This is a genomic window from Bradyrhizobium sp. 153, assembly GCF_023073835.1.
Classification (GTDB): domain Bacteria; phylum Pseudomonadota; class Alphaproteobacteria; order Rhizobiales; family Xanthobacteraceae; genus Bradyrhizobium.
The window spans coordinates 111466-168305 of sequence record NZ_JADPKH010000146.1 but is presented as its reverse complement, the minus strand read 5'-3'; the positions used below and the strand labels follow the sequence as shown (position 1 = coordinate 168305).

At 63.9% G+C, this 56840-nt stretch carries 53 protein-coding genes and 1 tRNA gene (2 of these 54 only partly in view); 19 read left to right on the top strand and 35 right to left on the bottom strand.

The window, feature by feature from the left end; all coding sequences use genetic code 11:
- From IVA91_RS33145 to IVA91_RS33135, 3 genes are all read left to right on the top strand, one after another.
- Positions 1 to 600: the 3' portion of an acetyl-CoA C-acyltransferase gene (locus IVA91_RS33145; RefSeq protein WP_247276937.1), read on the top strand. 597 nt of this gene lie to the left of the window's left edge; the window shows 600 of its 1197 coding nt (coding positions 598-1197); the start codon falls outside the window, past its left edge; the stop codon is at positions 598 to 600.
- A gap of 110 nt (positions 601 to 710) precedes the next feature.
- Complete coding sequence (locus tag IVA91_RS33140) at positions 711 to 2006, top strand: MFS transporter (protein ID WP_247276936.1); 1296 nt, start codon at positions 711 to 713, stop codon at positions 2004 to 2006.
- A gap of 211 nt (positions 2007 to 2217) precedes the next feature.
- Entirely contained in the window at positions 2218 to 3693 is a 1476-nt protein-coding gene (locus IVA91_RS33135; RefSeq protein WP_247276935.1) for an FAD-binding oxidoreductase, read from the top strand.
- Positions 3694 to 3794: 101 nt separating this feature from the next.
- On the opposite strand, the gene IVA91_RS33130 is transcribed toward IVA91_RS33135, so the two are convergent.
- The 4 genes from IVA91_RS33130 to IVA91_RS33115 form a co-directional block, all read right to left on the bottom strand.
- Positions 3795 to 4388, bottom strand: a complete 594-nt coding sequence (locus IVA91_RS33130; protein ID WP_247276934.1) for a hypothetical protein — start codon at positions 4386 to 4388, stop codon at positions 3795 to 3797.
- A 271-nt stretch (positions 4389 to 4659) separates the two neighbouring features.
- Positions 4660 to 6357: a GMC oxidoreductase gene (locus IVA91_RS33125; RefSeq protein WP_247276933.1), complete on the bottom strand. Its 1698-nt coding sequence runs from the start codon at positions 6355 to 6357 to the stop codon at positions 4660 to 4662.
- A gap of 111 nt (positions 6358 to 6468) precedes the next feature.
- Positions 6469 to 8028 carry a carboxyl transferase domain-containing protein gene (locus tag IVA91_RS33120; RefSeq protein WP_247449223.1) on the bottom strand — a complete coding sequence of 520 codons (1560 nt, stop codon included), beginning with the start codon at positions 8026 to 8028 and terminating at the stop codon, positions 6469 to 6471.
- Positions 7958 to 8932, bottom strand: a complete 975-nt coding sequence (locus IVA91_RS33115) for a helix-turn-helix domain-containing protein (RefSeq protein ID WP_247276931.1) — start codon at positions 8930 to 8932, stop codon at positions 7958 to 7960. Before IVA91_RS33115 ends, IVA91_RS33120 begins: the two co-directional genes overlap by 71 nt.
- Before the next feature lie 94 nt (positions 8933 to 9026).
- On the opposite strand from IVA91_RS33115, the gene IVA91_RS33110 reads away from it, so the two are divergent.
- The 4 genes from IVA91_RS33110 (at position 9027) to glsA (ending at position 14514) form a co-directional block, all read left to right on the top strand.
- Positions 9027 to 9248 (top strand): biotin/lipoyl-containing protein, encoded by a 222-nt coding sequence (locus tag IVA91_RS33110; RefSeq protein WP_247276930.1) that lies wholly within the window; start codon positions 9027 to 9029, stop codon positions 9246 to 9248.
- Positions 9249 to 9393: 145 nt separating this feature from the next.
- A complete protein-coding gene (locus IVA91_RS33105; RefSeq protein ID WP_247449219.1) occupies positions 9394 to 10560 on the top strand; it encodes a TAXI family TRAP transporter solute-binding subunit in 1167 nt (388 codons plus the stop codon).
- Positions 10561 to 10569: 9 nt separating this feature from the next.
- The gene (locus IVA91_RS33100; RefSeq protein WP_247276928.1) at positions 10570 to 12645 is read left to right on the top strand and encodes a TRAP transporter permease; all 2076 of its coding nucleotides are present in this window, start codon (positions 10570 to 10572) and stop codon (positions 12643 to 12645) included.
- 21 nt (positions 12646 to 12666) lie between these two features.
- The gene (glsA, locus tag IVA91_RS33095; protein WP_247276927.1) at positions 12667 to 14514 is read left to right on the top strand and encodes a glutaminase A; all 1848 of its coding nucleotides are present in this window, start codon (positions 12667 to 12669) and stop codon (positions 14512 to 14514) included.
- A 54-nt stretch (positions 14515 to 14568) separates the two neighbouring features.
- Here the strand turns inward: glsA and IVA91_RS33090 are convergent, their stop codons facing one another.
- The 14 genes from IVA91_RS33090 to ugpC all read right to left on the bottom strand — a co-directional run bounded on the left by IVA91_RS33090 (position 14569) and on the right by ugpC (position 27646).
- Positions 14569 to 14871, bottom strand: a complete 303-nt coding sequence (locus tag IVA91_RS33090; protein ID WP_247276979.1) for a nucleoside triphosphate pyrophosphohydrolase family protein — start codon at positions 14869 to 14871, stop codon at positions 14569 to 14571.
- Positions 14872 to 14896: 25 nt separating this feature from the next.
- Entirely contained in the window at positions 14897 to 15424 is a 528-nt protein-coding gene (locus IVA91_RS33085; protein ID WP_247276926.1) for a carboxymuconolactone decarboxylase family protein, read from the bottom strand.
- Between the two features lie 617 nt (positions 15425 to 16041).
- On the bottom strand, positions 16042 to 16401 hold the full coding sequence (locus tag IVA91_RS33080) for an OB-fold domain-containing protein (protein WP_247276925.1): 360 nt from the start codon (positions 16399 to 16401) through the stop codon (positions 16042 to 16044).
- Positions 16398 to 17534, bottom strand: a complete 1137-nt coding sequence (locus IVA91_RS33075) for a thiolase family protein (RefSeq protein WP_247276924.1) — start codon at positions 17532 to 17534, stop codon at positions 16398 to 16400. The genes IVA91_RS33080 and IVA91_RS33075 overlap by 4 nt, the downstream gene beginning before the upstream one ends.
- 129 nt (positions 17535 to 17663) lie before the next feature.
- Positions 17664 to 18863: a CoA transferase gene (locus tag IVA91_RS33070; protein ID WP_247276923.1), complete on the bottom strand. Its 1200-nt coding sequence runs from the start codon at positions 18861 to 18863 to the stop codon at positions 17664 to 17666.
- Positions 18864 to 18985: 122 nt separating this feature from the next.
- Positions 18986 to 19192 (bottom strand): hypothetical protein, encoded by a 207-nt coding sequence (locus IVA91_RS33065; protein ID WP_247276922.1) that lies wholly within the window; start codon positions 19190 to 19192, stop codon positions 18986 to 18988.
- Between the two features lie 121 nt (positions 19193 to 19313).
- Entirely contained in the window at positions 19314 to 20483 is a 1170-nt protein-coding gene (locus tag IVA91_RS33060) for an acetyl-CoA acetyltransferase (RefSeq protein WP_247276921.1), read from the bottom strand.
- 59 nt (positions 20484 to 20542) lie between these two features.
- On the bottom strand, positions 20543 to 21193 hold the full coding sequence (gene eda, locus IVA91_RS33055) for a bifunctional 4-hydroxy-2-oxoglutarate aldolase/2-dehydro-3-deoxy-phosphogluconate aldolase (protein ID WP_247276920.1): 651 nt from the start codon (positions 21191 to 21193) through the stop codon (positions 20543 to 20545).
- Positions 21194 to 21209: 16 nt separating this feature from the next.
- A complete protein-coding gene (locus IVA91_RS33050) occupies positions 21210 to 22196 on the bottom strand; it encodes a sugar kinase (RefSeq protein ID WP_247276978.1) in 987 nt (328 codons plus the stop codon).
- A gap of 23 nt (positions 22197 to 22219) precedes the next feature.
- Entirely contained in the window at positions 22220 to 23206 is a 987-nt protein-coding gene (gene denD / locus IVA91_RS33045) for a D-erythronate dehydrogenase (RefSeq protein ID WP_247276919.1), read from the bottom strand.
- A 64-nt stretch (positions 23207 to 23270) separates the two neighbouring features.
- Positions 23271 to 24206 (bottom strand): carbohydrate ABC transporter permease, encoded by a 936-nt coding sequence (locus tag IVA91_RS33040; RefSeq protein ID WP_247276918.1) that lies wholly within the window; start codon positions 24204 to 24206, stop codon positions 23271 to 23273.
- Positions 24199 to 25152 (bottom strand): sugar ABC transporter permease, encoded by a 954-nt coding sequence (locus IVA91_RS33035; RefSeq protein WP_247276917.1) that lies wholly within the window; start codon positions 25150 to 25152, stop codon positions 24199 to 24201. Before IVA91_RS33035 ends, IVA91_RS33040 begins: the two co-directional genes overlap by 8 nt.
- A gap of 64 nt (positions 25153 to 25216) precedes the next feature.
- Complete coding sequence (locus tag IVA91_RS33030; protein WP_247276916.1) at positions 25217 to 26536, bottom strand: ABC transporter substrate-binding protein; 1320 nt, start codon at positions 26534 to 26536, stop codon at positions 25217 to 25219.
- A 42-nt stretch (positions 26537 to 26578) separates the two neighbouring features.
- Positions 26579 to 27646, bottom strand: a complete 1068-nt coding sequence (ugpC, locus tag IVA91_RS33025; RefSeq protein WP_247276915.1) for a sn-glycerol-3-phosphate ABC transporter ATP-binding protein UgpC — start codon at positions 27644 to 27646, stop codon at positions 26579 to 26581.
- A gap of 201 nt (positions 27647 to 27847) precedes the next feature.
- Here ugpC and IVA91_RS33020 point away from each other — a divergent pair, with 201 nt between their 5' ends.
- The 5 genes from IVA91_RS33020 to IVA91_RS33000 all read left to right on the top strand — a co-directional run bounded on the left by IVA91_RS33020 (position 27848) and on the right by IVA91_RS33000 (position 32930).
- Complete coding sequence (locus tag IVA91_RS33020) at positions 27848 to 28948, top strand: LacI family DNA-binding transcriptional regulator (protein ID WP_247276914.1); 1101 nt, start codon at positions 27848 to 27850, stop codon at positions 28946 to 28948.
- Between the two features lie 122 nt (positions 28949 to 29070).
- Complete coding sequence (locus IVA91_RS33015) at positions 29071 to 30897, top strand: IlvD/Edd family dehydratase (RefSeq protein WP_247276913.1); 1827 nt, start codon at positions 29071 to 29073, stop codon at positions 30895 to 30897.
- Positions 30898 to 31032: 135 nt separating this feature from the next.
- Positions 31033 to 31764, top strand: a complete 732-nt coding sequence (locus IVA91_RS33010) for an SDR family oxidoreductase (protein WP_247276912.1) — start codon at positions 31033 to 31035, stop codon at positions 31762 to 31764.
- A gap of 19 nt (positions 31765 to 31783) precedes the next feature.
- Positions 31784 to 32530, top strand: a complete 747-nt coding sequence (locus tag IVA91_RS33005; protein WP_247276911.1) for an SDR family NAD(P)-dependent oxidoreductase — start codon at positions 31784 to 31786, stop codon at positions 32528 to 32530.
- A gap of 7 nt (positions 32531 to 32537) precedes the next feature.
- Complete coding sequence (locus IVA91_RS33000) at positions 32538 to 32930, top strand: GFA family protein (RefSeq protein ID WP_247276910.1); 393 nt, start codon at positions 32538 to 32540, stop codon at positions 32928 to 32930.
- 2 nt (positions 32931 to 32932) lie between these two features.
- Here IVA91_RS33000 and IVA91_RS32995 read toward each other — a convergent pair whose 3' ends face one another.
- Complete coding sequence (locus tag IVA91_RS32995) at positions 32933 to 33841, bottom strand: DMT family transporter (protein WP_247276909.1); 909 nt, start codon at positions 33839 to 33841, stop codon at positions 32933 to 32935.
- Between the two features lie 89 nt (positions 33842 to 33930).
- Between IVA91_RS32995 and IVA91_RS32990 the strand changes: the two genes are divergently transcribed.
- From IVA91_RS32990 to IVA91_RS32980, 3 genes are all read left to right on the top strand, one after another.
- Positions 33931 to 34794, top strand: a complete 864-nt coding sequence (locus tag IVA91_RS32990; RefSeq protein ID WP_247420192.1) for a LysR family transcriptional regulator — start codon at positions 33931 to 33933, stop codon at positions 34792 to 34794.
- Between the two features lie 78 nt (positions 34795 to 34872).
- Positions 34873 to 35553, top strand: a complete 681-nt coding sequence (locus tag IVA91_RS32985; protein WP_247276907.1) for a site-2 protease family protein — start codon at positions 34873 to 34875, stop codon at positions 35551 to 35553.
- Positions 35554 to 35616: 63 nt separating this feature from the next.
- The gene (locus IVA91_RS32980) at positions 35617 to 36039 is read left to right on the top strand and encodes a hypothetical protein (RefSeq protein WP_247276977.1); all 423 of its coding nucleotides are present in this window, start codon (positions 35617 to 35619) and stop codon (positions 36037 to 36039) included.
- Here IVA91_RS32980 and IVA91_RS32975 read toward each other — a convergent pair.
- From IVA91_RS32975 to IVA91_RS32950, 6 genes are all read right to left on the bottom strand, one after another.
- Positions 36027 to 36842: a TonB family protein gene (locus tag IVA91_RS32975; RefSeq protein WP_247276906.1), complete on the bottom strand. Its 816-nt coding sequence runs from the start codon at positions 36840 to 36842 to the stop codon at positions 36027 to 36029. The two genes, IVA91_RS32980 and IVA91_RS32975, sit on opposite strands and share 13 nt — an antisense overlap.
- A gap of 9 nt (positions 36843 to 36851) precedes the next feature.
- Positions 36852 to 37310 carry a TonB system transport protein ExbD gene (gene exbD / locus IVA91_RS32970; RefSeq protein WP_247276905.1) on the bottom strand — a complete coding sequence of 153 codons (459 nt, stop codon included), beginning with the start codon at positions 37308 to 37310 and terminating at the stop codon, positions 36852 to 36854.
- Positions 37311 to 37313: 3 nt separating this feature from the next.
- Entirely contained in the window at positions 37314 to 38279 is a 966-nt protein-coding gene (exbB, locus tag IVA91_RS32965) for a tonB-system energizer ExbB (RefSeq protein WP_247276904.1), read from the bottom strand.
- A complete protein-coding gene (locus IVA91_RS32960; protein WP_247276903.1) occupies positions 38276 to 38965 on the bottom strand; it encodes a Fe2+-dependent dioxygenase in 690 nt (229 codons plus the stop codon). Before IVA91_RS32960 ends, exbB begins: the two co-directional genes overlap by 4 nt.
- 2 nt (positions 38966 to 38967) lie before the next feature.
- Positions 38968 to 41370: a TonB-dependent receptor gene (locus tag IVA91_RS32955; RefSeq protein WP_247276976.1), complete on the bottom strand. Its 2403-nt coding sequence runs from the start codon at positions 41368 to 41370 to the stop codon at positions 38968 to 38970.
- A 223-nt stretch (positions 41371 to 41593) separates the two neighbouring features.
- Positions 41594 to 41833: a hypothetical protein gene (locus tag IVA91_RS32950; protein ID WP_247276902.1), complete on the bottom strand. Its 240-nt coding sequence runs from the start codon at positions 41831 to 41833 to the stop codon at positions 41594 to 41596.
- 376 nt (positions 41834 to 42209) lie between these two features.
- On the opposite strand from IVA91_RS32950, the gene IVA91_RS32945 reads away from it, so the two are divergent.
- The 3 genes from IVA91_RS32945 (at position 42210) to IVA91_RS32935 (ending at position 47156) form a co-directional block, all read left to right on the top strand.
- On the top strand, positions 42210 to 43382 hold the full coding sequence (locus IVA91_RS32945; protein ID WP_247276901.1) for an efflux RND transporter periplasmic adaptor subunit: 1173 nt from the start codon (positions 42210 to 42212) through the stop codon (positions 43380 to 43382).
- The gene (locus tag IVA91_RS32940; protein WP_247276900.1) at positions 43379 to 46525 is read left to right on the top strand and encodes a multidrug efflux RND transporter permease subunit; all 3147 of its coding nucleotides are present in this window, start codon (positions 43379 to 43381) and stop codon (positions 46523 to 46525) included. The genes IVA91_RS32945 and IVA91_RS32940 overlap by 4 nt, the downstream gene beginning before the upstream one ends.
- A gap of 64 nt (positions 46526 to 46589) precedes the next feature.
- Positions 46590 to 47156 carry an invasion associated locus B family protein gene (locus IVA91_RS32935; protein ID WP_247276899.1) on the top strand — a complete coding sequence of 189 codons (567 nt, stop codon included), beginning with the start codon at positions 46590 to 46592 and terminating at the stop codon, positions 47154 to 47156.
- Positions 47157 to 47165: 9 nt separating this feature from the next.
- Here IVA91_RS32935 and IVA91_RS32930 read toward each other — a convergent pair whose 3' ends face one another.
- The 8 genes from IVA91_RS32930 to IVA91_RS32895 all read right to left on the bottom strand — a co-directional run bounded on the left by IVA91_RS32930 (position 47166) and on the right by IVA91_RS32895 (position 54827).
- Positions 47166 to 47528 (bottom strand): DUF1428 family protein, encoded by a 363-nt coding sequence (locus IVA91_RS32930; RefSeq protein WP_247276898.1) that lies wholly within the window; start codon positions 47526 to 47528, stop codon positions 47166 to 47168.
- A gap of 173 nt (positions 47529 to 47701) precedes the next feature.
- Positions 47702 to 47775: transfer RNA gene (locus tag IVA91_RS32925), tRNA-Gln, on the bottom strand.
- A 265-nt stretch (positions 47776 to 48040) separates the two neighbouring features.
- The gene (locus IVA91_RS32920) at positions 48041 to 49012 is read right to left on the bottom strand and encodes a tripartite tricarboxylate transporter substrate binding protein (protein WP_247276897.1); all 972 of its coding nucleotides are present in this window, start codon (positions 49010 to 49012) and stop codon (positions 48041 to 48043) included.
- Between the two features lie 143 nt (positions 49013 to 49155).
- Positions 49156 to 50286 carry an iron-containing alcohol dehydrogenase gene (locus tag IVA91_RS32915; protein WP_247276896.1) on the bottom strand — a complete coding sequence of 377 codons (1131 nt, stop codon included), beginning with the start codon at positions 50284 to 50286 and terminating at the stop codon, positions 49156 to 49158.
- An 11-nt stretch (positions 50287 to 50297) separates the two neighbouring features.
- Entirely contained in the window at positions 50298 to 51335 is a 1038-nt protein-coding gene (gene pdxA / locus IVA91_RS32910) for a 4-hydroxythreonine-4-phosphate dehydrogenase PdxA (protein WP_247276895.1), read from the bottom strand.
- Positions 51332 to 52438 carry a four-carbon acid sugar kinase family protein gene (locus tag IVA91_RS32905; protein WP_247460320.1) on the bottom strand — a complete coding sequence of 369 codons (1107 nt, stop codon included), beginning with the start codon at positions 52436 to 52438 and terminating at the stop codon, positions 51332 to 51334. The genes pdxA and IVA91_RS32905 overlap by 4 nt, the downstream gene beginning before the upstream one ends.
- The gene (locus IVA91_RS32900) at positions 52435 to 53880 is read right to left on the bottom strand and encodes an FAD-binding oxidoreductase (protein ID WP_247276893.1); all 1446 of its coding nucleotides are present in this window, start codon (positions 53878 to 53880) and stop codon (positions 52435 to 52437) included. The genes IVA91_RS32905 and IVA91_RS32900 overlap by 4 nt, the downstream gene beginning before the upstream one ends.
- A 26-nt stretch (positions 53881 to 53906) precedes the next feature.
- On the bottom strand, positions 53907 to 54827 hold the full coding sequence (locus tag IVA91_RS32895) for a dihydrodipicolinate synthase family protein (RefSeq protein ID WP_247276892.1): 921 nt from the start codon (positions 54825 to 54827) through the stop codon (positions 53907 to 53909).
- A gap of 102 nt (positions 54828 to 54929) precedes the next feature.
- Between IVA91_RS32895 and IVA91_RS32890 the strand changes: the two genes are divergently transcribed.
- Entirely contained in the window at positions 54930 to 55781 is an 852-nt protein-coding gene (locus tag IVA91_RS32890) for an IclR family transcriptional regulator (RefSeq protein WP_247276891.1), read from the top strand.
- Positions 55782 to 55796: 15 nt separating this feature from the next.
- Here IVA91_RS32890 and IVA91_RS32885 read toward each other — a convergent pair whose 3' ends face one another.
- Both IVA91_RS32885 and IVA91_RS32880 read right to left on the bottom strand, forming a co-directional pair.
- Complete coding sequence (locus IVA91_RS32885; protein WP_247276890.1) at positions 55797 to 56699, bottom strand: ribonuclease Z; 903 nt, start codon at positions 56697 to 56699, stop codon at positions 55797 to 55799.
- Positions 56700 to 56727: 28 nt separating this feature from the next.
- A protein-coding gene (locus IVA91_RS32880; RefSeq protein ID WP_247276889.1) for an antibiotic biosynthesis monooxygenase crosses the window boundary here: on the bottom strand, positions 56728 to 56840 show its final stretch. 865 nt of this gene lie beyond the right edge of the window; 113 of the gene's 978 nt are visible here — the last part of the coding sequence; the start codon falls outside the window, past its right edge — the gene reads right to left on this strand; the stop codon is at positions 56728 to 56730.

Below are 56840 nucleotides of genomic sequence, written 5' to 3'. Positions count from 1 at the left end.
TTCAAGGCCGAGATCGCGCCGGTCACGCTCACCGAGAAAGCGGGTCCCCGCGTCATCGCCAACGACGAGCATCCGCTGAAGGTCGATCCCGCCAAAATCCCCGGCTTGAAGCCGGCGTTCCGCGCCAACGGTACCATCACGCCGGCGGCCTCCTCCGCGAACGCCGACGGCGCTGCCGCGCTCGTGCTGACCAAGCGCTCGCTCGCCGATCGGAGCGGCCTGCCGGTTCTGGCCGAGATCAAGGGCCATGCCACCCACAGCCAGGAGCCGCAATGGTTCACCACGGCGCCGATCCCGGCGATCCGCAAGCTGCTCGACAAGGTCGGTTGGAGCGCAAGCGATGTCGATCTGTTCGAGATCAATGAGGCCTTCGCCGTCGTTGCGATGGCGGCGCAGCGCGATCTCGGCATTCCCCGCGACAAGCTCAACACCAATGGCGGCGCCTGCGCGCTTGGCCATCCCATCGGCGCGACCGGCGCGCGGCTGATCGTGACGCTGCTTCATGCGCTGGAGGCGCAGAACCTCAAGCGCGGCGTCGCGGCGCTCTGCATCGGCGGCGGCGAGGCCACGGCGATTGCGGTAGAGCGGCTGGGGCACTGACGCAAGAAAGTCTGAAAACGAGGGAACTCTGTCATTTGCGACAGAAGCCGTCCGTGCCATCCTCGAACTGACGCCGGTCTCTTGCGACCGCCCGTCAACATTGAGGCCCAATGATCTCGAACTGGCTCGCGGCAGCACTTTCCCGCCGCAACATTCACTACGGCTGGGTGATGGTCGGCGTAACCTTCCTCGCCGCGCTGATCAGCGCCGGCACGGTCGGTGCGCCCGGCGTTTTCATCGTTCCCCTGCAAAACGAGTTCGGTTGGAGCACGGCCGAGATCTCCTCCGCGCTGTCGATCCGCTTCATCCTGTTCGGGCTGATGGCACCATTCGCCGCTGCCCTGCTCAACCGCTACGGCCTGCGCAACGTCACGCTCGCCGCCCAGCTGATCGTCGTCTCGGCGCTCGTGCTCTCGCTCGGCATGACCGAGGTCTGGCAGCTCGTCGCCCTCTGGGGCGTGGTGATCGGCATCGGCACCGGCATGACCGCCTTGGTTTTGGGCGCCACCATCGCCACGCGCTGGTTCGCAGCAAGACGCGGCCTCGTCGTCGGCATCATGACGGCGAGCGTCGCCACGGGTCAGCTCGTATTCCTGCCGCTGCTCGCAAGCCTCACCGAACGGTTCGGCTGGCGCCTCGCACTCGGCTTCGTCTGCATCATGCTCGGCGTCTCGGCGCTGGCAGTCCTGCTCGCGATGCGTGACCGGCCGAGCGATGTCGGCCTGCGCCCATTCGGCGACGCAGGGACCGCGCCGCTGCCCGCTCCGCCGGCCAGTCACGGCTCGATCACCGGCGTTGCGCTCGGCACGCTGCGCGACGCCTCGAAGTCGACTGCGTTCTGGATCCTGTTTGCGACCTTCTTCGTCTGCGGCGCCTCAACCAATGGTCTCGTCCAGGTGCACCTGATCCCGATGTGCCTCGATTTCGGCATCCCGCAGGTGCAGGCGGCAAGCCTGCTTGCGGCAATGGGCATCTTCGATTTCTTCGGCACCATCATGTCGGGCTGGCTGTCAGACCGCTACGACAATCGCTGGCTCTTGTTCTGGTATTACGGCCTGCGCGGGCTGTCGCTGATCTTCCTGCCCTTCAGCGATTTCTCGTTCTACGGCTTATCGATGTTCGCGATGTTCTACGGGCTCGACTGGATCGCCACGGTTCCGCCGACCGTACGGCTCACCGCGCAGAAGTTCGGGCCCGAGCGCGCCAACCTCGTGTTCGGCTGGATCTTTGCCGGCCATCAACTCGGCGCCGGCACCGCCGCCTTCGGCGCTGGCCTGTCGCGCACCGTCTATGAGAGCTACTTGCCCGCCTTCTTCGTCGCTGGCGCGCTGTGTGTGTTCGCTTCGGTCATCGTGCTGGCACTGTCGCGGCAACCCAGGTCGAACCCGCAAGCGGCGACGGCCTAGTACCTCATCGTGATGAAGCCGAACACCGCGGCATTGCCGAGGCGAGACGCCGCGCCGTAAAAGGCGACTCGCGGCTTCGCGGCGCTGGCAGTGACGCCGAGCCCCCGCGGAATTTGAGCTATATTCCCATTAGACTCCCGGGCACAAACGTGGACAATACCCCAGCACGTCACGTGCACAGTGCACACCAAAGATGCACCAGAGGAAACACATGCCGGCTGCCTTCCCGTCGTCCCCACCCGACATTCCAGCCACTCCTTTGACCACCGAAATGCGCGATGCGTTGCGCGCGATCGTGGGCCAAAAAGGTCTCATCGAGGACGAGCACGGCAAGCAACCGTTCGTGACCGATTGGCGCGGATTGCTGGTCGGCGGAGCCGGTGCCATCGTTCGTCCCGGCAGCACCGAGGAGGTCTCCAGGGTGGTCCGGCTTTGCCACGAGCACGGCGTCGCGATCGTGCCGCAAGGCGGCAACACCGGTCTGATGGGCGGGGCGACGCCCTGGCCTGCGCACACCGGCATCGTGTTGTCGCTCGGCCGCATGAACCGCATTCTGGAGGTCGATCCGGTCGGCTATTCGATGACGGTCGAGGCCGGCTGCGTGCTGCAGACGCTTCAGGAGACAGCAAGCGCACACGACAGGTTCCTGCCGCTCAGCCTCGGTGCCCAGGGCTCGTGCATGATCGGTGGCAATCTGTCGACCAACGCCGGCGGCGTGCAGGTGCTGCGCTATGGCAACGCCCGTAATCTCGTGCTGGGGCTCGAAGTCGTGCTGCCCAATGGCGAGGTCTGGGACGGATTGCGCGCGCTCAAGAAGGACAACACCGGCTACGATCTCAAGCACCTGTTCATGGGTGCCGAAGGCACGCTGGGGATCATCACCAAGGCCGTTCTCAAGCTATGGCCTGCCCCGAAGGACGTCTGCACCGCCTGGCTGGCGGTGCGCGATCCGCGCGCGGCTCTGGAAATCCTGTCCGAAGCCCACAGCGCCTCCGAAGACAATGTCGGCTCCTGCGAGCTGATGAGCCGCTCCGCCATAGACATGGTGCTGCGCCATATCCCCGGCACTCAGGATCCGCTCAAGGCAGATACGTCATGGTACCTCCTGCTCGAATGGTCATCCGCACGCCCACGCCGGGACGGCACCGAGGGCATGTCCGAGAAGATGGAGCAGTTTCTCGCCGATCAGCTCGAGGCCGGTCGCGTGCGCGATGCAGCGATCGCACACACGGTCAGCCAGTCGCGCAAAATGTGGCGCATCCGCGAGGGTGTCGCCGAGGCCTCCCGGGCCGAGGGACCGGGACTGAGCTACGACGTATCCGTTGCGATCTCCAGGATTCCCGAGTTCATCGATCTGGGACTCAAGGCCGTGCTCGGCATTCTCCCCACCATCCGCCCCTATCCGCTCGGACATATCGGCGACGGCAATCTGCATTTTTCATTCATGGGGCCGCTCGGCATGGATCAGCAGACGCTGACCCAATACAAGGGCGTCATCACGCGGGCCGTGAACGATCTCATCACCTCCATGGGGGGCTCGATCTCGGCGGAGCACGGCATAGGCATCGACAAGCTCGACGAGCTCAGTCACTATCGCTCGAAGACCGAGCTCGACATCATGCGCACCATCAAGCGCGCGCTCGATCCGCAGAACATCATGAATCCCGGCAAGGTGCTGCGGCTGTGATCGACGCTGCGCCCGGCGCCAATCAATGGTCCAGCATGGGCGGGTCGCAAAGGTGGCGCGACCTGTCCATGGTCTTGTCGAGAGTATAGTGTCCGCCGTCCTCAAGCCATCGAACCGCCGCGCGGGTTGACGATCGTATACCCTCGCAATGAACGCGCATGGATTCGCGTCGCGCGCCCGCCCGAGTTGGCGTCATAGGCCATCCAGACGTCGCCCCCGAGGTGCTGCTCCAGGACGAAAACGTGTCCTCGTCGTGCAGCAACCATTCCTGGTGCGGGTGATGTCCGCCGAAAGCGCAGCCAATTGGCCGCAAGATTCAATTCCGGCACGATACGGCCGAACACGCGCAGAGCCGCGCCGCAGCCGCAGAAGGACGAAGGGCAACCGGCCGGACGGCCACCGATAACGCGCGCGCCGGATACACCGGAGACGGTCGCCGGCGTGGCGGCGCCCCCTGCATCAGTCACTGTCAGTTGCGTCGAGCGGTAGGCTTGTAGAGAAGACCTGGAATTGAGTGAAGATCTGGAAATCAGTGAGGACCTGGAAGTCCGCTCGTTTCGCGTTCTCGAATACGAGAAGTCGCAGGGCATGGTGACATTGCATTCAGTGGCTTGATGAATGCGATAAGGCCGGGCTTCCGAAGCGACAGAACCTAGAACAACGAAGACGCACGCAGAAAATACTCGCTTGAACATTGCAGGACTCCAAATGAGAGACCCTGCCCCGGACAACGAGAAACCAATAACAGTTTGGCTGAAATGGGCCTAAAGAGCGGCCAAAAATGGCTGGATTGCGCGACACAACCTGCAATCGTCGTCGCCTACACGTAGCGGCTGAGATGATTAACTCGCAGCGCACGAATGCCCGCCCAGCAAGTCAAGCTTGCGGCATGCAACCAAGTCCCGTCCGCAACTGGAGCGTTGCGGAGGCACTTGATTGGCCAACGTCCGGTGCGCACCCTGCCGCTCACTGCATCATCGCCGCCGCGATCTTCTCCGCGGTCATTAATACCGGAAAATTGGTGTTGGCGCATGGCACCACCGGGAAGATCGACGCGTCGACGACGCGCAGGCCCTGCACGCCCTTGACGTGGCCCTGGTTGTCGACCACTGCCATCGGATCGTCGTCCCGGCCCATGCGGCATGAGCACGAGGCATGCCACACGCCGATGGTCGCCTTGCGCACGAAAGCTTCCAGCGCCTCGTGGTCGTTCATCACCTGATCGAAGGTAAAACCCTCGACCACGAAATTGTCGATCATGTAGTGACGCAGCGCCGCCGGGCCGTCCATCAGAGCCGCGGCGATCGTGGTGAGAATTCTGTTTTTGGTATTGACCACGCCGATCTTGCGGACGCGGTCGGTGTAGGCGGCCGGGAACGGCTTGTCGGTCACCTTCCTGACGACTTCGCTCATCTGCACCGCCGCCATCTTGCGGAAACCGCTCATGAGGCGATCGAGGTCGCGCCGGTCGGACAACAAATTGAACTCGACGATCGGCTCCGCTGAGGGATCGCGCGAGGTAAGCTTGACCTGCCCGGTCTCGGAATAGGTCTTGTTGACGAAGGTAAGGAGCGAGCCGATCTGCGCGCCGACCGCGTGCCAGGCCGATTTGCTGATGACGACGACGAACATGTCGCCTTTCGGCACGCCCGGCAGCCCGGAGGAATATCGCAGCCCAAGCTGCATGTGGCGCCTGGTGTGCTCGTTCATGCGCGCGCCGCGGCGAACGAAGGACGACAGCGAGATCGAGGGATGATCCATCAGGCGCTGGCCGACGCCTTGCAGCCCCATCAGCACGGGAATGCCCAGATCCTTGAGGTGACCGACCGGGCCGATGCCGGCGCGCAAGAGATGCGCTGGCGAATGGATGGCGCCGCTGGAGAGAATGATCTCGCGACCGCGAAATTCTTGCTCCCGTCCATCGATCACAGCTTTCACGCCGACGCATTGCGTGCCCTCGAACAGCAGCTCCCGAACCTGCGTGTTGGTGGAGATCGTGAGGTTGGCGCGTTTACGGGTGTCGCGATCGAGATAGCCCATCGCGGCCGAAACGCGCTGCTCGGTTTGGTTCGAATGCGTCACCGGGAAATAGCCGTCGACGAACTCGCCGTTCTGGTCCGGCACGAACTGATGGCCGGCCTGCTGGAAGGCCGCGGCGAAGGCCTGTGAATGCCGCGTCCAGTGCTCCCTCGGGATACGGCGGACCGGGATCCTGCCGTCCTTGCCGTGGTACGGTCCGTCGAAATCGAGGTCCCGCTCGACTTTCTTGAAGAAGGGCAGCACGTCGTTCCAGCTCCAGCCCTCGGCGCCCCGCGCCTGCCATTCGTCGTAATCGGTCGGCGCGCCGCGATTGGCCATCTGACCATTGATCGACGAGCCGCCGCCGAGCACGCGCGCCTGCTCGTATTTGCGTAAAGGAGGACGTTCCTCGTTCGGATTGTTGTGGCTGACAACTTGCGTCGTGACCTTGAGTTCGGTCCAGTGGAAGCGCGGATCGAAATACGCAGTGCCCGGATAGCTGTCCCTGATCTCGGCCGGCTCGTTGCCGGGTGGTGTGTCCTGTCCGGCTTCGCACAGCAGGACCTTGCTGGCGTTTCTTGCGGAGAGCCGGTGGGCCAGCACGGACCCCGCCGAGCCGCCGCCCACGATAATGAAGTCATACACGATTGGCGCGTCCTCTCGTTTTTGCCGGGGAAGCGTAGCGCGTTCTTGTTTTGAGGTCACGCCATGGCTGCCGCGACAAGATTGTCGCGCAGTCGCGACGATGGCTGAACGTCACGGCCTGATCGAAAAGTTCTCCGGCGGCCCTGGCTTGCGCAGCGGCTCGGCGAGGCGCGCGAACTCGCACAGCAGCGACCGCGTCTTTCTGGGATCGATGATCTCCTCGATCCAGAATTTTTCGGCAGAGCGGAACGGCGAACGCAGTTTGTTGAGGCGCTCCTCGATCTCCTCCAGCTTCGCGGCCTTGTCCTCGACCGCGTCGATATCGGCGCGGTAGGCGGCTTCGATGCCGCCCTCGAGCGGGAGCGAACCCCAATAGGCGGACGGCCAGGCGTAGCGGATCGAGAAACGATCGGCGGGCTGATGCACGACGCCGGCCACGCCGAAGGCGTTGCGCAGGATCATTGTGCACCAGGGCACGGTGGTCTGGTTGACTGCGGCCATGGCGCGGACGCCGTGGCGGATGGTGGCCGCCTTCTCCGCGTCGAGGCCGATCATGAAGCCCGGGCAGTCCATGAGATAGACGATCGGCAGGTGGAAGGTCTCGGCGAAGTCGACCCAGCGCACCACCTTCTGGCAGGCATCCGCCGTCCAGGAGCCGCCATAGTGAAAACTGTCGCTGGCGAGCAGCAGCACCGCCCTACCCTCGAGCCGGGCAAGACCGACGATAACAGGCTTACCGAAGTTCTTTGCGACCTCGAAGAACGAGCCCGTGTCGACGACGGCGTCGATGATCGGGCGCATCTTATAGACCTGCTTGCGGTTGCGCGGCACCGCGTTCAGCAGCGCTTCCTCGGCGCGTTCCGGATCGTCGGTGCACGGCAAGGTCGGCGGCAGCTCGTACACCGAGGACGGCAGATAGGACAGGAAGCGCCGCGCGCAGGCAAACGCCTCCTCCTCGGTCTCGACCGCATGATCGACCGCACCGGCGCGAGTCTGGATGTCGGCGCCGCCAAGTTCTTCCTTCGAGAGGTCCTGCCCCAGCGCCTTCACCACCGGTGGGCCCGCAACGAACATCGCGGACTTTCGGGTCATGATGGAATAGTGGCTGGCGGCGAGACGCGCAGCACCGAGCCCCGCGACCGACCCGAGGCCGAGCGCGACGACCGGTACGCGCGACAAATTCTCCGTCGTGAAGCGATACCACCGCGTGCCACCGATGCCGCCCGGCAGATTGGCCGCGCCCTTGGTCTCGATGGTCTTGACCGAGCCGCCGCCGCCGGAGCCTTCGATGATGCGGATAATGGGCAGCCGGAAGTCGTGCGCCATTTCCTCCGCCATCAGCGGCTTGGCCGAGATCGACGCGTCCGCCGAGCCGCCGCGCACCGTGAAATCGTCGCCGACCACGACCACGGTGCGGCCGTCGACGCGTGCGCGACCGAACACGCAGTTCGCCGGCGTCAGCTTCTGCAACTCGCCGCTGGAATCGTACTCACCGATGCCGGAGACCGCACCGATTTCGTGAAAGCTGCCTTTGTCGATCAGTCCGCCGATTCGCTCCCGAACAGTCAGCCGGCCCTGGTCATGCTGTCGCTTGACCTTGTCAACGCCGCCCATCTCCCGCGCGAAGGCTTCGCGCCGGGCTAGCTCGTCGAGTTCCGGCTTCCAGTTCATTCACTCCCTCCGAGTTGATCGGCTTGTTCTTGTTATGCACGGCTATGGCGACCGGTCTACGCGAGATACGGTTGTTGAAGGCATCGCCCTCCGCGCCTTCCATCAGGCTGCCGAGCGAGCGGCCGAGCGCGAGCATCAACGGGGCGACTTCGTCATGCAGCCGTTGCTCGTCATACATTGCGGCCAAAAGACCGATCGTGACGACCACGAAGGTCTGATACTGCGGCGACCAGATCGGCACAGCGAGTCCGTTGATGTGCGGGCTCCAGAGGCCGCAGGCTACGACATAGCCGCGCTCGCGCAGCGATTGCCGGTTGGCCTCGATGCGGGGTTTGAGAATCTTCGCAGCCTCGGGCGCTTCCCGCTCCATGTCCGCAATGAAGGTGTCGCCCATCTCGGGCGCGAGCGCCGCAGTGTAGGCCGCGCCCGCGGCGGTCGAAGCCATCGAGATGCGGCTGCCGGTGCCCTCGTGCAGGCCGAGTGCGGTCGCTGAGCGCGCGAACTGGAGATAGACGAGATGGAAACGATCGGGAACGACGAAGCCGACCGTGCCCGGAACCTGCTCGGCGACTTCCTGAAGCCGCTGGCGGATCATGCTGCGCAGCTGCGCGCCCTTCATCATCGAAGCGCTCATCGCCACCGCGCTCGGGCCGATGCGATACTTCTGGTCGCGCGGCAGATACACAAGCTGACCCATGCGGGTCAGCGTGTGCGTGAGCCGCGACACCGTCGAGCGCGGCAGGCCGCAGCGATTTGAAATCTCGAGATTGCCGAGCCTGCTATCGTGGCCCTCGAAGCATCGCAGCACGTCGAACGCGCGCGATACCACCTGGATGACATCACCCTCACCGGCATCGCCGGCGAGCGCACCTTGCCTACTCAACCGCTCCGAACGTCGTCCCATGATCCCTACCGTTTGTTCCGCTGTGCGGAATTAAATTCCACTTGCAGACGACGCTACCTCAGGCATTTTGCGACGACAACAAAAAGGCGATGGCATGCCAGAAATTAAAATCGTTACCGAAGTCGCGGGCCGTGTCTGCGCGACTCCCGTGCAAGTTGGAGGAACCGTCGCGGATGGCGATGACGTTGTGGTGGTCGAAGCCATGAAGATGGAGATACCGGTGCCATCGCCCGCGAGCGGCACGATCACATCGCTGCTGGTGAAGCTCGACGACGTCGTTGCCGAGGGACAGGCGATCGCGATTGTCGCGAGCTGACTGCATAATCCGTCACTTCCGCGACAATCTGTCAGTCTCATTGCGGCATTCGCGAGACGGCGTTGCCATCGCCTGATCCCGGTGACATGATCCGATTCAAGCAAAAAGTTTCTTCGCGGCAAACGCGAGGATGAAGGAGGGAAACATGCTTCGTGGGCTGCTCGTGCTCGCGCCTGCCTTGGTGGCGGGCATTTCTTTTGCGTCTACACGCTATGCGTTCGCCGAGGACATCAAGCTGCCGGCGACATTGACGTTCACCGCCTATGACACCGGCACTGCCGGCTTCAACATAGCAGTCGGCGTCGGCAAGATGATGAAGGACAAATACGGCACCGACGTGCGCGTGCTCCCCGCCGGCAACGACGTCGCCCGCCTCGCGCCGCTCCGCGCCAAGCGTGCGGCCTCCGCGGCGATGGGATCTGGCACCTATTTCGCGCAGGAAGGCGTATTCGAGTTCGGATCGAAGGAATGGGGACCGCAGCCGCTCCAGATCCTGCTCTCAACCGTCGACTGCAATTGCGGCTCGCTCGCCGTCGCCGCCGACACCGGCGTGAAGGAGCTGAAAGATCTCAGGGGCAAGCGTGTCGGCTTCGTCGTCGGCTCGCCGGCGCTGAACCAGAACTCGCTCGCAGTGCTCGCCTTCGCGGGGCTGACGCAGAAGGATGTCAAGGTGGTCGAGTTCGCCAGCTACGGCGCGATGTGGAAAGGCCTGATCAACAACGACGTCGATGCTGCCTTTGGCACCACCATCACCGGTCCTGCCAAGGAAGCCGAGACTTCGCCGCGCGGGCTGATCTGGCCGCCGCTCCCCGCCAAGGACAAGGAGGGCTGGGCGCGGATGCAGAAGGTCGGCTCGTTCTTCTTCCCGCAGCTTGCGACCTGCGGCGCCGGCATCTCGCCGGACAAGCCGGTCGAGCTCGGCAACTATCCCTATCCGATCTTCGTCGCCTATGCCTCGCAACCGGCCGATCAGGTCTATGCGATCACGAAGGCGATGATCGTGAACTACGACGCCTACAAGGATTCCGCGCCGGGCGCCGGCGGGCTTGCCGCCGACCGGCAAACCAAGAACTGGGTGGTGCCGGTGCATCCCGGCGCGGTGAAGGCGCTGAAGGAAGCCGGACAGTGGACCGACGCGCAGGAAGCGCACAATAACAAGCTGATCAACCGGCAAGAGGTGCTTGGCGCAGCGTGGGCGGAGTACGGCAAATCCAATCCGCCATCGGATGACAAGGCGTTCCTCGACGGCTGGATGAAGGCCCGCGCCGCTGCGCTCGCTAAGGCCGACATGCCGAACGGCTTCGAGGATTAGAACAGGATCATGTCTTCTACTTCAGTCTCCACCGGCCCGCAGGACGAGGCCAAGCGGATCGTGTTCGACGATCCGCACGGCGCCGCCGCCAACATGCAGGAGGCGGAGGTCACGCGCGTGCGCACGTTGCGCGGCGCCTGGCGCTGGACGTTGGTGGTCGCGACGGCGGCAACCATCCTGCTCTGCATCAACCAGCAATTCTCGCTGCGCTTCTTCGTCGGCTACACCCAGCTCAACACCGAATACTTCTATCTTCTGATAGCGTTGATGCTGCCGTTCACCTTCTTGATCTTCCCTGGGACTGAACGCGCGCCGCTCGACCGGATTCCCTGGTACGATCTCGTCTTGTTCGTCGCGACCTTCGCGGCGGCGCTGATGCTAATGTCGAACGTACGCAAGGCGGCTGAGGCCGGCTGGGAGTTCGGCGGCGCGCCTAACGGCGTGATCGCGGCGGGCCTCGTGATGTGGGTGATGCTGATGGAGGCGCTGCGCCGCACCGGCGGCTGGAGCCTGCTGCTGAGCGTCCTGCCCTTCACCGTCTATCCGCTGTTCGCCGAGGCCGGCTGGCTCGGCCCGTTCCGCGGCACACAATCGACGCTCGAGCAAGCAACCGCCTACCACGTGCTCTCCGGCGAGAGCCTGCTCGGCATTCCCATTCAGGCTTTCGCCGACACCGTGATCGGCTTCCTGGTGTTCGGCACGGCGCTGATGATGACGGGGGCCGGAAAGTTCTTCATCAATCTCGCCTTCGCACTGTGCGGCACCTTCCGCGGCGGGGCGGCGAAAGTCTGCATCTTTGCCAGCGGCCTCCTCGGCATGATGTCGGGCTCCATCATCTCCAACGTGCTCACCGCCGGCACCATGACCATTCCTGTCATGAAGAAGAGCGGTTTTCGCGCGTCCTATGCCGGTGCGATCGAGGCCTGCGCCTCGACCGGCGCGGTGCTGGCGCCGCCGGTAATGGGCGCGACCGCCTTCGTGATCGCGCAGTTCCTTAATGTCAGCTACGCCGATGTCGCGATCGCCGCGATCATTCCGGCGACGCTCTACTACATCGGCCTGTTCATGCAGGTCGACGCCTACGCCGCGCGCCACGGGCTGAAGGGGATTCCGCGCGCCGAGCTGCCCCGCATCATGGATACGATCAGGGAGGGCTGGTATTACGTCTTCGTCATCGCACTTTTGATCGTGATGCTGCTCTACTTCAAGCGCGAGAGCCACGCGCCGTTTTACGCCACCGCGCTACTGCTGGTGCTCAACCAATTCTTCTCCAAGGACACGCGCTGGACGTTTGCGACCATCGGCAAGTTCCTCGAGATCAACGGCCGCACCTTCGTCGAGCTGGTCGGCATCCTCGCCGGCTGCGGCCTGCTGATCGGCGCGTTCTCGATGACCGGTGTGGTGTCGAGCCTTGCCAACGACCTCCTGCACATTGCCGGCGACAATGCTTTCCTGCTGCTCGGCATGTGCGCGCTCACCAGCCTGATCCTCGGCCTCGGCCTGACGACGACGGCCTGCTACATCTTCCTCGCCATCCTGGTCGCGCCCGCGCTGGAGAAGCTCGGGCTCAATCGCATGGCCGTGCACATGTTCATCTTCTATTGGGGCATGCTGTCGTCGATCACGCCGCCGGTCGCCATCGCCTCGTTCGCGGCCGCAGGCATCGCCGGCTCGCCGGCGATGAAGACCGGGTGGGAATCGATGTGGGTCGGCAGCATCATTTACTTCATCCCCTTCTTCTTCGTGCTCAATCCGGCGCTGGTGCTGCAAGGGCCAAGCCCATACCTCGCCGGCCTCGGCCTGATGGGGCTTGCCGCGTTCGGCACGCTGTTCATCTGCGGCGGCATCCAGGGCTACCAGCCCTTCGTCGGCGACCTTCGCGGCGCCGGCGCGCTGGAATGGCCGATCCGTGTCCTGCTGGTGATCGGCGGCTTCGTGGTCGCGACGCCCGGCGGCGGGATCATGCCGCTGTCGCAGATGCAGGTGACGCTGCTTGGCCTTGCGATCCTCGTGCCCACGACTTTGCTCGCGCTTCTCCTGGTTCGCCGGCATACCATCGTGCCGGACGGGTTGCGCGCGCCCTGATTGCGTTGCACAAGTGAGGCGATGAAGCCGCACTCGCCCGCCGCCTCCGCCTGGACCCGCTCGAAACCGCCCTTGCTGCGGTTTCTGAACAATTGCCTCAACGAATTCTCTGCCGACACCTCAGGCAGCGTTGCCGACTACATCCCCGAGCTGGGCAAGGCCGACCCTGCCCATTTCGGCATCAGCCTCGCGACGCTGGACGGGCATGTCTACGAAGTCGGCGACAGCCGGGTGCCCTTCACCATCCAGTCGATGTCAAAACCGTTCGTGTTCGCGCTGGCGCTGGACCTTTTGGGAGCAGGCAAGGTCGAAAGCGCGATCGGCGTCGAACCTTCCGGCGATCCCTTCAACTCGATCCGGCTCAATTCGGAGAACCATCCGTTCAACCCGATGGTCAATGCCGGCGCAATCGCCTGCACGGGGCTGATCTACGACAGCAAGGGCGCGGGCGCTTTCGAGCAGATCCGCCTTGCGCTCAGCCGTTTCGCCGGACGCGATCTCGCTCTCGATGAGGCCGTCTATGCTTCGGAAAGCCAGACCGGCGACCGCAACCGGGCCATCGGCTACCTCCTCAAGACCAACGCCGTGATCTCCGACAACGTCGCGGCCGTGCTCGACGTCTATTTCCGGCAATGCGCCGTTCTGGTCACGGCGCGCGACATCGCGGTGATGGCGGCCACGCTCGCCAATCGCGGCATCAATCCGGTCACCGGCGAGCAGGTGCTGACGCCCTACGCAATCTCGCGTACGCTCTCCGTGATGACCTCCTCGGGCATGTACGATTATGCCGGCGAATGGATCTACCGGATCGGCATTCCCGCCAAAAGCGGTGTCGGCGGCGGCATCCTCGCCGCACTCCCTGCCCGGCTCGGCCTCGGCAGCTATTCGCCCAAGCTCGACAAGCACGGCAACAGCGTGCGCGGCATCAAGGTTTGCGAGGCGCTGTCCTCGCATTACGATCTGCACATGCTCAACCGCAGCGACGACGCACGCAACGCCGTCATCGCTGATTACGACATCGGCAGGAGCCCGTCGCGACGCGTGCGCCGGCCCCAGGAGCGCGAGATTCTTTCCGCGCATGAGCAGGAGGTGCGGGTCATCGAGCTGGTCGGAACACTGTCGCTGTCGGCCGTCGACTACGTCTCGCGCCGGCTTGCAGGCCGTCCGCGGCCGCAATTCGTGATCTTCGATCTGCATCGCGTCCCCTCCACTACGCGCGCCGGAGCGCGGCTAATCGCCGAAACGTTCGAAGAGCTCGCCGCACTCAACGTCACGGTGGTGCTGTCGGGCGTCAGGCGCGCCTCCAAGGAATGGGACAGCTTGCGGGAATGGACGGCGGAGCTGAAGAACGTCCGCGACTTCTACCTGCTCGACACCGCGATCGAATGGGCCGAAGACCAGATCGTCTACCGCTATGGCGGCTCGATCGACTTCCACGAGACCACCGAGCTTACCGAGCAGCCGCTGCTCGCGGGGCTGAGCGAGGACGAGCTGAGCGATCTCGCCGCAATCTGCACCGTCAGGACTTATCCGTCCGGCGCCAAAATCGTCACGACCGGCGATCCCGCCGATGCCGTGTTCTTCCTCCGCAGCGGCGCGGTCCACGTCACGCTGCCCGATGGCGTCAGGCTGGCAACGCTCACCGCAGGCATGGCCTTTGGTGAGATGGCGCTGCTGGAAGCAACGCGGTCCGCCGACGTATTCGCCGACATGGCGGCGACCGCGTTCGAGGTGGCCTTGAAGGATTTCGAGCGCTTCCGCGAGCAGCACCCGCACGCCAGCGAGCGCATCATGCGCAATCTGGCGCAGCTATTGGCCGACCGCCTGATCGTGGCGAACGCGAAGGTGGATATTTTGACGTCGACGTAGCGCTGGGCGCGGTTCTTCACCTCTCCGCGACGGGGAGAGGTGATCCGAACCGGCTCAGCGGCTCGCGGCCTCGCTTAGGCGCCGGTTGATCCTGGCTGCGCTCGCCTTGAGCACGTCGGATGGCTGCTGGCCTGTGGCCGCACACAGGCAAGCCCAGTAGTAGACGACATCGCCGAGTTCATCGACGAGACCCGCCTGATCCAGCCAGCCGTCGCGGAGCAGCTTCTTGATGTGATCGGCGACCTCGCCGGCTTCGCCGGCAAGGCCGAGGCCGAGATAGGACAGCCGCTCGTTGGACGGATGCTCTTCGACTTTCCCAATGCGCGCGGCCCAAGCCGCATATTCATCGATCGTCATCGGCATCCCTCGCCGCTCCTAAGGATCAGCCCACCACTTCCGTGACCGGCTGAAGATCGATCTCGAAGGTTTCCAAAAACTTTGATGTCATGATGTAGAAGCCGACCGAGAGCTGGAGCTCGATCAGCGCGGCCGGTGTCAGCTTCGACGCGATCGCCTTGAAGGTCGCGTCCGTCGGTTTGTTCGATTTCACGATCTCGTCGGTGAACGCGAGCGCGGCGCGCTGCACCTCGTTGAAGCAACTCGCGGCCTGCCAATTCTCAAGCGCCTCGTTCTGCTCGTCGGTGACCCCGACATTCTTGCCGATGCGCTTGTGCGCTACGATCTCGTAGGGCGCCTCGCACAGAATGCCGGTGCGTGTGATTGCAAGCTCGCGCACCACCGGATCGAGCTCACCTTTGTGGCGGATGGCGCCTCCCAAGCGGCAATACTGCTCGAAATAGCTCGGTGAGTGCGCCATCATGCGGAAAATGTTGGCGTTGCGATTCTTGTCGAGGATTTCGCGGGTGCGGTCGGAGGCCTTGGACGGGTCGCTGTAATTGATGCGGGCCATGATTTTCCTGAAGTCTTCTCGGAGATTTTGATGCTTTTTGTCGTTGCCGGCGAGAGCTCCCCGAAACTCTATTCTTGCGCTGACGCAGGAGCAACATCATCGAGTCAAATTGCCGCCGCATTGCTGATCAACCTTGACACAGTCGATATTCGCCGCGTGGGGACAGATCGCGGCGGATACTCGTAACTGGGGTGTTCCGAGTAAAACAATTGGCCGTCGGGTGCGCAAGCCGCGCAACGATGAGTCACGCCCAAGTCTAGGGAGAAAAAGGCATGAAGGAAGCCACCAAGGGGGCGGCCTCGGGAGCGCTCGCGCATATGCTGGCCGTGACGGCCATGCTCGTCATCGCCAGCATCTTGTTCTACGGGCGTTAGAGCATGATCCGGAAAATTGTAGCGGTTTTCCCTCGCGACAAGCGCGGAACGCGTTTTCGCGGAGATCATGCTCAAACAATAACCTAAGGCGCGATGACGATTTATCCTAATCTCATCGCGCTTTAGTTGGAGGTTTAGAGTTTTCGTCATTCCGGGGTGGCGCCTCGCACAGCGCCAGGCCCAGAATCCCGTTCCAGGCCCGGTCCTTTGGACCGCCCCCGAATGACGAATCCCGCTTCTCTCTCACGCCTCTTTGGTGAAGAACGGCACGAGCTTTCCGGCAAAGAGCCTGAAGCTCGCGGTGACAGAATCGCCGATGGCGAGCCCGGTCTCGCCGTGCGCCATCAGGCGAAAACCCTCATCGCAATCGACCAGCAGGATGTTGTAGGGCACGTGCGCGCGCGTCTCCGGCGTCGCAGCGCGGCAGACCAGCGAGATCGCGTAGACCCTGCCCTTGCCGCTGGCGCGCTCTTCGTGCGGATCGGACACGCCGCAAGCGGCGCAGAAGGCGCGGTGGAAATACTGCACATGGCGGCAGGCGGCGCAGGTTTGATAGGTGATAGCCTGTTCGCCCTTGGTCCAATCGCCCAGACGCTCGCTCATCGCACCCGCTCCAGGAACATGCTTACATGGGACGACAGCACGCCGCCGTCGCCGTGCAAGAGCGCGATTGAGGCATCGCGCACCTGCCGATTCGCCGCCCGTCCCGTCATCTGCAGATGCGTCTCGACCAGATGCGCCATGGCGCCCCCGACGCCGCAATGGCCATAGCTGAGCAGGCCGCCATGGGTGTTCAGCGGCATCGCGCCATCACGGTTGAAATGGCCTGATCGTACACGGGCCGCAGCCTCGCCGCGGCCGGCGAGGCCGAGGTCCTCCAGCAGCATCGCGAGCGTGATCGTAAAGCTGTCGTAGATGGCGGCGTAGCGCACGTCCGAGATCGCAAGGCCCGTCGCCTCCTTGGCGCGCGCGATCGATATTTCCGCGCCGAGTTCGCTGAGGCCGGGTGCGGCCGTGACATGCTGATGGGTGTGGGCCTGCGCGCAGCCACGGATGCGCACGCCCGCCTCCCCGGTCCGCTCGCCGCTAACGATGAATGCAGCGCCGCCGTCGGACACCGGACAGCAGTCGAGCAGCTTCAGCGGCATCGCCACCGGTTTCGAGGCCATAACGTCGGCGACCGTGATGGGATCATGGAATTGCGCGCCAGGATGGGTGCACGCATGCTTACGCATCAGCACCGCGAACTCGGCGAGATCCTCTTCGGTCACGCTGTATTCGTGCATATAGCGGGTGGCGACCAGCCCATAATAGGCGGGAATGGTCGGGCCAAGCGGCACCTCGTAATCGGGATGGCCGACCTGCGCCAGCGCCTGGATCGAGGCGTCGCGGCTCTGGCCCGTAAGGCGGTTCTCGCCGGCGACCACGAGCACGTGGCGCGCGAGGCCCGCCTCGACGAGGTGATGTGCGAGCATCGTCATCGCGAGACCCGTGGCGCCGCCAACCTGAACGGCGTGGGCGTAAGCGGGGCGGATGCCAAAATGCTCGGCGAAGACGGTCGCTAGCATGATGTGCGGCGAGACGGTGGAGTAGCCGCAGAGGATGCCGTCGATCTCGGCGCGCTTCAGCCCGGCATCGTCGAGCGCAGCTTGCGCAGCCTTGCTCATCAGGTCGAGCGAGGATGCACCTTCGTGCTTGCCGTAAGGCGTGAGGCCGACGCCGGTGATGAAGCTCATGGGTCTCACTTTTCCTCTTCGTTATTCCGGGGCGATCCGAAGGGCCGAACCCGGAAGCTCGAGGATCCGGGTTCTCGCTTCGCGAGCCCCGGAATGACGGATGAGAGAGCCGTGGTCATCGTCGTTTCCCTACTCCGGCGCCGATCCGGTGACGCCATCGCGGATCATGGCAGCGATCTCGTCGGCGGAATAACCGATCTCGCGCAAAATTTCCGCGCCATGCTCGTTGAGCCGCGGCGCGAGCCGAACCGGCACCGCCTCGGTCTCCGACCAGGTGGCCGTCACCTTCATGCTGCGGATCGGCCCCTCGGTCGGATGGTTCACGACCGGGAAGAAATTCGTCGCTTCCAGATGTGGATCGTGCAGGATCGATGCGAGGTCGTGCATCGGCATCACCGGCACGTCGGCCTTGGTCAGCAGGTCGATCCATTCGGCCGTGCTGCGCGTCTCAAAAATGCGCGCGAGCTCGGCATAGACGACGTCGATATTGGCAGCGCGGCCGGCGAAGGTTGCGAATTTAGGATCGGCGCGTAGATCGGCGCGCCCCGTCGCGTCAAAGAAGTTCTCCCACTGCTTGTCGTTGTAGACGATGACGCTGAGATAGCCGTCTGAAGTCTTGTAAGGCCTACGGTCGCGCGAGAGATGGCGGGCGTAGCCGCCCTTGTCGAGCGGCGGCTCATAGGTGAGCCCGCCCATGTGATCGCCCATGACGAACCCGGCCATGGTTTCAAACATCGGGATGTCAACGCGCTGGCCGCGGCCGGTGCGGTCGCGATGCACGAGGCTGGCGCAGATCGCGCCCACCGCGGTGAGGCCGACGATGCGATCGACCAGCGCGTTGGGCACGTAGCGCGGGACGCCGTCGCCGGTCTGCGCCATCAGCGCCGGCAGCCCGGTCGCTCCCTGAATCAGATCGTCATAGGCGGGTTTTGCGGCATAGGGCCCGTCCTGGCCGAAGCCGAAAACGCCGGCATAGACGAGACGTGGATTGATCTCGGAAACGACATCGTAGCCGAGCTGAAGCCGCGCCATCGCCTGCGGCCGGACATTGTAGACGAGAACGTCGGCGCCCCGAAGCAACCGCAGCACGGCATCGCGCCCCGCAGGCTTCTTCAGATCGAGGCAGATCGAGCGCTTGCTGCGGTTGGTGTTGAGGAACACCGGGCCCATGCCGGCGTGCCGCATCGGGCCGATCAGCCGGGTGACGTCCCCGTCGAGCGATTCCACCTTGACGACGTCGGCGCCGTAGTCGCCGAGCATCTGGGTTGCATAAGGCCCCATCAGCACGGTGGTCATGTCGATGACCTTGATGCCCTTCAGCGGCCCCATCGCTTGCTCCCCATTGCCCAGGGCTCAAACGCCCTGCGATGTCGGTTCAGCTAACGGCAGCGCCGTCGCTCGCGCAAGGGCAACCGGCGTATGGCGGCATGCATCCGCGGCGATATCGCCCGCTATTTTTTCTGGCGGGATTCGCGGATCTTGATGAGACGGTCGAGTTCGTCGTTCTGCTGATTGATGCGGTCGGCGATCCGCGACTCGTTCTGCTCACCCGAGGCGGCAGCGGCCTGCTCGATGAGCTGGCGGATATTGTCCTCGAGGATCGCGATGCGATGGTTCAGTGCGTCCATCGACAGCGAGTCTTCGTAGTCATTGCTCATGATGCATTTCCCGCAAAGTCAATCAGGAGCCGTAGGGTGGGCAAAGCGTAGCATGCCCACCATCATCTAGCGCAAGAAAGCAGGTGGGCGTAGGCGCCTTTGCCCACCTTCAGAACTGAGCTTACTTCAACGGCTCCAGCACGGAAACGTAATTGGCGACCGCCGCACCGCCCATGTTGAAGATCCCGCCGAGTTTTGGGTTCTTGAGCTGCATGCCCTCGGGCGCCTGTCCCGCGAGCTGCATCGCGGTCATTACATGCATGGAGACGCCGGTGGCCCCGATCGGATGGCCCTTGGCCTTCAGGCCGCCGGACGGATTGACCGGCAGCTTGCCGTCCTTCAGCGTCCAGCCCTCCTTGATCGCGCGAGCACCCTGCCCCTTCGGCGTCAGGCCCATCGCTTCGTACTCGATCAGCTCGGCGACCGTGAAACAGTCATGAGTCTCGACGAAGGAGAGATCGGAGAGCGTCACGCCCGCCTTTTCCAACGCGCGCTGCCAGGCGACGGTGCAGCCCTCGAACTGGAGGATGTCGCGCTTGCTCATCGGCAGGAAGTCCTGGGCGTGAGCGGTGGCGCGGAAGCCGATCGACTTGCTCATGGTCTTGGCGGTCTCGGCATCGGCCAGCACCAGCGCGGCGGCGCCGTCGGAGACCAGCGAGCAGTCGGTGCGCTTCAGGGGACCGGCGACATAGGGGTTCTTCTCGCTCTCGGCGCGGCAGAAGTCGAAGCCAAAATCCTTGCGCATCTGGGCGAAGGGGTTGGCGACGCCGTTCTTGTGGTTCTTGGCCGCGATCAGCGCCAGCGCATCCGACTGGTCGCCGTATGTCTGGAAATAGGAGCTGGCAATCTTGCCGAACACGCCGGCGAAGCCGCCGACCGTGTCGCCGTCCTCGGGCAGGTAAGACGCCTTGAGCAGGTTCTTGCCGATCTCGGGCCCCGGCGTGCGCGTCATCTGCTCGACGCCGACGACCAGCACGATCTTGGCGGCGCCTGCGGCAATCGCGCGCAAGGCCTGGTGCACGGCGGCCGAGCCGGTTGCGCAGGCGTTCTCGACGCGGGTCGCCGGCTTGAAGCGCAGCTTCGGGTCGGCCTGGAGCACCAGCGAGGCGGTGAAATCCTGCGGCGAGAAGCCGGCGTTGAAATGGCCGAGCACGATCTCGTCGACATCGCCAGCCGAAATGCCGGCATCCGCCAGCGCCTCGTTGGCGACGCGCGTGACGAGGCTTTCAACGGTTTCGGTATCGAACTTGCCGAACGGCGTATGCGCCCATCCGACGATGCTGGCGGTCATGGTCATTTCTCCCTGGGGCCTCTTCCTGAGCTAAGTCTTAGCCCAGGGATAGCAAGACTTCACGCGGCTTTCAGGGCCTTGAGGGTGCGCTGGCAGATGGCAGTTATGCCGGCCCAGTTCCCCGCCCGGATTTCGGCCGTCGGGCACAACCAGGAACCGCCAACAGCGACCACGTTGGGCTCGGCAAGCCAGGTCGCCGCATTGGCCTCACTGATGCCGCCGGTGGGGCAGAACCGCACGCTCGGGAACGGCCCGCCGAGGGCGCGAAGGCCCTTGATGCCGCCGGCCTGCTCGGCCGGGAAGAATTTGGCGACGTCGAAGCCATGGGCCAGCGCCATCATCAGCTCGGAGGCGGTCGCGATGCCCGGCGCGAACGGCAGGGCGCTGTCGGCAGCGGCCTTCAGGAGGTCGGGGGTCAAACCCGGGCTGATGCCGAACTTGACGCCGAGCTTCTCGACGCGGGTGAAGTCGGCCGGATTGAGAATTGTGCCAATGCCGACGAGCGCCTCGGGGACCTCAGACATCATCGCCCTCGCTGCCTCGATCGCAACAGGAGTGCGCAGGGTCACCTCCAGCGTGCGGACGCCGCCGGCAACCAGCGCACGCGCCAGCGGCACCGCATCCTGGATACGCTCGATGGTGAGGACGGGAATGACGGTCGCCGCCTTGAACAGCGCGACAAGGTGATTCTGTTGGGCACTCGTGGTCATCGTTGTGGTCGCTTCTTCACTTGGTCGCCTGGCGAGAGGCCGCCGGCCGGTGCCGCTTCTTCGGCGGCATGGCATAGCCCGGAATGATGGCGCCAGGATAGCAGATCACGAGGCTGGCGAGGCGATGCCCGGCCTGGGCGGCCTCGACCGGCTCCGAGCCGGCGAGCCGGGCGGCGATATAGGCCGCGGCAAAGCTGTCGCCGGCGGCCGTGGTGTCCACCACCGGCTTGGTCATGGGCTCGGCGCGGACCTCGTTGGTGCCGCCGGGAAAGCGCAGGAGGCTCACCGGCTCGGCGAGGCGGAATACCAGCTCCGGAGCAGGGATGCGGGCGATCAGCTGCTCGTGGCTTTCGCCAGGGTAGAGCGCGAGCAGGTCCTCGATCGAGGTCAGCACGATGTCGGCGGCCGCGAAGGCCGTGGCAAACACCTCGCGCGCGACATCGCGGCCCGGCCAGCCGCGCGCGCGAAAATTGGTGTCGAACACGAAGCGGGTGCCGAGCAGGCGCGCGCGCTTGATCGCCGCGAACAGGCGCTCGCGTCCGGGCGCGTCGTAGATCGAGAGCGTGATCGCGGAGAGATAGACGATGTCGTAGCTCATCAGCGAGTTGAGCAGCTCGTCGGTCTCCGGCAAATTCATCAGCTGCCGCGCCGCCGCGCTATCGCGCCAGTGGAAGAACTGGCGCTCGCCCTTTGCATCCAGCTGGATCATGTAGAGACCGGGCAGCTTGCCCGGCAACCGCACGACGCGCCGCGTACCGACGCCCTCGGTAGTCCAGGCTGCGACCATCTCATCGCTTAGGGCATCATCGCCGAGCGCGGTGAGATAGTCGACCTTCACCTCGAGCCGCGCCAAGTACACCGCCGTGTTCAGGGTGTCGCCGCCGAAGCCGCGCGAGTACAGGCCGCCGCCCTGCCCTTGCGCCGCGGACGATCCGGTCGAATGTCCGCCCTGGGCCTGCCGGAGCTCGACCATGCATTCGCCGATGCAAGCAACGCTCGCCATCATATGACCCGCTCAGTGCGCGATCAGGCGACGAAATTGCCGCCGAGCTCGTCTTCGATGTGAATGCGGATGATGTCGTCGAAATTCTTCTCGGCGGTGGTGAAGCCGAGCTCGCGCGCGCGCTTCGCATCGAAATTGCGCGGCCAGCCGCCGACGATGCCGACGATGAAGGGATCGGGCTCGCGCTTGATGCGCGCGGCGACCTTCTCGCCCGCAACGCGCTTCAAGGCCGCGATCTGCTCGCCGACTGTCGCGGACAGGCCCGGCATGGTCAGATTGCGGCGTGGGCCGACCGTGGCGAGATCCATGGTGCCGGCGTGGAGCAGGAAGCCGACCGCGGAGCGTGGCGTCGCGTGCCAGTGACGGACGTCCTCGGACACCGGGAGGATCGCTTCCTTGCCGGCGAGCGGCTCGCGCAGGATGTTGGAGAAGAAGCCCGATGCCGCCTTGTTCGGCAGGCCCGGGCGGATGCAGATGGTCGGCAGGCGGATGCCGATGCCGTCGAGGAAACCGCGGCGCGAATAGTCGGCGAGCAGGAGTTCGCCGATCGCCTTCTGGGTGCCGTAGCTGAGCAGCGGCGTGTGGAAGAATTCGTCGCCGATCGCATCGGGGAACGGCGCGCCGAACACCGCGATCGAGGACGTGAACACCACGCGCGGCTTGTAGCCACCGCCGACGAGGCGGATGGCATCGAGCAGCATCCGCGTGCCGTCGAGATTGATGCGGTAGCCCTTCTCGAAGTCGAGCTCGGCTTCGCCGGAGACGATCGCGGCAAGATGGAAGATCACATCGGGACGGCCGGCGATCAGCTTCTCGGCTGCGCCCGGCACGGCGAAATCGCCGGACACGGTCTCGACGGGGAAGCCGGCCCGCTCCGGCTTCTTCGGCTCGACCACGTCGTGCATGGTCAATTTCGTGATGTCGCTCTTGCCGAGCCGGCCGTCGCGCAGCAGCCGTTCACAGAGTTTGCGGCCGACCATACCGGCGGCGCCCAGAACCAGAATGTGCAAGAGCCTACTCCTTCTTATTGGCCGGAGCGCGCCGCTCCCAACGCGTCCTCGGCAAGCCCCGCGATCATTCCTTCACGGCGCCGGTCATCGCCGACACATAATGCTCCACGAAGAAGGCGTAAAGGATGACGAGCGGCAGCGAGCCGGCCAATGCTCCCGCCATCAGCGAACCCCAGCGGTAGATGTCACCATCGACGAACTCGTTGACGATCGCGACCGGCACCGTCTTGTTGCTGGTCGACTGCAGGAACGTCAGGGCGTAAATGAACTCATTCCAGCACAGCGTGAAACAGAAGATGAAGGCCGAGATCAGGCCGGGGATTGCGAGCGGCACGACGATCTTGATCAGGATCTGCCAGCGGCTCGCTCCGTCGATCAGCGCGCATTCCTCGAGCTCGAATGGGATGGTCTTGAAATAGCCCATCAACAGCCAGGTCGAGAACGGGATCAGTATCGTCGGATAGGTCAGGATCAGCGCCAGCGGCGAGTCGAAAAGGCCGTACTGATACACGACGGTGGCGAGCGGAATGAACAGGATCGACGGCGGCACGAGATAGGCGAGGAAGATCAGCCCCCCGACGAGATTGGCACCCTTGTAGCGCAACCGCACGATCGCGTAGGCCGCGAACACCGATGCGATGATCGAGAGCACCGTGGCGCAGATCGCCACGTACATCGTGTTCCAGAGCCAGTACGGATAGTAGCTCTCGAACAGCAGCTTGTGGAAGTGCTTGAACGTCGGGTTCCAGGTCCAGAACGGATTGTACTTGTCAAGATCAAGCAGCTGCTCGTCGGGCTTCACCGAGGTCAGCGCCATCCAGTAGAACGGGAACAGGAGGACGACGACGATGATCGCAAGCGGCAGATAGAGCGTCACCAGCCGGCGCGGCACCGACTGCAGATAGCTCATGCCTTCGCTGTGATCATCCTTCGCGACTGTCGGCGCCGAGCCATGCAGCACGGCCTTGAGATCGATCCGCGAGGTGGGGAGATCAGTCATTGCTTTCCCCTTGCTGCCACTTGCGACGCTGCAAGCCGAACCAGGAAACCATGATCGCAGCGAGCAGGAATGGAATCATGGCGCTTGAGATCGCGGCCCCCTCGCCCAGTTGCCCGGCGATGATCGCGCGCTGATAGGACAAGGTTGCCATCAGGTGGGTGGCGTTGACCGGGCCGCCGCGAGTCATCGCCCAGATCAGCTGGAAGTCGGTGAAGGTGAAGAGCACGGAGAAGGTCATCACGACAGCGATGATCGGCGTCAGCAGCGGATAGGTGATGTACCGGAAATTCTGCCAACGCGTGGCACCGTCGAGCGTTGCTGCTTCATAGAGCGACGGCGAGACGGTCTGCAGGCCAGCGAGCAGCGTGATCGCCACGAACGGCACGCCGCGCCAGATATTGGCGAAGATCACGCAAATACGCGCCCAGGTCGTGTCGCCCAGGAAATTGATGTTCTGGCTGATCAGGCCGAGATGCTTCAGCGACCAGGAGATGATCGAGAATTGCGAGTCGAAGATCCACCAAAAGGCGAGTGCCGAGAGCACGGTCGGAACGATGAAGGGGATGAGCACCATCGCGCGCAGCATCGCCTTGAAGGGCATGTGCTCGTTGAGCAGCAGCGCCAGATAGAGTCCGACCGCGAATTTGAGAGCGCTGGCGACAAAGGTGTAGAGCAGCGTATTGAACACCGAGAGCCAGAAGATCGAATCGTCCCAGAGCCACTCGTAGTTCTCGGTGCCGATGAAGTGCCCGACCCTTCCGATACGCGTGTCCGTGAAGGACAGCCAGATGCCGAGCCCCAGCGGATAGGCCAGGAAGAAGATCAGGAACGCCATGGCCGGCACCATGAACCAGAAGCCGAGCCAATTTCGATTGTGTTTGAGCTGGGTCCAGGCGCTAGCCTCGCTCATCTGAGGCTTGGCCCGGGGAATTGCGACATCAGCCATGCCCGATATCCCTGATCGAAATGTTGACGAGCGGGCGGCCGGACGGCCGCCCGCTCCGTGACCCTCAGCGATAGATGCGCTTCAGCTGGCGCTCGGCTTCCGCCATCGCGCCCTTCGCATCCTTGGCGCCGGTGCAGTAATTGGCGAACATGTCGACGACGATGAAATCGGCGATCGCCGTCGCCGCCTTCTCGCCGACCGTGCCGATGCCGGACGCCGGCAGCGTGCGCTTGGAGGCCTGCGAGAACACGGCGTTCTTCGGATCCGCCGTCCAGATCGGTGCCGACTCATAGGCGTTCAAGGTCTGGGTCAGATAACCTTGCGCGCCATCCAGCCACTTCTCGTAGTTCTCCTTCTCCAGCATGAAGGCGACGAACGCCTTCGCCGCATTCGGATATTTGGTGAAGTTGAAGGCGAGGATCGGCAGCGCCAGCTGCAGCTCGGTCGGCTTGCCGACCGGACCAACCGGCCAGAGGGCATGATAGGTATCGGCGGCAAGCTCTTTCTTGGTCGCATCGGTCTTGGCGGCCACGTAGATCGAGATGCCGTTCGCCGTGCAATAGAGCTCGCCGGCAAGGAACGCCTTGTTGTTGGAGGAATCGTTCCAGGACGGGGTGCCCGGGATGAAGTTCTCGTACAGCGCCTTGCAATATTCCAGCGCCTTCGCCGTCTCCGGCGAATTGATGATGATCTTGTCGTTCTGATCGACGGTGTAGGCCCCGTGCCCCCACAGCACCCAATGCAGCCACGAATTGCCGTCGCCCGAGGCATGCCCGAGGGCGAAGCCGGCCGGCGTGTTGTTCGCCTTCAGCGCCTTGCACATTTCGAGGAAGCCGGGGAAGTCCGTCGGAAACTCCTTGAAGCCCGCCTTGTCGATCGCCGACTTGCGGTAGGTCATGTAACCGCCGTTGGTCGCCACGGGAATGCCGAGCCAATCGTCGCCGAGCTTGCAAGTCTTGGCGGCCGCATCGGTCCAGCCGCCATACTTCTTGCCGAGATAGTCGGCGACGTCGTTCATCTTCAGCACTTTGGTGGGGAACAGCTGCGGCAGCGTGTGCAAGCCCCAGGCGAGATCGAGCCCTGAGCCGGTATTGGCCGCAACCGATGCCTTCGGCTGCACGTCCTCGAAGGATTCGCTGAATACGTTCATCTCGGTGCCGGTCGCAGCCTTGAACGCCGCAACCATCGCGTTGAACGCATCGTCCTCCTGCGGCACGAAGCGCTTCCACCGCATCACGGTCAGCTTGGCACCGGGCTCCGCCTTCCAGGGCGCGCTCTGCGCCCAGGCCTTGGCGAAATCGAACAGTGCCGGCCCAGTCAGCATGCCGGTCGCAGCCAGAGCCGTTCCGCCTTGAAGCAGAGTCCGGCGGGTAAAGTCTTGCATATCGTCCTCCCTGTGATGCTTTTTCTTGTCTTACGTCTTACGCTAGGCGTTCAGGCGCTTGCCTGTGGCCTCGTCGAACAAATGCACCAGCGACGGGTCGGGCTTCAGCCGCACCTTGTCGCCCGGGTTGAACTGGTGGCGCTCGCGGAAGACCGCGACGACCTGCTCGCCGCCGACCTTGGCGAACACCTGCGTCTCCGAGCCGGTCGGCTCGACCACGATGATCTCCGCCTCGGCGCCGTCATCGGCGATGGTGAAATGCTCAGGCCGCACGCCATAGACGGCAGGACGGCCGTCGGACGCCGTCGGCGCAGTCTTGAGCGGCAGCTTGACACCGTTCGGTCCCTCGAAGGTAGCAACGCCGTTGACGCGCACATGACCTTTGAGAAAGTTCATGGCGGGCGAGCCGATGAAGCCGGCGACGAATTGGTTGTCGGGCTTGTCGTAGAGCTCGAGCGGCGTGCCCATCTGCTCGACGATGCCGTCATGCATGACGACGATCTTGTCGGCCATGGTCATGGCCTCGATCTGGTCGTGGGTGACGTAGACGGTCGTCGTCTTCAGCCGCTGGTGCAGCTCCTTGATCTCGGTGCGCATGGCGACGCGCAGCTTGGCGTCCAGGTTCGACAAGGGTTCGTCGAACAGGAACACCTGCGGATCGCGCACGATGGCGCGGCCCATGGCGACGCGCTGACGCTGGCCGCCCGAGAGCTGGCGCGGATAGCGATCGAGCAGCGGCGACAGCGCCAGGATCTCGGCGGCGCGCTTGACGCGCTTGTTGATCTCGTCCGAGCTGGCATTCCGCAGCTTCAATGAGAAGCCCATGTTCTCGGCCACCGTCATGTGCGGATAGAGCGCGTAGTTCTGGAACACCATCGCAATGTCCCGCTCCTTGGGCTGGACATTGTTGACGACGCGGTCGCCGATCGAGATCGTGCCGGAGGTGATGTTCTCGAGACCGGCGAGCATGCGCAGAAGCGTCGACTTGCCGCAGCCGGAGGGGCCGACCAGAACGACGAACTGGCCGTCTTCGATCGGAATGGTCACGCCGTGCAGGACTTCAAAATTGCCGAACGATTTCCGCACGTCGCGGATTTGCACAGACGACATCTAGCTCCCTCCTCGAAAGTCGACGACGCCCTTCGCGCCGCGACCGTCTTGCTTTTTCAGACTTTACCGAACCAGGCCCGATCATAGCGGGCAACATTGTCGGCAGTTTGTGCGGTTTTGGCAATTTGTCTTTGGTTAGTCGTTGCTGGTAGCGCTGTCAACGTTCCTTTGTTTGCGACCGTGACTGTGTTAAGAGCAGCAATGGGTCGAAAACGCACCAAGTCAGGCAAAATCCGGCTGGCGGAAGTCGCCGAGCTTGCCGGCGTCAGCCCGATCACGGCGTCCCGCTTCTTCCGCAATCCGGAAGCACTGTCGGTTGCCAAGCGGACGCGGGTCGAGAGCGCCGCCAAGGAGCTCGGCTATGTGCCGAACCTTGCTGCACGCGCGCTGGCCTCGCAACGCACCGAGGTGATCGGTGTATTGATCCCATCCCTCACCAATAACGTGTTCTCCGACGTGCTGCGCGGCATCTATGACGCCTCCGAAGGCAGCCGTTACTCGATCCAGCTGTCCAACACCCGCTACAGCATCCTCCAGGAGGAGAAGCTGCTGCGCCTGTTTCTGGCGCAGAAGCCGGCCGGGCTGATCGTCACGGGCATCGACCAGACCACAGAATCGCGCGCGATGCTGGAGGCTGCCGACTGCCCGATCGTGCAGATCATGGAGATCGGCCCCAATCCGGTCGACATGATGATCGGCTTTTCGCACCATGATGCTGCGCGCGCGGCAGTTGCCCACCTGTTCGCGCAGGGTCACCGCAAGGTCGGCTTCATCGGCGCGCGGATGGATCCGCGGGTGCAGCGGCGGCTCGATGGATATGTCTCGGCCATGAAGGACGCCGCCCTGTTCGAGCAGCGGCTCGTCGTGACGACGGCGACGCCGACATCGGTGACGCTCGGCGGCGCCCTGTTCACCGACCTGCTCGCGCGGGACCCCGGCATCGATGCGGTGTTCTGTGCCAATGACGACCTCGCGCTCGGCGTCCTGTTTGAATGCCGGCGCCGGGAGATCGCCGTCCCGGAGCAGATCGCGATCGTCGGATTCAACGACCTCGAATTCATGGCCTCAGCCGTCCCCACCCTCAGCAGCGTGCGCACCAATCGCTACGAGATGGGGAAAACGGCCGCGACCATGCTGATCGACGCGATCGATGGACGGCGGCCCGAGCAACCGGTGCTCGACCTCGGCTTCAAGGTGATCGAGCGTCAAAGCTCGTTGTCGCGGCGTTCGGACAATCGACCAGCCGCTTCCGGAGCCGGCGCCGCCAACAAAATGGTAGCGTTACCAAGTAGCCAAGATTAGTATCGTACTTGTGAGGAAATGACCCGCCAGCGGGCCGGCAGACCATCGCTCGCGCCGCTGGGCATCGCACCAGCCGACAGATTGAGACGGACGCCAGTGCGTTTGCATTGCAGGAGAGACCAATGACAAAAAAGCCAACCAATGGGCACGCTGCCGGCAACGGCGCTCGCCGCCACCTTCGCTCGCAGGAATGGTTCAACAACCCACACAATCCGGGCATGACCGCGCTCTATATGGAGCGCTATTTGAACTACGGCCTCACCCGCGCCGAACTTCAATCCGGTAAGCCGATCATCGGCATCGCGCAAACCGGCAATGATCTTTCACCCTGCAACCGCCATCATATCGAGCTGGCCCATCGCGTCCGCGAGGGCATCCGCGAGGCCGGTGGCATTGCGATGGAATTCCCGACCCATCCGATCCAGGAGACCGGCAAACGTCCGACCGCGGCGCTCGACCGCAATCTCGCTTATCTCGGCCTGGTCGAGATCCTCTACGGCTATCCCCTCGACGGCGTGGTGCTGACCACCGGCTGCGACAAGACGACGCCGGCCTGCATGATGGCCGCGGCGACCGTCAACCTGCCCGCGATCGTGCTGTCGGGCGGCCCGATGCTGAACGGCTGGCATGCCGGCGAGCGCACCGGCTCCGGCACCATCGTCTGGAAGTCGCGCGAGCGGCTCGCCGCCGGCGAGATCGACTATGAAGAGTTCATGGAAATCGTGGCCTCCTCGGCGCCCTCGGTCGGCCATTGCAACACCATGGGCACCGCCTCGACCATGAACGGGCTCGCCGAAGCGCTCGGCTTCTCGCTGCCGGGCTGCGCGGCGATTCCCGCCCCCTACCGCGAGCGCGGCCAGATCGCCTATGAGACGGGCAAGCGCATCGTCGAGATGGTCTGGGAGGATCTGAAACCCTCGGACATCCTGACCCGCAAGGCGTTCGAGAACTGCATCGTCATCAATTCGGCGATCGGTGGCTCGACCAACGCGCCGATCCACATCAACGCGCTGGCCCGCCACATCGGCGTCGAGCTCTCGATCGACGACTGGCAGAAATTCGGCCACGACGTGCCGCTGCTGGTCAACATGCAGCCGGCCGGCTTCTATCTCGGCGAGGAGTTCCACCGCGCCGGCGGCGTTCCGGCTGTGGTGCGCGAGCTGATGAAGCACAAGCGCATCCATGAGGACGCAGTGACAGTCAATGGCCGCGGCATCGGCGAGAACTGTAGGAACGCACCGGCGCCTGACAAGGACGTGATCTGGACCTACGACAAGCCGCTGGTGAAGGACGCCGGCTTCCTGGTCCTAAAGGGCAATCTGTTCGATTCCGCGATCATGAAGACCAGCGTGATCTCCAAGGAGTTTCGCGACCGCTATCTCAGCAACCCCAAGGACCTCAACGCCTTCGAAGGCCGCGCCATCGTGTTCGAGGGGCCCGAGGATTATCACGAGCGCATCGACGATCCCTCGCTCGACATCGACGAGCGCTGCGTGCTGTTCATCCGCGGCACCGGGCCGATCGGCTACCCCGGCGGCGCCGAGGTCGTGAACATGCAGCCCCCGGCAGCATTGATCAAACGCGGCATCCTGTCCCTGCCCTGCATCGGCGACGGCCGCCAGTCCGGCACCTCGGGTTCGCCCTCGATCCTGAACGCCTCGCCGGAAGCGGCGGCCAATGGCGGGCTCGCCATCCTCAAAACCGGCGACAAGGTGCGCATCGACCTCAACAAGGGCAGCGCCAACATCCTGATCTCGGAGGAGGAACTGAAGAAGCGCCATGCCGAGCTCAAGGCCAGCGGCGGCTTCAAGCATCCGCCGAACCAGACGCCGTGGCAGGAGATCTATCGCAATACGGTCGGCCAACAATCGACCGGCGCCTGCATGGAGCTCGCCACGCGCTATCAGAACGTCGCCGGCACCTTTGGCGTGGCAAGAGATAACCACTAGCAGCCACACCGTCATTGCGAGCGAAGCGAAGCAATCCAGAGATATCTCCACGGAGATGGCCTGGATTGCTTCGTCGCAAGAGCTCCTCGCAATGACGTGGGTTGGCATTGAAACTACACGAAGGAGAACAAGAACATGGCAGACCGCCTCAAGGGAAAGCGGGCCGTCGTCACCGCTGCAGCCGCAGGCATCGGGCGTGCCTGCGCCGTCGCATTCGCGCGTGAGGGCGCGACCGTCATCGCCACCGATATCAACGAGAGCGGCATTGCGAGCCTCACCAAGGAAGGCGTCGCCGAAGTCGCAAAACTCGACGTCCGCAACACCGCCGACGTCAACGCCTTCGCCAAGCGCGTCGGCAAGATCGACATCCTGCTCAACGCTGCGGGCTTCGTGCACCACGGCACGATCTTGGAGTGCTCGGAAGAGGATTTTGACTTCTCGTTCGACCTCAACGTCAAGTCGATGCACCGGACCATCAGGGCGTTTCTGCCCGAGATGCTGGCAGGGGGCGGCGGCAGCATCGTCAACATCTCGTCCTGCGCGGCGCTGCGGCCGCCGGCCAACCGTTACGTCTACAGCGCGTCGAAGGCGGCGGTGTCGCTGCTGACGCGCGCGGTCGCGCTCGATTTCATCACCAAGGGCATCCGCTGCAACAGCATCTGTCCCGGCACCGTCGAGACGCCCTCGATGCTCGACCGCGCCGCCGCGCAGGGGCCGCAAGGCAAGGAGATGTTCATCTCCCGCCAGAAGATGGGCCGCCTCGGCACCGCCGACGAGATCGCGGCGATGGCGGTCTATCTCGGCAGTGACGAAAGCGCCTTCACCACCGGCGTCGACCTCGTCGTCGACGGCGGCTACATGCTCTGATGTTCAGGGGTCACGTCTCATGAACAAGATCGACCTCAACGGCCGCGCCGCTGTCGTCACCGGCGGCGCGCAGGGCTTTGGCCGCGCGATTACCGAGCGCTTCGTCGTCTCCGGCGCCAAGGTCGCCATTTGGGATTTCGATGCCGCGCTGGCCGAGAAGACGGCGAAGGAGATCGGCGACGGCGTCCGCGTCTTTAAGGTCGATGTCACCGACACCGCAGCCGTCGAGCAGGCATGCGATGCCACGCTCGGCGCTTTCGGCAAGATCGACATCCTCGTCAACAATGCCGGCATCGCCGGCGTCAACAAGCCGGTCTGGGAGACCGACATCGAGGAATGGCGCAAGGTGCTACGCATCAACCTGGACGGTCCTTTCATCGTCTCCAAGGCGATCGTGCCCGTGATGCTCAAGCAGAAATACGGGCGCATCGTGAACATCGCCTCCATCGCCGGTAAGGAAGGCAATCCGAACGCGTCGCACTATTCGGCGTCCAAGGCCGGTCTGATCGCACTGACGAAATCGCTCGGCAAGGAGCTCGCCGCCCACGACATCCTTGTCAACGCGGTGACACCGGCGGCGGCGAAGACCGCGATCTTCGACCAGATGACGCAGCAGCATATCGACTTCATGCTGTCGAAAATCCCGAAGGGGCGCTTCGTGCTGGTGGAAGAGCTGGCCGCGATGGTGGCCTGGCTCGCATCCGAGGACTGCGCGTTCTCCACCGGCGCGGTCTTCGATATCTCTGGCGGTCGCGCAACTTATTGAGGACATCATGATCCGGGAAGGCGGATGCCTCTGCGGCGCGGTGCGGTTCAAGGCCGAGGGCGAACCGCTCAACGTCCGCATCTGCCATTGCCGCATCTGTCAGAAAGCAATGGGCTCGCCCTACTTCGCCCGCGCGCAATTCGACCAGCGCGCGCTCAGCGTCGAGGGCGATACCGCCCGCTTCGCCTCCTCCGAGAACATCGACCGCGTGTTCTGCAAGCGGTGCGGCACGCGGCTGTTCGCCTGGCGCCGCAACGGTACGCTCGCCGGCGTCGCGCTGGCCACGTTCGATGATCGCAACGCCTTCGCGCCCACCGAGCACATCTGGGTCTCGGAAAAGCTTGCCTGGCTGAAGCTCGACGACGGCCTGACGCAATATCAGACCACGATCCCGGCTTGATGTCAGGCCTGGTTTGAAACGGATGCGCTCACCGCCTGAGCACGCTGGTCCGTCGTCGCAATCCATATCCCGACAAACACCGCGACGATGCCGGCCGCCAGATTCCAGCTTAGCGGTTCGTGCAGCAAATAGGCGCCAACCAGCGATGCCGTGATCGGATTGACCGTCACCGAGATCGCGACACGCGTCGGCGTGGTCCGCTCGAGCGCGAAGGCCCAGAGATAAAAGGTCAGCGCGGCTCCGAAGGCCCCGAGATAGAGCGCCGCGAGCCATTGCGGTGTGCCGAAGCCGGTCACCGGCACAAAACTGCTGCGTACATATGAGAGCAGGATGAGGCACGTCGCGCCTGCCGCCATGCTCATGGTCGTGAAGGCGATCGGGCTGGAACGCCGGATCAGCGGCTTTGACCAGATACCGTAAAGTGCCATACACGCGGCCGCAGCGATCATCAACAGATCGCCACGCCAGGCGCCCGACGGCGCCGAAGCCAAGTCGAAGAGAAGCGCAAGGGCGACGCCAAACGTCGCAATTACGACACCGATCGACTTGCGCCAAGTGAGCGATTCGGCGCCGAGCGCAGCCCCCATCACCAGCGAGAGCAGAGGCAGCGTCGACAAACCGAGCGCGCCTCGCGCGGCGGTGGTAAAGATCAGCGATGCATTGAATAGGATCGGGAACAGGGCGAAGAACAAAAGACCAAGCCCGATCGCGGCGACCCGGTCCCCTCGCCCCGGCCAGCGGTCTCCGCGCAGCAGCGTGAGCGGCAGCAGCAGGAGAAAGCCGATGCCGAACCTGAACGAGCCGATCGCGAGCGGATCGAGCATACTCACGAGATAGCGCGTGGCGCCGATCGAAGTGCCGCCGAGGCCGCTCGACAGCACGGCAGCCAGAACGCCAGAGATCTCGGTCACGATTGCTCCCATCAATGCTTCGAAGGCAGCATAAGAGGCGCGCCGAAACGGGGAATGGATTTTCCGTCATGCTGGGATAACGTTACATCATGACCACACCAGATCTCGATCCCAATCTGCTGAAGGCATTTCTCGCGGTCACCGAGCATCGTTCGTTCACCCGCGCGGCCCACGTCCTCAACCGGACCCAATCGGCGGTGAGCGTTCAAATCAGGCGCTTAGAGGAGCGGCTCGGCACAAGATTGTTCCAGCGCACCAGGGCCGGCGTCCTGCCGACCGCGGCAGGCGAAGAGTTGCGCGCCTATGCGCAGCGCATTCTCGCGCTCAACGCGGAGGCGGTCGGGGCGCTTCGCGCACGCAAGGCCGAAGCCGTGGTCCGCCTCGGCGTGATGGACGACTACGGCACCATCGTCATTCCGCCCCTGCTGACGAGCTTTGCCAAGCATCATCCACTGGTCCGGATTGAGATCGAGACGGGACTGACCGCGACGATGCCGGCGCGGCTCGGCGATGCCTACGATCTTGTCATCGCCATGCATCCGCAAGGATGTGGCGACGGCGAGCTTTTGAGGCGTGAGCGGGCGGTCTGGGCGGCTGCCTCATCCTATCGCGCCGCGGCGCATAATCCCCTGCCCGTGGCACTCTACCCGCCAGGGTGTCTGTTCCGGCAATGGGCTGCGGAGGCGCTCGACACGGCTGGCGTGCCCTGGCGCCTCGCCTATGTCAGCCGGACGCTCGCAGCAGTCGAGACGATTGCGGCTCAAGGCCTCGCGGTGACGGTGGTGAAAGCAGGGACCTTGCCGGCGAGCCTTCGCGTGCTGTCCGATTGTGACGGCATGCCGCCGTTGCCGCCGGCGGAAATTCGCCTTCACCGCGCGCGCCACCTATCATCGGCAGGCGGCCTTCTCGCGGACCATTTGCAACGGGGAATTTCGGAATTGAACGCCATATAACGGTAGATTGTGAAGGGTTGTGGCCCTATACGGCCTGCTTTGGGAGGCGCGCGGGCAGAAGCCGAAACGGATGAGCTGGTGAACATTTCTTTTTATGATCTATCCGTCTGGGTGATGCCGGTGCTGCTCGCCATCACCTTCCATGAGGCTGCGCACGCCTTCGTCGCGCATCAGCTCGGGGACAACACAGCCTCGCAGCTCGGTCGCGTCAGCTTCAATCCGCTCCGCCACATCGACCCGTTCGGGACCCTGATCCTGCCGGCGATGCTGCTGTTTGCGCATTCGCCGTTCCTGTTCGGCTACGCCAAGCCGGTGCCGGTCAATTTCCGCAAGCTGAACAACCCCAGGCTCGACATGGTCTGGGTGGCGCTGGCCGGGCCCGTCACCAACGTCCTGCTGGCGCTCGCCGCCGCCCTCGCCTTTCATGCCCTGCCACTGGTGCCCGCGAGTTCGGCGAAATGGGTTGCGGACAACCTCAAGAATGCCCTCGTGATCAACGCGATCCTGGCGGTGTTCAACATGATGCCGATCCCACCGCTTGACGGGGGTCGGGTCGCGGTCGGGCTGTTGCCGCAGCGGCTTGCCTTGCCGCTGGCCCGGCTCGAGCCAGTCGGGATGCTGATCCTGATCGGCCTCCTGATCCTGCTGCCGCTGGCGGGTTCGCAGTTCGGTCTAAATCTTGATGTTATTTCAGCAATACTGCGAACGTTGACCGGTTATGTGATTCAGGCTGTTCTGTTCCTGACCGGCAATGTGTAGTTGAACAGCGACACCCGAACACAAGCCGAAGGGCCAGAGGCCGACTTGGTCAAAGCTGCCGATATGCTGATCGCGCGACGCGCCGACACCCGCGCCCGCGCCGATTTTGCCACATGGAAGATGATGGCCAAGCTCAACGGGGCGTCCGCGCTGCCTGCGGAAGCCCAGGAGTTCCTCGCGAGCTACAAGAACCTGCTGGCGGAGATGAGCGAGGGCGAAGCCACCGAGGCCACCATCGGCGCGATCTACAAGGCCTACTATGCCGAGATGGGCGGAGCGGGAACGCCGCCTGACGTCCGCCCCCGTCCGCCTGAAACGGCGGCGGATAATGTTACCGCCTTCCGCCGCCCGACCCCCAAGCCAAAGAAGGCCGCCGCCTTCGGGGCGACGGCATTCGCCGGAACCCAGAAACGGCCGCTGCCGGTGGCGCTGATCTTTGCCTGTCTAATCGTGGTCTATGTCGGGATCCGGCTCTACTGGCGCTGAGCCGTCTTCTTCTTTTTCTTCGCGTCCGGTGGCGTGAAAATGATGTCGACGGTGCGCTCGAACCGGTCCTCTGTCAGCCCGGCGGGCGGCTGCGGAATGGGATCGGATTTACGGACAATCGAGACTGCCGCCGCATCGTAAGCCGCGTCCCCGGACGACTCAACGACCTCGACCGAAAGCACGTTTCCTCTGCGGTTGATCGCAAAGCTCACTTTGACCTTCTGGTTATTGGGCTCCTTGCCCTCCGGATTGACCTTGTGGGCCGTCAGATGCGCGCTGATCTTGCGGTTCCAGTCCGCGGTAATCTTCAGGATGTCCTTGCCAAGCCCAAGCACCGGCGCCAAGGCCTTCTCAGCCTCGCGCGCGTCTTCATCGAGTGCCTGCCGTGCCGTGGCAACCGACTTCGGCGAGGCCTCGGCAGCGGGAGTTTCGACCGCCGCAATCTTCGGATCCTCGTCCTGCGGCTTCTTCGAGATGTTCTCAGTGACGACCCGATCAGGATCGTCGACCTGTTGCGACTGATCCTTTGGCAGCTCGGTTTCCTTGGTCTCAGCCTTCTGCTCGGGAAGCGCCTGCTGCTCCTGCATCGCTTCGCTGTCAGGCCCGGGCGGAAGGTCGGTATCGGGCGCCTTTGGCGAGGCCACCTCGACGGCGAACTCGGCGCCGGCCGCACCCAGACCGTCGTCGCCGTCATCGGCTTGCAGGTGCGCCAGCGCGAGCGCCGCACCACCCAGATGAAGCGCGAGCGCCGCCACCGCCGCCAAGACCCAAAGCTTCCTGGATGGTCTGGGTTCGTTCGACATGGTGCGCCTCTAAGGCTGAGCGGCGCCTGCCGAGGGCGCCCCCGGAGCGCCTTCCAGCGCGACCAGCTTCACCCGCGTATAGCCGCCTGAGCGCAAGAGCTCCATGACCCCCATCAACTCGCCATACGGCACAGAGCGATCGGCACGCAGGAAGACATACTTGTCTTTGCTCATGTCGGACAGACCGTCGAGGGTGCCGATCAGCTCCGCCCGATGGACCGGGTTCTCTCCGATCGCAAGCGTCAAATCGGGCTTGATGCTGAGATAGGTCGGCTTGTCTGGCTTCTTCTGCGGCGTCGCGCTCGACGTCGGCAGATCGATCGGCAGGTCGACGGTCGAGAGCGGCGCTGCGACCATAAAGATGATCAGCAGCACCAGAATGACGTCGATAAACGGTGTGACGTTGATGTCATGCGTTTCCGAGAAATCGTCGTCTTCGCCGTCGTTGTCTGCGAGCGAAACGCCCATGGTTCACTCCGCTGCGCGCGAATGCACGCTGCCGTGGCTGCGATCGAGATCGCGCGAGAGCAGCCGTCCCGCAGCGCCCGAGGCGCGGCTGACGAGCTCGAGATAGCCTTTCGTCACGCGCGCGAAATGGTTGTAGATGATGACGGCGGGGATCGCGGCGACGAGACCGATTGCGGTGGCGAGCAGCGCCTCGGCGATGCCGGGCGCGACCACGGCGAGGTTCGTGGTCTGCGACTTCGAGATGCCGATGAAGCTGTTCATGATGCCCCAGACCGTGCCGAACAGGCCAACGAAGGGCGAGGTCGAGCCGATGGTGGCGAGCACGCCCATGCCGATGCGGATGCGGCGCTGTTCCGCGCGCACGATCTCGGCAAAGCTCGAAGCGGCGCGCTCCTTGATGCCGGCATCGCTTGACAGGCCGGCCGACATCCGCGCCTCACGCAGGGCCGCCGTCAGGAAGGATGGCAGGATGCCCTCCTTAGTGCCGAGCGCCATCTGGGCTTCCGCGAGCGAGCGCGCCTCTGCGGTCTTCTTCAGCGCCGAGCGCAGCTTGGTGGAAGCAACCGACAGCTCGATCGACTTTGCGATGAAGACGGTCCAAGTCACCAGCGAAGCAAAGGCGAGCCCGATCATCACCGCCTTCACGATGACGTCCGCCGACATGAACATCACCCAGGGCGACAATTCCTTCATGGCCGGCGCGATGGCGGCCGCTGCATCGGGCTTGGCGGTCGAAGCGGCGGTCGCGGGGGGCGCCGTCGCAGCAGCGGGCGCGGTTGCGGTCGAAGCCGAAGGTGCCGGGGCAGCAGGTGCGGTAGCCGCTGGCGGCGCACCGGCCGGGGCCGGCTGAGCCGTCGATTGCGCCGGCGCCGGCGGGGTTTGTATCTGGGCGGAAGCAGGAGATGCGAGCCAGGCGGCGGCCAGCATCGCGGCGGCGGCAAGGCTGGCTTGGAAGGTCATGATCTTCATACTTCGGCCCAGTAGCGAATGAGGTTGTGATAGATACCCGTCAATTTGACCGTTTCGGGATCGTCACGCCCGAGCCGTTCCACCAGCGCCTGAATCGCGGTGTCGAGGTCAAAGATCATGCTTCGGGCTTGATCGTCCCGTACCATGCTCTGAAGCCAGAGGAAAGACGCAACCCGCGTTCCCCTCGTCACCGGAGTGACCAGATGGAGGCTGCTCGAGGGATAGAGCACGCAGTCGCCGGCTGGCAACTTGACTTCGTGCGATCCGTAGGTGTCCTCGATCACAAGTTCGCCACCGTCGTACTCTTCCGGCTCGGCGAGGAAAAGCGTGACCGACAGGTCTGTGCGGATGCGAAGGCCGGTCAGGCGGTCGCCGCGGATCGCATTGTCGACGTGCAGGCCGAAATGGTGACCGCTGCTCGCCGCATAGCGGTTGAACAGCGGCGGGAAAATCTGGAGCGGGATTGCCGCCGCGATGAAGCGCGGGTTCGACGTCAGCGCCGAGATGATGCGGTTGCCGAGCTTGCGCGCGACTTCGCCATCCGGCGGCAATTGCTCGTTGCGCTTGACCATCGCCGACTGCGCGCCGGCGGTGGAGCGGCCGTCCTCCCAGTCGCTGGCATCCATGATGCGGCGGAAATCCGCCACATCATCCTTGCTGAGAACGCCAGGCAGGCACGTCAACATGATCAGAACTTCGCTGTCGTCACGATGTAGAACGCCCGCCCCGGCGCGACCGCCACGAACGGTACGTTGCTGCGATAGAATGAGTCGTAATAGAGCTTGTTGGTCAGGTTCTGCGCGTAGAACTTCATGGTCCAGTTCTGGTCGATCTTCTTCTCGACGAAGGCATCGAAACGCCAATAGCTCGGCAGCTCGTTGGTGTTGGCCGCGAACGTGCCGCCATAGACTTTCGAGCGGTACACCGCCTGGCCGCCCAGTTCCCAGCCGCCGTCGAACTTGTACTTGGTCAGCATGCTGAACGACTGGTGGGCAATATTGGCAAGCTGAAGGCCGATATTGGAGGGGATGTTGCTCTGCGTAACCTTCGACTGCATCAGCACCAAGCCGCCGAAGATGCTCCAGCGGTCAGTGATCTTGCCTTCGGCCTCGATGTCGATGCCCTGGATGCGGTAGGCCGCATTGGAGGTGAGCAAGCCCGCGGCATTGGTCTCGCGCGCATTGTCCTTGGTGGTCTGGAACAGCGCGCCGGTCACCAGCAGGTGGCGATCGGCGAGCTCCCATTTGGTGCCGAGCTCGATCGCCTTGTTGCGTTCGGGCCCGAGCAAGACGGCCGTGTTGGGCGGAACACCACCGTAATCGGTAGCGGTCGCATCAAGCTCTGATCCGAACGGATTGGCAGAGGTTGCATAAGCCGCATAGAGGCTGCCGATCGTCATCGGCTTGTAGACCAGGCCGACGTTGTAGTTCACCAGGTCGGCGTTCTGCTTCAGATAAGCCGCGTTGGTCGACGAACTCTGGCTATAGCCGTCGTAGCGGACGCCGCCATTGACGATGATCGTGTCCTGCCAATTCGCGGTGTCCATGACATACACGCTGCTGGTGTTGACGCCATAGCGCGTCGGATTTCCAATTAGCGACGGTATACCGAAGGGAATGTAGGTGAACTGGGGGGAGTAAAGATTGACGCCCTGGACAGCACCGTTGCTCGTGAATCCGGAGCCGGACAGTTCCGACGCAAGGCCGGCATAACGGTCGATCGAGATGTTCTCGTTCGAATATTCGACGCCGAACACCGCGGTGTGCTTGACGCCTCCTGTGTCGAGCTTGAACGTGGCCTCGTTCTGATTGGCCCACACGTCCACGTTCTGGTAGCGGCTCTGTGCGCTCGCCGTCGTGGTCCAGAGCAGCCGGTTGGGGCTGGTGGTATTCGGGTTCTGCGGCAGCGTGCCGATGTAGTTGAGCAGTGAATGCTCGCCGCGCACCTTGCTGGTCAGCGTGATGGCTTCGTTGACCTTGTACTCGATCGTGCCGGTGCCGAAATCCTGCCGCGCGGTCTGGAAGTCGCGCTTGAGGAAGCCGTACCAGTTTTCGCGCGGAATGCCGGCCGAGGTCACCGGCACGTTGCCCTGCTTGTAATAGGGCACGCCGAAATCGGGATAGCCGCTGAGGTCGGTATGGACGTAGTTCGTTGTGATCTTGATGTCACTGGTCGGAGTGTACTTCGTCGAGATGAAGCTGCCCCAGCGATTATCGGTCACGTAGTTGCGCCCGGCGACATTGGCGTCCTGGAACAAACCGCCCGCACGCACCGAGAAGGTCGGATCGATGACCTGGTTGACGTCGAGCGTAACGCGCTTGGTCTGATCGGTGCCGAACTCGCTGTCCATCCGCTTGAAGTTGACGTCGCCGGCCTGCTTGGTGACGATGTTGATCGCGCCGCCGGCGGTGCCGCGGCCGGCGTAGGAGGATGCCGGTCCGCGCAGAATCTCGATCTGCTCGGTGAAGAAGTTCTCGCGGATGGACACGGCGGGATCGCGGATGCCGTCGATGAAGACGTCGTTGCGCGCGTCGAAACCGCGGATGAAGAAGCGGTCGCCGAACGCGTTGCCGCCCTCGCCCGAGCCCAGCGTGACGCCCGCGGTCGAACGTCCGATCTCCTTCAGCGTCGTCGCGTTCTTGTCCTCGAGCACTTCCTTACTGAGCACCGTGATGGTCTTGGGCGTGTTCAGCATCTTCTCGGGAAACTTGCCGGAAGCCTGGACGTGGTCGACCTTGTACGGCGCCGCCGGATCGGAATACGGATTGCGGTCCACTTCGCCCGCGGGGACGGAGGGCGCAGTCTGCTGGGCTGCCTGCTGCCGCTGCGCGGCGCGGCGAAGCGCGTTGCGGGCGCGGACCTGCTCCGGCGAAGGCTTCGAGGCCACCGGACGCGGACGTTGGACCGGAGCATCGACCGTCACCGGCGGCAGGTTCGACTGCTGTGCTTCTGCGCCGCTTGACACCGACGCCACCGCAATCAAGCTCGCGACTGCTGAAACCTTCTTGCCGGAAATGCCAGCGGACTTCTCATCCATTGAGTTGAACGCTACGACCGAACGCAACGACTTCGGTGCGACCACCTGCCCCATTACCAAACGCCCCATCTTCCTGTTCGCTCATTCACTTCGATGAACGATGGGCTGTGGTATCGGCCACAAAATAGCGGGTCAATGCGAGCACGCCGCGAGAACGCTTGAATAGGTCCAGATCAAAACGATTCTAAACTGCTGTTTGAAATCATTCTAACCAAAGATTGGAGTCGTTCTAAAACGAGCGCGAAAACGCCGCGAAATCGGCGTCGTGCTCGTGGCATCAGTCGCTGCTCGGCGGCTTCATCAGCGAGAACAATTCGTCGACAGTTTTCTGCGCGACCGCACGCACGCGATCGGTGTTGCCCATCCCCGCGATGTTGACGCCGTTGACGACGGCTTTGATCTCGTCGCGGAAGTCGGTGAGAAAGCGGAAGGGATCGCGCTGCTCGTTGGCGACGCGCGCGATCAGCCCCGTGATCAGAATCTGACACGCGATCAGCTTGCCGTTCAATTCGTCCATCGCTGCGCTCCATTCGTGGCGGCGCCGATATGACCGATGCTGATTTTCCTGACAACCGAAACGGGCTGCGCGCGATTTAGAACCCTTCTCGTGACCTGCCGACCTGGTGGCTTTCCGCGTTGTCCCCCAGCGCCACACACACGGCGTCCGGGGCATTGGGCAGCGCTCGCACGCGGATCGTTCGAGTCGGAAAAAAGCAGCATTGCACACCGCCGCGCCAGACTGCTGCATGGGGTGCAAAGCTTTCCAATTGTTTAGGATTCTCGACCGATAGTGCTGTTTACACTTAAACTTGGCGTGTATTATACAAGCGCGCTGGAACCCTATGATTGCCCCATAATTCGTAGCTTGGGGGCACGAGAGCCGCCGAGCCGATATGAAAAAAACACGGCCGATCCTCTGGATTCTGATTATCGCGGCCGTGGGCTCCGCGAGTTACTATGGTTGGCAGAAATTCGGCTCGCCTGGGGCCGGAAAGACCCAGACAGCCGAGAAAGCTCCGCCCCGGCCGCAGCCCGTCCCGGTCAGCGTTGCCCCGGTCCAGAAGACCGACTTTCCGGTCTATCTGACCGGTCTCGGCACGGTTCAGGGCTTCAACACCGTCCAAGTCCGCAGCCGGGTGGATGGTCAGATCGACAAGCTCGCCTTCCGCGAAGGCCAGATCGTCCAGCAAGGCGAGCTTCTGGTCTCGATTGATCCCCGCCCCTATCAAGCCGCCCTCGATCAGGCCAAGGCCAAGAAGGCGCAGGACGAGGCAAACCTCGCCAACGCCAATCTCGAACTCCAGCGCGCTATGAGGCTCGGCGAATTCGCAACCGCACAGCGGGTCGATACCCAGCGCTCCACCGTCGCCCAGCTCACCGCCCAGATCGCCGCCGACGAAGCAGCGATCGCCAACGCCCAGACCCAGCTCGACTACACCCAGATCAAGGCGCCGATCACGGGCGTCGCGGGGCTGCGCCAGGTCGACATTGGCAACATCGTCAACGCATCGACGCAGACCGGCATCGTCACGATCTCGCAGGTCGAGCCGATCGCCGTGATCTTCACGGCACCGGAAGACCAGCTTCCCTATATCAGCGAAGGCCAGAAGGCCGGCGCGCTCAAGGTGATCGCCTTCACCACCGACGGCAAGAAGACGCTGGCGGAAGGTAAGCTCGCCGTCATCAACAACCAGGTCGACGCGAGCAGCGGGACTATTCGGCTCAAGGCGGTGTTCGACAACAAGGACCACTCGCTGTGGCCGGGCCAGTCGGTTTCGACGCGTCTTCTGGTGCGGACGCTGAGGGATGCGACCGTCGTTCCCGATGATGCAGTCCAGCATTCGACCAACGGCCTGTACGCCTATACCGTCAATCAGGACAACAAGGCCGAAGTGCACAAGATCAAGGTCAGCTATGGCATCGATGGACGTTCGGTCATTGATGAAGGCCTCACGCCCGGGCAGCAGGTCATCACCGGCGGTCAGTTCAAGGTGCAGCCTGGAAGCCTCGTCTCGACAGCGGTGGCGAGCTCGGATCCGGCCCAGAACAAGGTGCGACAGGAATGACCGAGGGCGGGATTTCGGCACTCTTCATCCGTTATCCCATCGGCACCTCGCTGCTGATGGCCGGCATTCTCTTCGTCGGCCTCGTCGCCTATCCCCTGCTGCCGGTTGCGCCGCTGCCGCAGGTGGACTTCCCGACCATCCAGGTCACCGCCAACCTGCCGGGCGGCAGCCCCGAGACGATGGCCTCGTCGGTGGCGCAACCGCTCGAGCGGCAATTCGCCCAAATTCCCGGCATCGCCCAGATGACCTCGACGAGCTATCTGGGCACGGCGTCGATCACCATCCAGTTCGACCTCAATCGCAGCATCGACGGCGCCGCCAACGACGTTCAGGGGGCGATCAACGCCGCCAGCGGCCAGCTCCCGAAGAACCTGCCCTCGCCGCCGACCTACCGTAAGGTCAACCCTGCGGACGCCCCGATCCTGCTGCTGTCGGCCACCTCCGAGACACTGCCGCTGACCAGCGTCAGCGACGCCGTCGACGCCCAGCTCGCCCAGCAAATCAGCCAGCTCTCCGGCGTCGCGCAGGTCTTCATCGGCGGCCAGCAGAAGCCGTCCATCCGCATTCAAATCGACCCGGCGAAGCTCGTCGCCAAGGGCCTGTCGATGGAGGACGTCCGCAGCCAGATCGCCATTACCACCGTCGACAGCCCGAAGGGCAATATCGACGGGCCCAAGCGCGCCTACACGATCTACGCCAACGACCAGCTCACCCACGCCAAGGACTGGAACGACGTCATCATCGCCTATCGCAATGGCGGCCCCTTGCGAATCCGCGATATCGGCCAGGCGGTCAGCGGCGCCGAAGACGCCAAGCAGGCGGCCTGGGCCAACGGCAAGCGCGGCGTGTTCCTGGTGATCTTCAAGCAGCCCGGTGCCAACGTCATCGACACTGTCGACCGCATCAAGGCCACCCTACCCAGGCTGGTGGCCGCTATTCCGCCCGCAATCAAGATCGAGCTGATCAGCGACCGCACCACCACGATCCGTGCCGCGGTCGAGGACGTCCAGTTCACGCTGCTGCTGACCATCGCGCTCGTGGTCATGGTCATCTTCATCTTCCTGCGCAGCTTCTGGGCCACCGTCATTCCCACGGTGACGGTGCCATTGGCATTATTGGGTGCGTGCGCCTTGATGTGGGTGGTCGGCTATTCGCTGGACAATCTGTCGCTGATGGCGCTCACCATCGCGGTCGGATTCGTGGTCGACGACGCCATTGTGATGCTCGAGAACATCACCCGCTATATCGAGGAAGGCGAATCCCCGCTCGCGGCGGCCTTCAAGGGCTCCAAGGAAATCGGTTTCACCATCGTCTCGATCAGCATCTCGCTGGTCGCGGTGCTGATTCCCCTGCTGCTGATGGGAGGCATCATCGGGCGCCTGTTCCGCGAATTCGCCGTAGTGCTGGCGATGACGATCTTCGTCTCGATGTTCGTGTCGCTGACGCTGACGCCGATGATGGCCTCGCGCTTCCTGCGCGCGCATGGCGAGGTGACCCACGGCAAGTTCTACCAATGGAGTGAGCGCGCCTTCGACGGCATGTTGCGCGGCTACGAATATGTGCTCGACCACGCTCTGGCCTGGCGCCGCACCACGCTCGCGATCTTCTTCGCCACGCTTGGATTGTCGATTTACCTGTTCATTCTGATCCCGAAGGGCTTCTTCCCGCAACAGGACGTCGGCTTGATCACGGCCACGTCCGAAGCCTCGCAGGACATTTCTTTCAAGGAGATGCTCAGACGCCAGGAGCAGCTCGGCAAGATCATCCTGGCCGATCCCGACGTTGCGAGCGTTGCCATGGCGATCGGCGGCAGCGGACGCGCCGGCAACAATGGCGCCCTGTACATCACACTGAAGCCTCGCGATATGCGCGAGGCATCGGCTCAGCAGATCATCGCGCGCCTGCGTCCGCAGTTCGACAAGGTCGAGGGCGCCCGTCTTTACATGCAAGCGGCCCAGGACGTCCGGCTCGGCGGCCGGCCGACCCGCACGCAGTTCGAGTTCACCCTACAGGACGCCGATCTCGCCGAGCTCAACGACTGGGCACCGAAGATCCTCGCCAAGATGCAGACGTTGCCGGAGCTGCGCGACGTCGCGACGGACCAGCAGACGCAGGGCACCACGGTCCAGCTCAAGATCAACCGCGACACCGCCTCGCGCTATGGTATCCAGCCGCAGATGATCGACGACACGCTGTATGACGCCTTCGGCCAGCGGCAGGTCACGCAGTATTTCACCCAGCTCAACACCTACAAGGTGATCCTCGAGATCCTGCCCGAGATGCAGGGCGATCTCGAAAGCCTGAACAAGCTCTATTTGAAATCGCCGCTGACCGGCGAGCAGGTGCCGCTGTCGACCTTCGCGACCTGGACCACCGATCCGGTCCGCCCGCTCTCGATCAGCCATCAGGGTCAGTTCCCGGCGATCACGATCAGCTTCAACCTCGCGCAAGGCGCCGCGCTTGGCCAGGCCACGGAAGCCGTGCAGCGGGCGATGACCGAGCTCGGCGCGCCGCCGACGCTGAATTCGAGCTTCCAGGGCACCGCGCAGGCGTTCCAGCAATCGCTCGGCACCGTGCCGCTGTTGATCCTCGCCGCGCTCGTCGTGGTCTACCTGATCCTCGGCATCCTCTACGAGAGCTATATCCATCCGATCACCATCCTGTCGACCCTGCCCTCGGCCGGCGTCGGCGCGCTCGCGATCTTGATGGCGGCCGGCTTCGACTTCAGCCTGATCGCGCTGATCGGCATCATCCTGCTGATCGGCATCGTGAAGAAGAACGGCATCATGATGGTCGACTTCGCGATCGCCGCCGAACGCGACGAACACAAGACGCCGGAGCAATCGATCCGCCAGGCCGCGCTCCTTCGCTTCCGGCCAATCATGATGACCACGATGGCCGCGCTGCTAGGCGGCGTGCCGCTGATGCTCGGCCACGGCACCGGCGCCGAGATCCGCCAACCGCTCGGCTACGCCATGGTCGGCGGCCTGATCGTCAGCCAAGCGCTGACGCTGTTCACCACGCCGGTGGTCTATCTCTATCTCGACAAGCTCAACAACTGGTTCTCCACCTGGGGCCGTTCGGGTGACGGCGAAGGCGACGAGGCGCCCGAGCACAGCACCGTCAAGCAAGCCGCCGAGTAAGCTTGCACCGCACCTCTCGCGACGCTACAGCGGGACTCACGGTTCACGCTAACGCGGTTTCGCCATGTTCATGCAATCCAGACTTGTCGCCCTCGCCGCTGTCTTGTTGTCGACCAGCGCTGCGTATGCCCAGCAGGGCGCCAAGAAGAACGCCGCTCCGCCTACCTCGACCGCACATCCCGCGCCTGTCCCGACGCAAGCGCAGGCGGACGGCGCTCCGGGCCAGCCCGGTTGGATCGTGCGCTGCACCAGCGCGAGCCGCGACGCGCCGCTCGAATGCGCAATGGAGCAGAACGCTGTACTGACCAAGACCGGCCAGACCGTCATCCTGATCAACATCCGCATCGCGCCCGACACCCGCACGCCGATCGCGCTGCTGCAATTGCCGCTCGGCCTCAACCTGCCCGTCGGCGCCAAGCTCCAGGTCGACGAGGGCAAGACGTTCGATCTCGAGATCCAGACCTGCGAGAACCGCGGCTGCTACGCCTCGACGCCGGTCGCGCCGGATCTGCTCGCCGCCTTGCGGGTGGGCAAGCAGTTGAAGGTTTCCTTCCAGAACATGGCCAAGGAAACGATCGCGATCCCGATGCCACTCAACGACTTCGCCGCGGCCTACGACAAGATCAAGTAACGAGCGCCGTCAGGTCGCGATGTCGCCTGCCCGAAGCAGCGTCGAGAAGCCGCCATAGATCATGCGCTTGCCGTCGAATGGAATGTCGGTGCACTTGAGCCGCGGGTCCGCCATCACCTTCTTGTTGATGGCATCGCGGGTCTCCCGGTCGCGGTAGACGATCCAGGAGAAAACCACGATCTCGTCCTCCTTCGCCATGACCGCGCGCGGAAACGAGGTGAGCTCGCCATAGGGAACGTCGTCACCGATGCATTCGACATAGTCGAGCGCGCCGTGCTCCAGCCAGAGCGCGCAGGCGGTCGTCGCCAGCGCCTTGTAGGCCTCGATCTTGTCCTTCGGCACGGCCAGCACGAAACCATCGACATAGGGCATCACGGATCTCCTTCGGTTGTGTGTGGTCCGAGGACGATGGGGCGCACTGCGATCCGACACGAAACGCGATTTTCAGATGAGGCAAACGGTCGCGATCGATGGTGCCGTCAACGAATTTTGGTCCCTGCCGCAGAGAGGCCGGGGGGTTAAGTCTGGGAAAAAGCGCCCGGAATTGGCTGGGGAACCTGGATTCGAACCAAGACAAACAGAGTCAGAGTCTGTTGTGCTACCGTTACACCATTCCCCACCGGAATAGTCGAACAAATTCAAGGACTTGTCGACTTGCTCGACCGTGGCCGGAAGCGCGTTTGGCGCAAATCACGGCTCAGGCGTGGCAGCGTTCTACCCGCTCGGCTCTGGGCTGGCAAGCGCTGCGGTACTGGGTTGTCTCGACGGGCGATGGCACGAGAGGTCGGAGTCCGCGGCGACAAGGACCGCGCCCGACCGCATGAGGCGATCGGGTCACGGTCCGGCCCCGCAGACGTCTCGAACGTCGCCAGCGCCTTAGGCGCTTAGTCCAGCTTGATGTTCGCGGCTTCGATCACCTTCTTCCACCGCTCGGTCTCGGAGACGATGTAGGCCTTGAAGGGCTCGGAATCCACCGCGACCGCGGTGGCGCCGAGTTCGGCCATCTTCTGCACCGTCTCCGGCTGCTGCATGAAGACGCGGATTTCGGCCGAGAGCTTCTCGACGATCGGCTTCGGTGTGCCTGATGGCACGAAGAAGCCGTGCCAGGCCACGGCCTCGAAGCCCGGCAGGAATTCGGCGACGGCGGGCACTTCAGGATCGAAAGTGGCGCGTTTCGGCGTTGCGGTCGCAAGCATCGCGAGCTGGCCGGTCTTCACTTGTGGCAACAGCAGCGGCACGTTGTCGAAGGCGAGATCGATCTGGCCGCTCAACAGGTCAGTTAGCATCTGGCTGGAGCCCTTGTAGGGTACGTGCACCATCTTGGTGCCGGTCATCTGCTGAAACAATTCGGCTGCCAGATGCTGCGAGGTGCCGACGCCGGCCGAGCCGAACGAGACCTTGTCCGGATTGGCTTTCAGATAGGCGATCAGCTCCGGCACGGTGCGCGCCTTGATCTTGTTGGGGTTCACGACAAGCACATTGGGCACGACGCTGATCTGGGCGACCGGCGCAAGATCCTTGTCCGCCTGATAGCTGAGCTTCGGCCCGTAGAGCGTGGGGTTGATTGCGAGCGCAGACGTGCTAGCAAGACCGAGCGTGATGCCATCCGGCGCCGACCTCGCTAACCGCGTCACGCCGAGGATCGAGCCGGCGCCGCCGACGTTCTCGACCACGAAGGGCTTGCCGAACTTCACCTGCAAATCGTTGGCGACCATGCGCGCGAAGATATCCGCGGTGCCGCCGGCGGCGAAGGGCACGATCACCGTCACCTGCTTGGACGGATAACCGTCCTGGGCCTTGGCCGGCGACGCCGCCAGCAGCATGAGTGAGGCAAGAACAAGCCACAGCGATCTCATCGAAGTTTCCTCTGTTTTCAGTGTTGTTGATTGGCTGCCGCGAACGAGCGGCGGGGATGGCTAAAGCGTGATGCATCGCGCTTTAGGTTTTTGTTTGAGCATGATCGTTTCGGAAACCGCTACACACTTTTCCGGATCATGCTTTAGAACGCGACCTCATACATGTGCAGGATCGCATCCCGGCTAAGATCGCGCGGATTGTTGTCGAGCAGGCGGCGAATGGCGTACGCCTCGTCGGCCATCACGCCGAGGTCGTCCCTGGACACGCCGAGCCCCGACAACCGCATCTCGATACCGAGATCGGCGCAGAACTTGTAGGTTGCGTCGAACGCCAGCTTTGCATCGCCCTGCTTCGGCAATCCAAGCGCCTGGAGCACCGCGACGGTCTTCGCCTCCACGGCCGGCATATTGAAGGCCAGGGTGTGCGGGAAGATCACCGCGCAGGCAAGCCCATGCGCCACATGGTGACGCGTGCCGAGCGGATACGCGACCGCATGGCCGGCGGTCGTGTTCACCGGTCCCAGGCAATAGCCGCCATAGAGCGAGGCCAGCGCCAGGCCCGCGCGCGCCTTGCGATCGCCACCATCGGCCACCGCCCGCTTGAGATACAGCCCAACCAGGCGCGCGCCTTCGAGCGCATAGAGGTCGATCATCGGATGCGCCTTGCGGCTGGTATAAGCCTCGACGCAATGCGCCAGCGCGTCGACGCCAGTCGCCGCAGTGACCTCCTTCGGCACGGTCATTGTCAGATCCGGATCGACGATGGCAATGTCAGCCAGCATGACGCGGCTCTGCACCGCCTGCTTGTTCTGGCTCACGGGGTCGGTGACGAGCGCGCGGGTGCCGGCTTCGCTGCCAGTGCCCGACGTGGTGGGAATCTGCATCAGCGCCACGTTGCGGCTGGCCACTTTCTCTGACCCGACGATGTCGGCGAAAGCCACGTCGCTCGTGCACATCACCGCGACCAGCTTGGCCAGATCCATCGCGCTGCCGCCGCCGAACCCGACGACGAGATCGGGCTTGGCGTCGCGCGCCATGGCAACAGCCTTCTCGAGATTGGGCAAGTCCGGCTCGGGCTTCACATCGCCGAACACCTTCACTGAGCCCGGCAACGCAAGCGTATCGACGCGTTGCGCATTGAATGGGTCCGAGATCACCAGCGGCCGTTTGGCGCCGATCCGCTCGGCGAAACGCGCTGCGGCGGCGATTGTACCGCAGCCGAACTCGATCGCAGTCGGGCGGAGGATTTCAATGGGCGTGAAGGCGTTGGTCATCGTGTTCGATCTCATGACTTGGATGCGGAAGCGCCTGCGGCCAGCCGCTCGGCATAATCGATGGCCTCGATCAGGCTGTGCTCGTTGGCTATGCCCTTGCCGGCAATGTCGAAGGCGGTGCCGTGATCGACGGAGGTGCGGATGATCGGCAGGCCTAGCGTGATGTTGACGCCGGAGAGCTCCTGCCAGCGGCCGGTCGCGGGATCGACCTGGAAGCCGAGCAGCTTGACCGGGATGTGGCCCTGGTCGTGATACATCGCGACCGCAGCATCGTACTGGCCGGCGCGCAGCTTGACGAAAATGGTATCGCCAGGCACGGGGCCGACGACGTCGAGACCGTCGGCGACCGCCCTGGCGATCGTCGGCGCCGAGACGTCGATGTCCTGCCGGCCGAACAGACCGCCCTCGCCGGCATGCGGGTTGAGCGCAGCGATCGCGATCTTCGGCCGTTCGATGCCGAGCCGGCGCAGCGCGCCATCGGTGAGGTCGATCACCATGCGCAGGCGCTCCGGCGTCAGGCGCTTCGGCACGTCCTCCAGCGCGACATGGGTCGAGACATGGCTGACGCGCATGTTGCCATGGGCCAGCAGCATTACCGAGCCGCGCACGCCGGTGAGATGTGCGAGCATCTCGGTATGTCCAGGAAAATGATAGCCGGCCCTGTTGAGCGCTTCCTTGTTCAGCGGCGCCGTGACGATGGCGGCGGTGCGGCCCGCCTGCGTCAGGCGCACGCCCTGCTCGATCGCTTTGTAGGCAAAGCGGCCGCCATCGGCGCTGAGCACGCCAGGCCTGATCGGGTCGCCCTCGACGTCGGCCTGAAGAAAACAGAGATTGGACCAGTCGGGGTCCTCGACACTGACTTCGGGAATGGCGACATTGGCGCCGAGTGCCGCTCTCGCGCCATCAAGCGCCGCGCCGCTGCCGATGATCAACAGGCGCAGATCGCCCTTCGTGATCCGGTCCTTCAGCGCGACGCAAGCCTTGACGATGATCTCCGGCCCGATCCCGGCGGGATCACCCATGGTGATGGCAAGATGACAAGAGGTCATGTCGGGCTCCCCATATTGAGCAAATGATTGTCCCGGAGTAGATCGCGCCAGAGCTCGCTTGGTCCGAATGCACCGGATTTCGAGATGACGTCGACGCCGGCCAAACGGCCGCCCTGCAAGATCGAGCGCGGCAGTCCCGGCACAATACGTCCCGTCACCTGGAGCGCATGCGCGCCAAGGGCAACGCACGCCGCCTTCAGGGTCTCGCCGCCGGCAACGATCAGCGTGCCCGGAGGTTCGAGCGCCGCGATCAGTGCCGACATTTCGCGCGCAATCCGCCGCGCCGCCTCGGCGCGGGCCAGGCCCTCGGCGAGAGCGAATTTGACCAGTGCCACGCCGTCATCGGCAAGCTTGTGCCGGACAGGCGCCGCGCTCCCGCCTTCCGCAAGTGCGATGGTTGCCGCGCCGCACGCGGCCAGCTGAGACGCAGTCGCAGGCTGATCCGAGCCGAACAGCCCCAGCACCGGCAGCTTCAATTGGCCCGGCGCCTCGGCGCGATGGCTGCGGGCGAGCGCGCCGGCGAGCCCACCGCTTCCGCACCACAGCACAGGCCCTGGCATCCGCCGTCCCATCTGGACGATACGATCGAGGTCGATATCACTTTCGGCATCGAAAACCTGAACGCCGCCCTGCGATAGCGTATCGGCCCCGCCCTGCCGCGCCTCGATGTCTTCCTGCCGCAGCTCGGTCAGGAGATTGTCGCCGACGCGATGCCACTCGCCTTGTAGCGTGCGCGCGAATTGCTGGCCATCCACGGTGCGGCGCCCCTGATAGTCGAAGGCGGGCGCGACTACGCAGGACGCCCAATCGCCGCTATGCAGGCAGGCGCCGAGCTCGGCCGCCCACGCGCCACGAAGGAGACTATCGACCTTCTTGTAGGCGATCGTCGCCCCGCGGAGCTGCGGCGCCAGTCGTCCAACGATCTCGACGCTCTTGGCTTTCGACCGCTCGCGGGTACCGCTATCGATCGCGAGGCTCCGACTGTTCGGTACTGCAGGCGCAGGTAGCCAGGTGACGTCGAACGGCCCGCACAGACCGACGAACTCCGCCGCGGTGTCGAGTGCACCGGAGAGATCGTCGGCAAGCAGGCGGACGCTCGTCATCGTCGCGCGCCTCCGGCACTAAAGATCTTGCCCGGATTGATCAGTCCATTCGGGTCGAGCAAGCGCTTGATATCACGCATCAGCTCGATGTCGAGGGGATCAGTAACGCGAGCGAGGCGGCCGCAATTGGTGATGCCAATGCCGTGCTCGGCACTGATGGCTCCGCCCTGCGCGGCGGTCTCGTCGTCGACGATCTCGTTGATCTCCGCCACCAGCGCGGCCGTGGCAGCGCCATCCTGGCAACGCGCGCGGTCAATCAGGGCGATCACGTGGATGTTGCCGTCGCCGATATGGCCGTGCATCACGACGCGCGCATGCGGGACGGCGGCCTTGATCCGGGCTTCGACATTGGTCACGAAGGCCGCCTGCCTCTCCAGCGGCACCACGCTGTCATGCGACACGACATAGCCGCTGCGCTTGTTGCCTTCGGACACGCTGTGCCTGACCACCCAGATCGCCTTGGCTTGCGCAAGGTTGGACGCGAAGATCACGTCTTCAGCGAGCCCGGCCTCCATCGCTGCCGCGAGCACCGTGGCGAGCGGTTCGTCGAGGTCAACGCCTGCGAGCGTGTCGGTCAGTTCGACGATCAGATACCAAGGCGTCGTCAGCTCGAATGGGATCGTGACATGCGGCACGGTCTGCGCAATCGCTTCGATTTGCGAGCGCGACATGATCTCGAGGCTGCCGAGCCGGTCGCCGACTGTGCCGCGCAGGCGCTGCATGATCTCGAGCGCCTGCTCGACGCCTTGCAATTTCAGCAGCGCCAGCGCGAAGCTGCGCGGCGGTGCAAACAGTTTCAGGACCGCCGCCGTGACGATGCCGAGAGTGCCTTCTGCGCCGATGAAGAGCTGCTTGAGCGCGTAACCGGTGTTGTCCTTGCGCAGCGCGCGCAGGCCGTTAAAGACACGCCCGTCGGGCAGCACGACCTCGAGCCCGAGGACCAGATCGCGTGTCGGTCCGTAGCGCAGCACGGCCGTGCCGCCGGCATTGGTGGAGATGTTGCCGCCGATCTGGCAGGAGCCCTCGGCACCCAGACTCAAGGGAAAATAGCGATCGACGCTACGGGCTGCGTTCTGCACCTCGGCGAGGATACAGCCAGCTTCCACCGTGATCGTGTTGGCGAGCGGGCTGACGTCGCGCACGGCCCGCAGACGGTCGAGCCGGATCACGACATTGCCCGCACGATCGTCCGGCGTCGCGGCCCCGCACATGCCTGTGTTGCCGCCCTGCGGCACGATCGCGAGCTGCCTTGCCGCGCAGTATTTGACGATTGAGGCGACCTCGGCGGTCGAGGCGGGCTTCACCACCGCGATTGCGCGACCGTGATAGCGACCGCGCCAGTCCACCACATAGGGCTCATGGTCGGGTCCGGACGGGATGACGTGCTTGTCGCCGACGATGTCAGCGAGCCCGGGCAGCGCATCCTGGAAGGAGTCGGACATCGGATCGCCTCGCTGCCGCGTCGCGACTAAACGGCGGCTGCGAATGCGGCGGCATCCGCAAGCAGCTCTTTCACTTGGGCCGACGCTAAGGATTCCAGCGGCGGACGTAGCCGTTGCCATCCGGCATGGCCGGTGCGCTCGGCCACCAGCGCCTTCAATGACGCCATCTGTGCGAAGCGCGAAACCAACTCGCGCGCCTTGACGATACGCGCTTGCGCCGCCTTGAGGGCGGCGTCGTCGTCGCTGTCGCGAAAATGCTTATAGACATAGGCAAGGTCGCGCGCGACGAGATTGGAGGTCGCGGTGATGCAGCCGGCACCACCCTTGCGGAGCAGCGGCAGCAGCAACGGATCGGCGCCGACCAGTACCGAAAAGCCGGGGAAGCGCTCGACCATCGCGGTCATATTGACGAAGTCACCGGAGGAATCCTTGATGCCGGTGAACGTCGCCGGATAGGCCGCACGCAATCGCTCGATCAGCGCATGCGAGATCGGCTGCGCTGACATCTGCGGGATGTGATAGAGCACGATCCTGAGCCTGGCATCGCCGATGCGCTGCACGACCTCACTGTAGGATGCGAAAATGCCGTCGTCGGTGACGCCCTTGTAGTAGAACGGCGGCAGCATCACCACGGTGTCGACGCCGACCGAGAGCGCATGACGCGTCAAGGCGATGGTCTCGCTGAGCGCGGCGACACCGGTGCCCGGAAGAAGCCGCTGCGGCGCGATGCCGGCGGCCACCACCGCTTCGAGCAGCGCGATGCGCTCGGCGGCCGAGAACGAGTTCGCCTCGCCGGTCGTGCCGAGCAGCGCGATGCCGTCGCAGCCTTGGTCGAGCAGATAGCGGCAATGCGCGACGAAGCGCGCATGATCGGGAGCGAGCTCGGCGTCGAGCGGCGTCAGCGCGGCGGAGAACACGCCATGAGGGTGCAGCGATGATGTCGACAAACTTCCTCCCATCCTTAAATCGATATTGTTCGGAATGCGAACATTTGTTATGCAGTTGGCCCGTGGTAAAATCAGCTTGCCGCCACGTCAAGGGGACATGTCATGGCGAGACATTCGCACGTGCCCAAGGTCGAAAAGAAGGCCACGAAACGCGTACCGGGCGCTGGCGCAACGAATCCAAAGAACTACGTCGCATCCGTCGGCAAGGCCTTTGCCGTGCTCAAGAGCTTCACCGGCGAAGCCTTCGAGCTCACCCTGAGTGAGATTGCCGCACGGGCCGACCTCGATCGCGGCACCGCATTCCGCCTGATCCAGACCTTGATCGAACTTGGCTACCTTCAGGCCGTTCCGCAGAGCCGCCGGTTTCGCCTGGGCGTTGCCTGTCTCGACCTCGGCTATACCGTGCTGTCGCACGGATCGCTGCGGCCGATCGTCGAGCCGCTGCTGCGCGACCTCGTTCCTGATGTCGGCGATGCGGCCTCGCTCGGCATCCTCGATGGCGGCGACGTGGTCTATCTCGCACGGGTCGGCGCGGGCCTCGATCGTCACAAGATGGATCGCCGGCCGGGCACGCGAATCCCGGCCTATAGCGCCGCGCTCGGCCATGTCATGCTGGCGCATCTGGCGCGGGACGAGCAGATCGAGCGGCTGGAGTCGCGACCGCGCGTCAAGCTGTCGGAGCGAACGCTCACCGACCTCGACGCCCTGCTCGCCCGACTCGACCAGGTGAAAAAGAAGGGGCACGCCGTCTCCGACGGCGAGAACGCCTACGGCCTGCGCACGCTGGCAACGCCGATCTTCGACGCTCAGGGGCTCGCGATCGGGGGATTGAGCGTCACCATCGATGCGGTGCGCATGGACATGCCGGCCTTTCGCGATCAGGCGCTCCCGCGCCTGATGCAGGTGACGCGCCAGGTGCAGGACCTCGCCATCAAGTCGGGATTGACGACCTGAACGCCGTCGCGAGTGCTAGACGGCAATGCGGTCGAAGTCGGCAGCTATCCGGGTGTTCGGAAAAATTCTGGCTGCCTCCGCAAGGACCTCATCGTCGTCATAGCGGCCCGACTGATGCGTGAGCACAAGCTGGCCGACGCCGGTTTCGGCCGCAAATGCAGCCGCATCGCGCGCAGTGAGGTGCCCATAGTCCCGCGCGGTCGATGCGTCGCGATCGAGGAACGTTGCCTCGATCACCAGCAGATCGGCGCCAGAAACGTATTTGGAGAGGTCTTCGGTCGTTTCGGTGTCGCCGATCACGATGAGCTTCCTGCCGCCGCTCGGCGGCCCCAGGACGTCTCCCGGGTCGATGGTTCGATCAGCGAGCACGACTGCTCGTCCCGCAGCCAATTCTCCCCGCATCGGCCCGTCTGGAACGCCCAGCTCAGCAAGGCGCTCCGGCCGAAGACGGCGGCGGGCGGGACTCTGGAAGGCGAAGCCAAAACTGTCGGTGTCGCGATGGCGAACCGGAAAGCAGCCGATGGTGAAGGCGCCGGCATCGATGACCTGCCCTTCGGTCAGCGGCGCGAACTCCACCGCGATCGGCGCCCTGCCCGCGCCCCACAGGCTTGCGAGCAGGCGGACGACGAGGTCGAGCGTGCGCTGCCCTGCATGAACGGTCATCATGTCGGCGCTCTGCCGCAACCCCAGCGTTGAAAAGAGACCGGGAATGCCGAGCACGTGATCGAGATGGGCATGCGTCAGCAGGATGCGGTCGAGCCGCCGAAAGCCGGCGCCAGCGCGCAGCAACTGGCGCTGCGTGCCCTCGCCGCAATCGACCAGAACGCGCTTGCCCGCCGCCTCGACCAGGAGCGCCGGATGGTTACGCTCCGCCGACGGAACACTGGCCGAGGTTCCGAGAAATGTCAGGGCGAACATGGTCTCACGTGTCCAGCTGTGGACGGTCTCACCGCCCCCAATGCCATGCGAGCAGCAGCGCGTACAAGCCCATCGACGCGGCATAGAGCGCGGCGAGGAGTGCGTATCCTGCGATCTGGCGTCCGATCCTCGCCTTCGGCG

Coding starts and splice junctions, on each gene's coding strand:
- IVA91_RS32890 (WP_247276891.1), top strand. CDS start 54,930: ATGGCGAGACATTCGCACGTGCCCAAGGTCGAAAAGAAGGCCACGAAA.
- IVA91_RS33115 (WP_247276931.1), bottom strand. CDS start 8,932: ATGGGACGACGTTCGGAGCGGTTGAGTAGGCAAGGTGCGCTCGCCGGC.
- IVA91_RS33035 (WP_247276917.1), bottom strand. CDS start 25,152: ATGGCTGATGTCGCAATTCCCCGGGCCAAGCCTCAGATGAGCGAGGCT.
- exbD (WP_247276905.1), bottom strand. CDS start 37,310: ATGGGCGTTTCGCTCGCAGACAACGACGGCGAAGACGACGATTTCTCG.
- pdxA (WP_247276895.1), bottom strand. CDS start 51,335: ATGACCTCTTGTCATCTTGCCATCACCATGGGTGATCCCGCCGGGATC.
- IVA91_RS32885 (WP_247276890.1), bottom strand. CDS start 56,699: ATGTTCGCCCTGACATTTCTCGGAACCTCGGCCAGTGTTCCGTCGGCG.
- IVA91_RS33070 (WP_247276923.1), bottom strand. CDS start 18,863: ATGGGGCCGCTGAAGGGCATCAAGGTCATCGACATGACCACCGTGCTG.
- IVA91_RS33065 (WP_247276922.1), bottom strand. CDS start 19,192: ATGAGCAATGACTACGAAGACTCGCTGTCGATGGACGCACTGAACCAT.
- IVA91_RS32915 (WP_247276896.1), bottom strand. CDS start 50,286: ATGACCAACGCCTTCACGCCCATTGAAATCCTCCGCCCGACTGCGATC.
- IVA91_RS33020 (WP_247276914.1), top strand. CDS start 27,848: ATGGGTCGAAAACGCACCAAGTCAGGCAAAATCCGGCTGGCGGAAGTC.
- IVA91_RS33060 (WP_247276921.1), bottom strand. CDS start 20,483: ATGACCGCCAGCATCGTCGGATGGGCGCATACGCCGTTCGGCAAGTTC.
- IVA91_RS33030 (WP_247276916.1), bottom strand. CDS start 26,536: ATGCAAGACTTTACCCGCCGGACTCTGCTTCAAGGCGGAACGGCTCTG.
- IVA91_RS32950 (WP_247276902.1), bottom strand. CDS start 41,833: ATGGACGAATTGAACGGCAAGCTGATCGCGTGTCAGATTCTGATCACG.
- IVA91_RS33075 (WP_247276924.1), bottom strand. CDS start 17,534: ATGAGCTTCATCACCGGCGTCGGCCTCACGCCTTACGGCAAGCACGAA.
- IVA91_RS32905 (WP_247460320.1), bottom strand. CDS start 52,438: ATGACGAGCGTCCGCCTGCTTGCCGACGATCTCTCCGGTGCACTCGAC.
- IVA91_RS33090 (WP_247276979.1), bottom strand. CDS start 14,871: ATGACGATCGATGAATATGCGGCTTGGGCCGCGCGCATTGGGAAAGTC.
- IVA91_RS32990 (WP_247420192.1), top strand. CDS start 33,931: ATGACCACACCAGATCTCGATCCCAATCTGCTGAAGGCATTTCTCGCG.
- IVA91_RS33015 (WP_247276913.1), top strand. CDS start 29,071: ATGACAAAAAAGCCAACCAATGGGCACGCTGCCGGCAACGGCGCTCGC.
- IVA91_RS32920 (WP_247276897.1), bottom strand. CDS start 49,012: ATGAGATCGCTGTGGCTTGTTCTTGCCTCACTCATGCTGCTGGCGGCG.
- exbB (WP_247276904.1), bottom strand. CDS start 38,279: ATGAAGATCATGACCTTCCAAGCCAGCCTTGCCGCCGCCGCGATGCTG.
- IVA91_RS32960 (WP_247276903.1), bottom strand. CDS start 38,965: ATGTTGACGTGCCTGCCTGGCGTTCTCAGCAAGGATGATGTGGCGGAT.
- IVA91_RS32980 (WP_247276977.1), top strand. CDS start 35,617: ATGCTGATCGCGCGACGCGCCGACACCCGCGCCCGCGCCGATTTTGCC.
- IVA91_RS32945 (WP_247276901.1), top strand. CDS start 42,210: ATGAAAAAAACACGGCCGATCCTCTGGATTCTGATTATCGCGGCCGTG.
- IVA91_RS33130 (WP_247276934.1), bottom strand. CDS start 4,388: ATGTTCAAGCGAGTATTTTCTGCGTGCGTCTTCGTTGTTCTAGGTTCT.
- IVA91_RS33110 (WP_247276930.1), top strand. CDS start 9,027: ATGCCAGAAATTAAAATCGTTACCGAAGTCGCGGGCCGTGTCTGCGCG.
- IVA91_RS33140 (WP_247276936.1), top strand. CDS start 711: ATGATCTCGAACTGGCTCGCGGCAGCACTTTCCCGCCGCAACATTCAC.
- ugpC (WP_247276915.1), bottom strand. CDS start 27,646: ATGTCGTCTGTGCAAATCCGCGACGTGCGGAAATCGTTCGGCAATTTT.
- IVA91_RS32940 (WP_247276900.1), top strand. CDS start 43,379: ATGACCGAGGGCGGGATTTCGGCACTCTTCATCCGTTATCCCATCGGC.
- IVA91_RS33105 (WP_247449219.1), top strand. CDS start 9,394: ATGCTTCGTGGGCTGCTCGTGCTCGCGCCTGCCTTGGTGGCGGGCATT.
- IVA91_RS33005 (WP_247276911.1), top strand. CDS start 31,784: ATGAACAAGATCGACCTCAACGGCCGCGCCGCTGTCGTCACCGGCGGC.
- IVA91_RS32930 (WP_247276898.1), bottom strand. CDS start 47,528: ATGCCCTATGTCGATGGTTTCGTGCTGGCCGTGCCGAAGGACAAGATC.
- IVA91_RS33080 (WP_247276925.1), bottom strand. CDS start 16,401: ATGAGCGAGCGTCTGGGCGATTGGACCAAGGGCGAACAGGCTATCACC.
- IVA91_RS33010 (WP_247276912.1), top strand. CDS start 31,033: ATGGCAGACCGCCTCAAGGGAAAGCGGGCCGTCGTCACCGCTGCAGCC.
- IVA91_RS33050 (WP_247276978.1), bottom strand. CDS start 22,196: ATGGCGAGCGTTGCTTGCATCGGCGAATGCATGGTCGAGCTCCGGCAG.
- IVA91_RS32900 (WP_247276893.1), bottom strand. CDS start 53,880: ATGTCCGACTCCTTCCAGGATGCGCTGCCCGGGCTCGCTGACATCGTC.
- IVA91_RS33000 (WP_247276910.1), top strand. CDS start 32,538: ATGATCCGGGAAGGCGGATGCCTCTGCGGCGCGGTGCGGTTCAAGGCC.
- IVA91_RS33100 (WP_247276928.1), top strand. CDS start 10,570: ATGTCTTCTACTTCAGTCTCCACCGGCCCGCAGGACGAGGCCAAGCGG.
- eda (WP_247276920.1), bottom strand. CDS start 21,193: ATGACCACGAGTGCCCAACAGAATCACCTTGTCGCGCTGTTCAAGGCG.
- IVA91_RS33040 (WP_247276918.1), bottom strand. CDS start 24,206: ATGACTGATCTCCCCACCTCGCGGATCGATCTCAAGGCCGTGCTGCAT.
- glsA (WP_247276927.1), top strand. CDS start 12,667: ATGAAGCCGCACTCGCCCGCCGCCTCCGCCTGGACCCGCTCGAAACCG.
- IVA91_RS33120 (WP_247449223.1), bottom strand. CDS start 8,028: ATGAACTGGAAGCCGGAACTCGACGAGCTAGCCCGGCGCGAAGCCTTC.
- IVA91_RS32935 (WP_247276899.1), top strand. CDS start 46,590: ATGTTCATGCAATCCAGACTTGTCGCCCTCGCCGCTGTCTTGTTGTCG.
- IVA91_RS33135 (WP_247276935.1), top strand. CDS start 2,218: ATGCCGGCTGCCTTCCCGTCGTCCCCACCCGACATTCCAGCCACTCCT.
- IVA91_RS32955 (WP_247276976.1), bottom strand. CDS start 41,370: ATGGGGCAGGTGGTCGCACCGAAGTCGTTGCGTTCGGTCGTAGCGTTC.
- IVA91_RS32975 (WP_247276906.1), bottom strand. CDS start 36,842: ATGTCGAACGAACCCAGACCATCCAGGAAGCTTTGGGTCTTGGCGGCG.
- IVA91_RS33085 (WP_247276926.1), bottom strand. CDS start 15,424: ATGGCCCGCATCAATTACAGCGACCCGTCCAAGGCCTCCGACCGCACC.